This window comes from Flavobacterium sp., from assembly GCF_043778725.1.
Taxonomy (GTDB): domain Bacteria; phylum Bacteroidota; class Bacteroidia; order Flavobacteriales; family Flavobacteriaceae; genus Flavobacterium.
Window position 1 is genome coordinate 1 of sequence record NZ_JAYWFT010000047.1, and the last position, 51,725, is coordinate 51,725.

A 51,725-nucleotide genomic window follows, 5' to 3' on the forward strand; every position below is an offset into this window, starting at 1 on the left:
CCCCGACCCCCTCGGTGTAAACGAGGTGCTCTGAACCAGCTGAGCTAATCGCCCGATAAGGTTAATTATCAGTAAATGAATAAAAGTGGTGGGCGATGAGGGGTTCGAACCCCCGACCCCCTCGGTGTAAACGAGGTGCTCTGAACCAGCTGAGCTAATCGCCCTTTTATCGTGATCATGATTTCTCATTAATCAGGGTGCAAATATAGGGCTTATTTTTAATTCTGCAAACATTTTTTATAAAACTTCTGCTACAACAAAAGTACTTCCTCCTATATATATGAAGTCTTGCTCACTTGATTTATTTAAAGTTTCTTGATAAGCATTTGAAACAGAATTATATACTTTTCCGATGAGTTGAAAATCTTTAGCTTTTTTTTGTAAAATTATTGCGTCTAATCCTCTTGGAATATTTGGTTTACAGAAATAATATTTGGCTTTTTTTGGGAAAAGAGGCAAGATTTCATCTAAATCTTTGTCATTGACTACGCCTAAAACGATATGTAATTGTTTAAATTTTTCCTTTTTGATTTGATTTAAAACAATCTTTAGTCCATGAGAATTGTGTGCCGTATCGCAAATTACTTTTGGATTGGTTTTTAGTTGTTGCCACCTACCTTCTAATCCGGTATTTTTAATCACGTTTAGAAGTCCAATTTTAATGTTTTCTAATGAAATTTTAAACTCGTTTTGATTTTGTAAAATTTTTATTGTTTCTTGGACTGTTTTTATATTATGAATTTGGTAATCTCCTAGAAGCGATGATGGGTGTGCTTCGGTTATTAAATCGGAAGCGAAGTAAATTTCTGAATTTGTTTCTTTTGCTTTTTTTAGAAATACATTTCTAGTTTCTATGGTGTATTCTCCTATTATTACTGGTATGTTGTTTTTTATAATCCCAGCTTTTTCGTAGGCTATACTTTCTAATGTATTTCCTAAAAAATGAGTGTGATCAAGGCCAATATTTGTAATAACGGAAATTAAAGGATTGATAATATTAGTTGAATCTAATCTTCCGCCCATCCCTACTTCTATAATGTTTATATCGGTTTTTTCTTTTACAAAATATTCGAAAGCTAGTCCAACAGTCATTTCAAAAAAACTTAGGTCATTTACTTCAAAGAATGTTTTATTTCTTGCTACAAATTCGCATACAAATTTTTCTGAAATTTCCACTCCATTTATTTTAATTCGTTCTCTAAAGTCTTTTAAATGTGGCGATGTGTAAAGACCAACTTTGTAACCAGCTTCTTGTAAAATCGATGCTAACAGATGCGATGTTGATCCTTTCCCATTTGTTCCTGCAACATGTATGCATTTCAAGTTTCTCTCAGGATGATTTAAGTGTTTTGAGAGTAGAATAGTGTTTATTAAATCTTCTTTATATGCCGATGCTCCTTGTAGTTGATATACAGGTAGTTGATTAAAAAGCCAATTTGTAGTTTCTTGATAGTTCATTACTTTTTTAATAAAAAAAATCTAAAACAAAATATTTTCCCAATTTTGTAGTTTAATATTGTATTAGAATTTATCTTTAGTGCAAAATTGGGATTATTTTATAATTAATACAAAAATACAATTTATATGATTAACTTTTTTCTTCAAGTCCAAAACGATACAATTGCTCAAGCTATAGGAGCAGTAATTGAAGGCACAGTAAAAACAAATGAAATTTCTGTTTTAGAGTTTATTTTTAAAGGAGGTTTTTTCCTTATTCCAATTGCTCTTCTACTTTTTTACACCTTTTATGTCATCGTAGAACGATATTTGTACATTCATAAAAGAGCGGTTATTGATCCAAATTTAATTCGTGATATTCGCGATAATTTAAATTCAGGCAATCTTGATGCAGCTGTTTCTATTGCAGAAAGAAATGGAACGGCATCGGGTTATGTACTTCGCGAAGGAATTTTAACAATAGGAAGACCAATTGCAGAAATTGAATCTAATATGGAGCGTGCTGCCAATATTGAAGTTGGTGAAATGGAAAAAAAATTAGGACAATTAGGATTGATTGCCGGTATTGCTCCAACATTCGGATTTATTGGAACTATTTCTGGAGTTATCAAAATTTTCTATAGTATTTCTCAAACAGAAGACATCAGTATTGGAAATATTTCGGGTGGTTTATATGAAAAAATGATTAGTTCAGGTGCTGGATTAGTCGTTGGTATTGTTGCCTATTCCGCCTATCACTTATTTAATGGAAGAATTGACAGCTTTGCATTAGGTATTCAAAAACAAGTATTAGATTTTGTTAATATAATTCAACGTCCAAATGGTAAAACGAAATAAACGATTTCATGCCGAAGTAGCAACTTCGTCTTTGAGTGACATCATGTTTTTCTTGCTTTTGTTTTTCCTTATTATATCAACATTAGCCAATCCGAACGTGATAAAAATGACATTGCCAAAATCAAAAACCAATGAGAAAACCAACAAACAACTCATTAGTTTATCGGTAACCGAAGACAAACGATTTTATCTTGACAAAGACGAAGTGGCTTTCGATCAATTAGAAACAACATTATTGTCTAAAATGGGCGATGCCAAAGATCAAACGGTTGTAATAAGAATTCCATTCAATCTTCAAGTTCAAGATTTGGTAGATGTATTGCAAATAGGAGTGAAGAACAAATTAAAGTTTGTTATAGCAACCAATAATTCCAAATAGATTAAAATAAGGAGCGAATGGTTTGGGATTTATCAGTTATCCATTTTCCTGCTTTCCGTTACAATAAAAAATGCTTCCAAACAATGGAAGCATTTTTTATTTTCTCTGCAATCAGGGCTAATTAACAAGACATTGAATATTTATAATCTAATTTTTAATTCCAAAATTGTAAATAATAGTTCCAACTTGTTTTTCATTACCATCTGGACTTGGGCTCCATTTTGTTTTTAAAGCTGCTTTTTTGGCTTCAGCCATTAAACAACTATCAGAATTAGTTGTTCCTCTATATCCTGGACTTGCATCTAAAGCATTTCCATTTTTATCAACAGTTATTTTTACAACTACTGTTCCATATTCATTTCCACAATTATAATCTGGTTGTGGTTTATTTAATGGTTTTCTATTTCCTAATGCATATCCAGAACCATTTCCAAGTCCATTTCCACTTCCGTTTCCTCCGCCACTGCCAGAACCACTTCCGGCTCCAGTTCCTGTACCGTTTCCAGTTCCAGTTCCGCCACCAGTTCCTCCGCCAGAACCACCACTTCCTGAATATCCAGTAGAATTTATATCGCCATTTGCACGACCTTGATTTCCAGATGTGCCACTATTTCCGTCACCACCTTTTTTGTTTCCTTTTAAGATATTAGCTAATGCATCATCTACTTTTCTAACTACGGGCTTTTTAACTTCAACAGGTTTAGTAATTTCAGGTTTTACAATTGGTTTCGGATTTTTTATAGGTTCTTTTTTTGCTATAACAACGTCTGTCTTGTCAGCATCACTATCTTCAGATATTATTGATTCTTCTGGTGTAGGTTGAGCTGCGGCTGCTTTGCTTACATTTTTCACATCCAATTCTTTGCTGTCAAAATTTTTCCCAGAACCAAAATCGGTATCACCAAAATTCACAGTAACTCCGCCACCGCCACCACCGCCAGCCATTGCTAGTAACTCTTTGTCAGATGGAGGCCAAAAGCGTATCAGAAATAAAATTAAAATCACACCAGTATAGACATAACTAGCAACTATTAAAGATTTTTTTTGGTCAGACATAGACGATTTTTGCAGCCTTCTAAATAGAAATGCCGAAAGTGCAATAACTACTAAAACAATTTTAACCGATAATTTTATTATTTTTATATCTGTCATACTCAATTCTATTTATGTTTTTAACGCTGAAATGTACTAAAAATTGTTAATCTTTCTCAATATTCTTTTCGTGTGATAGTATTTTATAAAGCCAAATAAACCCAATTACACCCGAAATTAATGACGCTATCAATATCATAAATTTAGAATTATTAATAATTTCATTGTCATCAAATGCTAGTAAGGTTACAAAAATTGACATTGTAAAACCAATTCCACCCAATAATCCAACTCCTATTATTTTTTTCCAATTCAATTCTTCGGGCAACGTTGTTAGTTTAGTTATTACTGCTAAATAACTAAAAGTTACAATTCCAATTGGTTTTCCCAATACTAAACCAAAAATGATGCCTAATGAATAATTTTCAGAAATAGTGTGTATTAAATCTTTTCCAATTACAATAGCTGTATTACTCAAGGCAAATAATGGAATGATTATAAACGCAACCGGTTTATGAAGATAATGTTGCAATTGATAAGAAACTGTTTTAGAACTTCCATCTCCAAACGGAATTGCAAACGCCAAAAGAACGCCAGTAATAGTAGCGTGAACACCAGAGTTTAGCATAAAATACCACATAAAAACACCGCCAATTAAGTAGGGAAGAAGTATCTTTACTTTCAATTTATTCATCACTAAAAGAATTCCAAAAATGGATAATGAAATAATTAGATTTATAAAATATATAGTTTTTGTATAAAAAACAGCAATTAAAACAATAGCTCCTAAATCATCAATAACGGCAAGTGCAGTAAGAAAAACTTTTAGAGAAACAGGCACTTTATTTCCTAATAAAGATAAAATTCCAATAGCAAAAGCAATATCTGTAGCCATTGGAATTCCAATTCCGTGTTGTGTTTTTGTGCCAAAATTAAAGGCAAAATAGAATAATGCAGGAATCAACATTCCTCCCAAAGCACCAGAAATGGGTAGAATTGCATCTCTTATTTTTGAAAGTTCGCCAATATAAACTTCTCTCTCTAACTCTAAACCAATTAATAAAAAAAAGATAGCCATTAAGCCGTCATTAATCCAATGTTCGGCACTATGGCTACCTATTTCAAAATGCCACATAGATAAATACGCTCTAGAAAATGCAGAGTTTGATATGATTAACGAAACTACAGTACAGATTAATAAAACTAATCCGCCAGCTTTTTCACTATCAAAAAAAGATTTAAATAATTGTGTGGCTTTCACTTATACTAATTGTTTCAATGCAATTTCAAATGCCGTTGCGCTGATGTTTTTCTTATCCGAATTTAAATTGTGTGCTCTTTCAATCGCTTTTTTAATAATTTCAGACGTATCGTAGAAAATAGCTTCGTCTGTCATTTGAACTTTTCGCTCCATGAAATAGGCAAAAACTCTTGCCATTCCACAATTGGAAATAAAATCGGGAATCAAACTCACTTTGCTATCAGTTTCTTCCATAATTGGTCCGAAGAAAATTTCTTTATCTGCAAACGGTACATTCGCGCCACAAGAAATCACTTCCAATCCTGTTGCAATTAAATTGTCTAATTGGTCTTTAGTAACTAATCTTGATGCAGCACATGGCGTAAAAATTTCAGCACCAATTGTCCAAATCTTTTTGTTGATTTCGTCAAACGGTATCATGTTTTCTGCAACTAATTTATTTCCGTCTTTATTTAAAAATAATCTTCTAATTTCTTCAAATGAGAATCCGTTTTCGTTAATAATTCCACCATCGCGGTCAATAATTCCAATAACTTTCACGCCCATTTCTGCCAAGTAAAAAGCAGCTGCCGAACCCACATTTCCAAATCCTTGAACGATGGCTTTCTTTCCATGAAAATCACCACCATAAGTATTGTAATAATGACGAACCGCCTCTGCAACGCCATAACCGGTAATCATATCGGCAACAGTATATTTTCTTAAAACATCTGGAGAGAATTTTGTATTTTCAATAACTTTAACAACACCTTGACGCAATTGCCCAATTCTGTTAATTTTATCAGCTTCTGTTGGTTTGAAATGTCCGTTAAAAACACCCTCTTGCGGATGCCAAACGCCACATTCTTCTGTAAACGGAATCACTTCATGAATTTCATCTACATTTAAGTCGCCACCAGTTCCATAATAACTTTTTAATAACGGAGAAACAGCTTTGTACCAACGTTGTAAAACGCCTTTTTTACGTGGATCATTCGGGTCAAAATTAATTCCCGATTTTGCGCCGCCAATTGCTGGTCCAGAAACTGAGAATTTCACTTCCATCGTTTTTGCCAAAGACAAAACTTCGTTCATATCCAATCCTTTTCTCATACGTGTTCCACCGCCAGCAGCGCCACCACGAAGAGAATTTATTACCGTCCAACCTTCGGCTTCGGTTTCAGTATCTTTCCAGTTAAAAATTATTTCAGGTTCTTTGTTTTCAAATTTTTTAAGTAGGTCTTTCATTGTGTTTAATCTGAACTTGTTTCAGATTCTGTTTTAGTTAGTTTAATCTGTTTGTGATGCAAATATAAGTTTTTTTGAAAGATTAAAATTTGAAAAGATTTGCATTTATACCTATGAAAAAGTGTGTAACAATACACTTTTTCATAGGTATAAATGTAAATAATGACACTTTTTCATATGAATAAATGTAAGTTAACACACTTTTCTATAGGAAAGTTAGATAAATATAAGATTTTTAGTAAATAATTCCAGAAGAATGATCCATCTTGGCACCAGTAACGCTACTCAAAACATTGATTTCATTTCTTAATTTCAAAACTCCTAAAAGAGAAAAAATTAAAGCTTCTTTATATTCTAATGTTTTGTTGTCAGGAATTATGATTTTGATAGTTGGTAAGTGAAATTGCATTCTTTCAATTAAAAAATCATTGTAAGCTCCACCACCAGTTATTAAAATTTTTCCGAGTTTTTTAGGTAATGCTAATGAAGTTTGCAAAGCAATATGTTCGGTAAAGGTATTCATTTTATCTTCAATTGCAATCGAATATTTTTCAATTAAGGGCAACACAATTTCTTTTACAAATTCAAATCCGAGTGATTTTGGAAATGGTTTTTTGTAATAATCTAATGCATTTAATTCGTTTAGTAACTCCAAATTTACTCTTCCAGAACAAGAAATTTTTCCTTTATCATCATAATCTAAATCTAATTTATTGGCATAAAAATTCAAAACAGTATTTACTGGCGAAATATCAAAAGCAATTCGTTGGTTGTTTAATTCGAATGAAATATTAGAAAACCCACCCAAATTCAAACAATAATCATATTCAGAAAATAGAATTCTATCGCCAATTGGTACTAATGGTGCACCTTGACCGCCAAGTTTTACATCTTGAACTCGAAAATCGCAAACTACTTTTTCTTGAATGATTTTGGCAATTTTAGGAAGATTTCCAATTTGTAAAGTAAATCCGTTTTGTGGTTGGTGTAAAATGGTATGTCCGTGTGAACATACCGCATCAATATTTTTTATTTTATTATTTTCAATAAATGATTTTATTATGTTTCCTAAAAGGTCGGTATAATCTTCGTTTAATTCAATCAATTCGACTTCCGAGAAACTTACTGCAACTTTCAATTTGTTTAACCAATCTATAGGATAAGATACGGTTTCGTTTTCGAGGATTTCGAACGACCATTTTCCGTTTTTTATTGTGAAAATACTATGTGCCAAGTCAATTCCATCAAGCGATGTGCCACTCATTACTCCAATAATATTATAGGTTTCTTTAAACATTGGCTAAAATTACGAAAACGTTTGAAATTTAATATTTAATAATTACTTTTGTGCTCTAAATTTAAGAACAAATAATTAACAAAAATATGGATTTTAATCTAACCGAAGAACATTTAATGATTCAACAAGCTGCTAAAGATTTTGCTGTAGCAGAATTGTTACCTGGAGTTATTGAAAGAGACGAACATTCTAAATTTCCTACAGAACAAGTCAAAATGATGGCTGACTTAGGTTTTATGGGAATGATGGTTGATCCAAAATATGGCGGTTCTGGTTTAGATAGCATTTCGTATGTTTTGGCAATGACCGAAATTGCTAAAGTTGATGCTTCTGCAGCTGTAATCATGTCGGTAAACAACTCGTTAGTTTGTGCCGGAATGGAAAAATATTGCAACGAAGAACAAAAAATGAAATATTTAGTGCCACTTGCAAAAGGTGAAGTTATCGGAGCTTTTTGTCTTTCTGAACCAGAAGCAGGAAGTGATGCAACTTCGCAAAAAACTACTGCAATTGACAAAGGTGATTACTATTTGCTAAACGGAACAAAAAACTGGATTACAAATGGTTCAACAGCTTCAACATATTTAGTAATTGCTCAAACCGATGTTGAAAAAGGTCACAAAGGAATCAACGCGTTTATTGTTGAAAAAGGTTGGGAAGGCTTTGATATTGGTCCAAAAGAAAGAAAAATGGGAATTCGCGGAAGCGATACACATTCGTTATTATTTAATGATGTAAAAGTTCCAAAAGAAAATAGAATTGGTGCTGATGGTTTTGGTTTTTCATTCGCAATGAACGTTTTAAATGGCGGAAGAATTGGAATTGCATCACAAGCATTAGGAATTGCTACTGGTGCTTATGAAATTGCTTTGAAATATTCTCACGAAAGAAAAGCGTTTGGAAAAGAGATTTTTAATCATCAAGCTATTGCATTCAAATTGGCGGATATGTATGTAAAAGTTACTGCCGCTAAATTATTAGTAATGAAAGCCGCTTGCGAAAAAGACGAAGGTAAAGACATTGCACATTCTGGAGCTATGGCTAAATTATATGCTTCTGAAATTGCTTTAGAAGTTGCAAACGAAGCAGTTCAAATTCACGGAGGAAATGGTTATGTTGCTGAATATCATGTGGAACGAATGATGCGTGATTCTAAAATTACTCAAATTTATGAAGGAACTTCTGAAATTCAACGTATTGTAATTTCTAGAGGATTGGTTTAAAATGAAGTGTTAATTATAATTCAAAGCCCTTTCAGTTTTTAATTGAAAGGGCTTTTTGTATTAGTTTTTTAATATATTTACAACTCAATTTAGTTACAATGTACGACGAGTTAAAATACTGGTATCTTCGAGATCACAAGCTTTTTTGGACATTAAGCATGTCGCAAATAAAGCAATTGTGCATTATTACAGGATTTAAAAAAGCTAATAAAGGTGACATTATTTATTTTTCTTCGTCCGATTTACCTCGTATTTTTTTACTCAAAAAAGGAAATATCAAAATCGTTTCTATTGATGAAGAAGGCAATGAAACCATAAAAGAAATTCTTCAAAAAGGTGATTTGTTTGGAGAATTATCTCTGGAAGCAGATGAAACTGTAAACGAATATGCCAAAGTTTTAACCGAAGAAGTGTCTATTTGTAGCTTTCTAATGTCTGATTTTGAGGATTTGTTGGTTCGGAATCCTACTTTAGCGTTGTCCTACACCAAATTTGTTGGATTGAAAATGAAACGTTTCAAAAACAATTATTCCAATTTGGTTTCTAAAGATGCTAAAACTCGATTGCTTACTTTTTTGAAAGATTGGGCAGAAAAAGAAGGAATTCAAGAGGGTAAAAAATATACTATAAATAATTATCTAACTCAAACGGATATTGCACAAATCATCTGCACCTCTAGGCAAACTGCAACTTTATTATTAAATGAATTAGAAGAAAAAAACCTAATTTATTACAATCGAAAAGAGATTATTATTGATGATATTTCAAAGTTGTAAAACTATTTACTTCCAATTGTAAACTAACCGACATTTCTGTTTTTCATAACAACTTATTTTTGTTTTAATAAAAACATAAACATTATGAAAAACTTCTTAATTCTACCTCTTCTACTTTTGTTCTTTGGCTGTGAAGAACAAGGAAATTTGACAAAAGATGGTTTTAATATCGCTTCGATTAATCAAGGTGCGATTTTAAAATACAATGGAAATTTTGTGCCAACATCAGGAATTTCGGTTACTGGACAAGTCAAAATTTATTTTGAAAACAACCAATATAAGGTTGAACTTGATGGTTTTACTATTTCTGATGGTCCAGATTTGAAAGTGTATTTATCAAAAGCAGCTACACCAAACGATTTTGTAAGTTTAGGAAATCTAACATCGGCAACGATATACAATGTGCCACAAGGAATTGATGTTGCCAATTATTCTCATGTCCTTATCCACTGTCAACAATACAATCATTTGTTTGCAATCGCTCAATTAATTCAAAATTAATATGAAATCAAAAAATCATAAATACCCGAAAAACAACTATAAAGTTATTTCTAAAAAGTTATTTTATTTCGTTTTAGTACTTTTTAGTTCAAATTTTGCTATTGCTCAAGGTTGCAGCGATGCCGGAATTTGCTCTGTCGGACATTCGTTTGATACGACCGAAAAAACAACAAAAAATATAATCGAAGTTGCTACAATCTTCGGAAAAGGTGAAGCCGATGTTACTTATTGGTCGCCATTTGTTTCCTACACTAGAAAAATATCCGATAGATTTTCATTAAATACCAAAGTTACTTTTTCGTCAGCTAATGGAGAATTTGGCACAAGAGCTACTTTTGGTGATGCTTTTCTAATAGGAAATTATACTTTTAAAGAGAAAAATAACAAGAAATGGAGTGCCATTTTTGGTTGGAAATTTCCTTTCACAAGTTCAAATAAAAAAATAAACGGCTACTCACTTCCTTTAGATTATCAGGCGAGTTTGGGAACTTTCGATTTGTTTTTGGGAACTAATTTAAAATATAAGAAATGGGATTTTAATGCCGTTCTTCAAATTCCGGTTTTCAGCAATAACAAAAATTCTTATTTCAAAGAGTTTTCTGGAACTTCCGATTTTCCTTCAACCAATTTGTTTCAACGAAAATCGGATGCTTTAATTCGTGCGACATATTCAATTAAAACAAAAAACGAAAAATTCACTTTCAAGCCCAACGTTTTATTCATTTATCATTTGGGACAAGATTCGTATGAAACTATTTTTGGACAACGAGAAACTATTTCGGGTTCCGATGGTTTGACCATAAATGGAAATTTAATTTCGGCATACAATTTCAATAAAAAAAACAGTTTAGAATTATCATTTGCAACGCCATTTGTGGTTAGAGATATTCGTCCAGATGGTTTAACGCGTAGTTTTGTAGCCAGTTTGATATATAAAATTGCATTTTAATTTGCTTTTTTTGTTCAAATGTAAACTAACGGACAAAACTATAATTTGGACTTACATACATTTGCTTCATCAAAATAACATAAACAAAAATATCATGAAGAAAATCATTTTTATAGTAATCGCATTTATTTCGATAACTACATTCGCTCAAACAGCTGCAAAAAGAGCAACCGCTTTTAATTTAGAAAAAGGTGTTGCCATTCAAGGATATGATCCAGTTGCTTATTTTACATTGAAAAAAGCGGTCAAAGGAAAAGCATCAATTACTTCAACTTATGAAGGTGTAGTTTATAATTTTTCATCACAAGCCAATAAAGATTTATTTCTGAAAAACCCAACTAATTATGAGCCACAATATGGCGGTTGGTGTGCTTATGCAATGGGAAGTTCTGCCGAAAAAGTAGAAATTGATCCAGCAACTTTTAAAATTATTGATAATAAATTATATTTATTTTATAATGCTTATTTCAATAATACATTAAAATCTTGGAATAAAGACGAAGTTAATTTGAAGAAAAAAGCAGATGTTAATTGGAAAAAATTATAAAATAAGTATCATGAAAAACCCTATTTTAATTTGGATTGTTAAACTCACCGCAGTTGTAATTCTAGTTCAAACATTGTATTTTAAATTTACTGGTGCCGAAGAATCAGTGTATATTTTTACAACTTTAGGCATCGAACCTTTTGGAAGAATTGGCTCTGGAATTGTCGAATTAATTGCCTCCATTTTAATTTTAATTCCGAGAACTACCTTACTTGGAGCAATTTTAGGATTTGGTACAATGCTAGGAGCAATTTTTTCACATCTGTTTATTTTAGGAATACAAGTAAAAAACGATGGAGGAACACTTTTTATTTTGGCAATAATTACGTTTCTTTGTTGTTTACTATTAATATACAATCAAAAAGATACTTTATTAAAGTTTAAATTAAACTAAATTGTACGTTATATCGTAAATATCAAAAACAAGATTTAATACCTATGTTAATTCCTTCTATTCAAAACACATTAAATGAATTGAGTGATTTATTGTCTCAATTGTCTAAAGATGATTACACATGTCCATGTCATGGATTGAGTAACGCTACAATTGGTGAGCACACACGTCATATTATTGAAATGTTTCAATGTCTTGAAAACCAATATGAAGGCGGAATTGTTAACTACGATAATAGAAAAAGAGATTATAAAATTCAAACCGATACTACATTTGCCAAAGAAACTATTGTTGCTGTAATTAATCAACTTGATCGACAAAATAAATCACTAAAATTACAGCAAATTGTTGATGGGGAAGAATTGCTAATAGCGACCAATTACAACCGAGAATTACTTTATAATTTAGAGCATTGCATTCATCATCAGGCACTTATAAAAGTGGCGGTTTTACAAAATGATTCCATTACAATCGACGCCAATTTTGGTGTTGCTCGTTCTACAATAGAATATAAAAAACAATGTGCACAGTAAGTTTTGTGGTTGCCAATGGCAAAACTATTATCACTTCCAATCGTGATGAAAAAGTACTACGACCAAGTGCGGTTGAACCTAAAAGTTACGTTGTAAATAATAAAAATATAATTTTCCCTAAAGATCCAAAAGCAGGAGGAACTTGGTATGCAATTACTGATAATGCAACCGTTTTAGTTCTATTAAATGGTGCCAATGAAAAACACCAATTAAAACCATCCTATAGAAAAAGTCGCGGATTAATTGTATTGGATATTATAAGTTCAGATTCGCCAATTGAACATTGGAGTGCTATTGATCTATTAGAAATTGAACCTTTTACTTTGGTGCTTTTTCAAGATTCTAAATTGTATCAATTGCGATGGAATGAAGTTGAAAAAACTACAACTAATTTAGATATTTCTCACAACCATATTTGGTCTTCAGCAACTTTATATCCTAAAGAAATTAGAGAAAAAAGAGCCAATTGGTTTCATGCCTATTTAGATACAAAACCCGAAGTTGACGAAACTGAAATGTTCAATTTTCACAGATATACCGAAGAAAAAAATCAAGAAAATGGCTTGGTAATAAACAGAAATGATTCGATGAAAACTCTAAGTATTACACAAGCAGTTATCGAAAAAAATAAAGTTGTACTTTCGCACTACGACTTGCAGCAACAAAAAGATTTTACCAATACTTTTATCACTATTTAATTGAAATTATTTATTCATAAACTCTTCAACTGGGAATATTGGCCGTTTCAAATTGTCTATATTCCTATTTATTTTTTGTGGGCATTTTATGGTCTAAAATCTAGAACCATTTTCTTTTTTAATGCTAGTAATCCAACAATAAAAAATGGTGGATTTATGGCCGAAAGTAAAAAAGAAATCTATGATATTATTCCACAAAAATATTATCCCAAAACGAATTTAGTTTTAGAAAAAAGTAACTTTGATACAGTAATTTTAGAAATTGAAAAGTCTCAAATAAAACTTCCATTTATTGCAAAACCAGATATTGGATTGCGCGGTTCAGCAGTTAAGAAAATCCACTCAATTACTGAGCTGAAATCCTACCATAAAAAAGCCAATTTTGATTATTTAGTTCAAGATTTAATTCCCTTTGAAAACGAAGTTGGTATTTTCTATGTTCGATTTCCTAGCGAAAAGAAAGGAAAAATTACCGGAATTGTCTCTAAAGAATTTCTAATTGTTGAAGGTGACGGAATTTCAAGTGTTGAAGATTTAATTGTAAGAAATCCTCGATATGCTTTACAATTAAAGATTTTAAAACAAGAATACGGATATCAATTAAGAGCTATTTTAATGAAAGGCGAAAAGCGAAATTTAGTACCTTATGGAAATCATGCTCGTGGTGCCAAATTTATTGATGCAAGTAATTTAATTTCAGATAAATTAACTAAAGTAATTGACGATATGTGTCAAGAAATACCAGAATTTTATTATGGCAGATTGGATGTTATGTATGCTAATTGGACAGATCTTGAAGATGGAAAAAACTTTGCAATTGTTGAAGTAAATGGCGCAGCAAGCGAGCCAACACATATTTATGACCCTAAACATTCCATCTTTTTTGCTTGGAAAGAATTGGCGCGACACATTACCTATATGTATAAAATTAGTGTAGAAAATCACAAAAAAGGATTTCCTTATTTAAATCATAAAGAAGGAATGAAAGAATATAAATTGCATTTGGAACAAAGTAATAAGATTGTAAATTTTTAATAACCCAAACTTTTTTGTCATTTCAACGAAGCAAAAATCGAATCAACTTATTTATATGATGTGATTTTTCCTTCGTCGAAATGGCTAAGTTAAAAAATGCTAAAACTCAAAAACATATTCGTCGGATTTCTAGTAAGTTTCATTGGATCAATTCCTTTGGGGTATTTAAATGTTGTTGGATATGAAGTTTATAAAAAATTAGGATTTGACCAAACAGTGTTCTATTTATTAGGCGTAATTTCAATTGAATTTTTTGTAATTTATTTCACATTGCTTTTTGCAAAACAATTAATGAGCAAACCAAAACTTATTAAATTTATTGAAGCTTTTTCAATTATTTTTATGTTTATTTTGGCTTATATTTTCTATTCAAGTGCCAATTCTAAAACAAATAATAATACTATTTTAGATCATTATATTGGCTATTCCGCCTTTATTGTTGGAGTAATTTTAAGTTGTTTAAATTTTATTCAAATTCCGTTTTGGATGAGTTGGAATTTGTATCTATTGAATGCCAAATACATTGAAGTTTCAAATTCAAGAAAATATTTCTACGTTTTTGGAACTGTTGCTGGAACTTTCTCTGGAATGTTAGTTTTAATTTTCTCTTTAAATTTTATTACCAATCAAACCGATTTTCTAGCTAAATATCTAATGAAATTTATAATTCCAATAGTTTTTGCAGGATTAGGTATTTTTCAAAGTTATAAGTTTTATAAAAAATATTATAAGTAGATTTCATTTCTTATTTTTACAAAAAAAATAGATTTTGAAATCGAAAATTATTTCATCTGTTCGCTTTTCAAGCTCGGGTCACGAACACAAAAAAACAATTTAAAATTGTGAGTAAAAATATAATCATAACAGGAACTTCTCGCGGAATTGGATACGAATTAGCATTACAATTTGCCAATGAAGGACATCAAGTTTTAGCCATTTCAAGAAAAACACCACAAGAATTAATTAATAATCCAAATATCACTTGTCTTTCAGTTGATATTTCGGTTGAAGATGAAATGCAAGAGATTTATAAATTTATTTCTTCCGCTTGGAAAAATGTAGATATTCTTATCAATAATGCTGGAAGTTTGATTAATAAACCATTTTCACAACTAGCACAAAAAGACTTTGAAAGTGTTTACAAAGTAAATGTTTTTGGTGTTGCAAACTTAATAAGAACGTGTTTGCCTTATATGCAAAAAGGAAGTCATGTCGTTTCAATAAGTTCGATGGGCGGAATTCAAGGAAGCATGAAATTTCCTGGTTTAGCAGCTTATTCATCAAGTAAAGGTGCAGTAATTACATTGTCAGAATTGTTGGCAGAAGAATATAAAGAACATGGAGTTGCATTCAATGTTTTAGCTCTTGGAGCTGTAAATACTGAAATGTTGCAAGAAGCATTTCCTGGGTATGAAGCGCCAATTTCTCCTACAGAAATGGCAGATTATATCTTTAATTTTGCCCTAACTGGAAATAAATTCTATAATGGAAAAGTGTTGCAGGTGAGTTCTACAACGCCATAAATTTATAGTTGGAATGGTAATGTTGTTTGGAATTAATTATTGATACAACTTCAACATGATTTTCTTTATATTTTCTTATAAAATCTAAAGTACATTCTTCAATTTTTTCTTGACTTTTTAGTTTGCAAATGATTTTGTCTTCTTCAAATGAAAGTGAAAATTGAATAGGAAATGTATGATTATTTTTAATTCTCAAATCTTTGTATCCATAAACCACAGTTGCGTCTGAACCCAATGGTGTAAAGCGTTCGTCTTCTTTATAAATATCTACCGAATGATTGTAACGTTCTACTATTTCTAAATTTCCTTTTAAAGCTGTAAAATAAATAATACTGGAAAGCTGACATAATCCGCCACCAATTTCTTCACAAACTTTACCTTTTATAATATTTCTTCCAGTTTTAAATCCGTTTTTTTCTAATGGCGAACCAATAACTTTCCAAAAAGAAAAGATTTCATTCGAATTGATAATTACTGTTTCTACTTTGCTTGAAGCGATTTTTAAATTGTGAACTTTATTGTCGTAAAATGCTCCTTGTTTAATTTCTTGAATAGTAGAAATTGAATGTGTAAAAGATATTTTTTCATTAGTAGCTTTTGCAAAATCAATATTATTGTCAGATAAAAAACGTTTAGCCAAACGAAATTTCAATTTTAAATGCTTCGGAATAATAGATTTTAAATTCATTTTTTTTCTAATTCAACGATTATATAAGAAGCATATTCTTTTAAAAAGGAGTTACAAAGTAAAGTGTCAATTTTGCCCAAAAAAGGTCTTATCCAAGTTGGAAATCTGTGAATTGGAAAGAAAAGAATTCCGTTGTAGGTTTTTAATTTCCAATTATTTTCTGTCATTTTTCGAATTTCTGCCATAGAAAAATCATTAGCGGCATGCCAATTTTCAGATTTATAATTAATTAATTTTCGTCTCTTTTTAGATGGAAAATCAAAAATTAGTTTGCCGTTTAAAATTAGTTTTTTGTGTGATTCAGCTAAAAAATCTTCAGTTATTTCAAGGTCTAAATGCATAATTACATGAAGAGAAAAAATCAAATCGAAATAATTTTCGGGATGAGGAATGTTAGAAACTGAACCTTCTTTAATTGCTACATTAGGGAATTTAGATTGTGCTATTTCAATCATTCTCGGACTAATATCAACTCCATGATTTGCAAATTCTAAGAATCTACCTGTTCCACAACCTAAATCTAAGGTATTTTTGAATGCATTTTTCTCCAGAACTAACTTTAAAAATATACGTTCTTGTTGATCAATATATTTTCCATAGGAGTTTTCAAATCGATTGCTATCGTATGTTGGTGCTAAATCGTCGTAATATTTTTTAATTGTATCAATCATTTCATAAATGTATGGCATTTCTAACAAAAATAAATAAATTTGTAATTACAAGTAAACTACTTTTTTTAAATAAATTATACAAACATGACAAAAGTAAACGCCATTCAGTTATTTGAAGAAAAAAATGTTAGAACCATTTGGGATTCTGAACAGGAAAAGTGGTTTGTTTCTGTTATTGATGTAATAGCAATATTAACAGAAAGTGTAGATGCGAATGCCTATTGGAGAAAATTAAAACAACGACTAAAAGCTGAAGGAAATGAAACCGTGACGAATTGTCACGGTTTGAAAATGATTGCATCTGATGGTAAAATGCGTTTAACAGATGTTGCTGATACTGAGCAACTTTTTAGATTAATTCAGTCTATTCCTTCGCCAAAAGCGGAACCATTTAAACTTTGGTTGGCTCAAATTGCCTCTGAAAGATTAGATGAAATGCAAGATCCTGAATTAACAATCGATAGAGCATTAGAACAATATTTACAATTAGGATATTCCGAAAATTGGATAAATCAACGATTGAAAAGTATTGAAATTCGTAAAGAACTTACTGACGAATGGAAAAGTAGAGGATTGAAAGAAGGACAACAATTTGCAACTTTAACCGATATAATTTCCAATTCTTGGTCGGGAAAAACCACCAAAGAATATAAAATTTTGAAAGGATTAAAAAAAGAAAACCTTCGTGATAACATGACCAATACCGAATTGATATTAAATATGTTAGCCGAAGCTTCTACTAAAGATATTTCTCAAGCAGTAAATCCTGAAACATTTGAAGAAAGTAAAAAAGTAGCTAAACAAGGCGGAAATGTTGCCAAAGTTGCTATGAAAGAGTTAGAAGCCAAAACTGGAAAAAAAGTAGTTTCTTCGCTTAACGCCAAATCATTGTTGGAATTAAATAAGAATATTGATAAATAAATGAGCGAAGTCCTATCTAAATACCTTCCTGAGCATGCAGTTGCGTTATGTTTTGAATTAATCAAAGCCAATTCGGTGCATTTGAAAATCGTTAGTGAGCGACAAACGCGTCATGGAGATTATCGAAAAGGACTTTCGGGCAAACATGAAATTACCGTAAATGCCAATTTGAATAAATATAGATTTTTGATAACTTTAGTCCATGAAATTTCACATTTAGCAGCTTTCGAAAAGTTTGGAAGAAATATAAAACCGCATGGAGTAGAGTGGAAGATGACATTTCAGCGATTGATGGTTTCTTTTATTCGCCCAGAAATTTTTCCGCATTCGGTGTTGCCTTTGGTTGCTAATCATTTTAGAAATCCAACCGCAAGTAGTGATACCGATGCTAAATTAGCTTTTGCATTAAAACAATTTGACGAACGAAAACCCGATATTCATTTCATACATGAAGTACCAAGTGGAAGTTTATTCAGAATAAAAAACGGAAGAATTTTTCAAAAAAAAGGACTTCGAGTAAAACGATATGAATGTATTGAAGTAAATACTGGAAGAACTTTTTTGTTTAACGCTAATGCAGAAGTTGAAATAATTCCGGGATAATATTATGTGATTAATTGAATTTAATATCAGAACTTTGCGACTTAGTGCCTTTGTGGCAAAAAAACTTTATTTATGAATAAAAATTATTACGCAATATTAATGGCTGGTGGAGTAGGCTCACGTTTTTGGCCAGTTTCTACCACTGAGCTTCCTAAACAATTTCACGATATGTTGGGTGCAGGAAGTACTTTAATTCAAAAAACGTTTAGTCGCTTGTCAAAGTTGATTCCGGCAGAGAATATTTTTATTTTAACAAATGAGCGTTACAACGACTTGGTTTTGGAACAATTGCCAACGGTAAAACAAGAGCAAATTTTGTTAGAACCAGCAATGCGAAATACTGCACCATGTATTTTATATGCCTCATTAAAAATTCAAAAAGTAAATCCACATGCAGTTATGGTTGTTGCACCAAGTGATCATTGGATTGAAGATGAAGACGAATTTGCAAATAACTTAAAACAATGTTTTGATTTTTGTGAAAAGGAAGATGCTTTAATGACTTTAGGAATTCAGCCGACGTTTCCAAATACTGGTTTTGGTTACATAGAATTTGATAAATCGGATGAAAATGCAATTAAAAAAGTAAATCAGTTTAGAGAAAAACCCAATTACGAAACCGCAAAATCATTTTTAGATCAAGGCAATTTCCTCTGGAATGGCGGAATTTTTATTTGGAGTGCTAAATCCATAACATCAGCATTTGAAAAATTTCAACCACAAATGAACTCCTTGTTTCTACAAGGTTTAGAAAGTTATAATACAAGTTTAGAGCAAGATTTTATTAATAAAAATTATGCCAAGGCAGAAAACGTTTCAATAGATTATGCCATAATGGAAAATGCTAAAAACGTATATGTTTTACCAGCAACTTTCGATTGGAATGACCTTGGAACTTGGGGACAACTTCATGAAAAAATTGACAAAGACGAAAATAATAATGGTGTTATAAATGCCAAAGTTATTTTAGAAAATGCATCGAATAATATTATACGTTCCGATGCTAATAAAATTATAGTTATAGACGGTTTACACGATTACATTATTGTTGATAAAGAAGGAGTTTTAATGATTTATCCTAAAAGTAAGGAACAAGATATTAAACGAATTACTGGGTTGGCTAATGAGTTGTAAAATAAAAATAGAGAAAAACAGTCATTTTGTTTTATTGATAGAAAGTATGTTTTGAAATAAGTGTATCTTTATAATTAATAAATAATAATCATGAGCTTATGTGTAATCGTTTTAAATTTAGTACATGTCTTTTTTTATTTTTTATTTTATCTCAATCTTCATTCGCTCAACTGTCTAGTTTTTCTTTAAACGTTACAAAATCTGATGAGTCTTGTACTGGAAATGGAACGCTTTTCTTTAATGTTTCTGGAATTTCTACCGGAGCGTCAGTTTTTTATAGTATTTATAGTTTACCCAATACAACCTCGCCAATAACAGTAGTTTCAACCAATACTTTTTCGGGTTTAAGTGCCGGAATTTTTAGAGTTATTGCAACGCAAACTCTCGGTAATTCAAGTAATACGCAACAACAAGATATACAAATTTTAGATTCGAGAACATTACTTACCTATCAAGTTTCTAGTCAACAAATAAATTGTATTTCTGCTAATGTAGTTGTAACTGTTTTATCAGGAAATCCAGTTAGTTATGAAATTGTTTCTGGGCCACTAATTGTTGCGCCTCAAACTTCTAACGTTTTCAATAATCTAGGCGCTGGTGTCTATAATATTAGGGTAAATGACTCTTGTGGCGATGGTGTAGTACAAACTTTTACTTTGAGTTTATCAAATCCTCTCACTTTAAGTATGAATAATTTTTCTACAAAATGCACACTTCTATCTTGTAATTCTGTTGCAACAGAATTCTGGATAAATGCAGCTACTAATACAATAATAAATTATCCGCTTTCAGTTCAATATACAATTTTCCCTCCTTCTGGCGGAGCACCATTAATTCAAAATCAAATTGTAACATCTGGAAATAGTATTTCTCAAGCCATAACTTCTGCAATTCCATTTTATCACAATCAGCCCTATTTATTAAACATTAAGGTAACAGATCTTTGTGGAAATAGTTATTATTACAATCCAACACTAATCAATCTTCAATATTCTGTAAATTCACAACAAATAATGGTTGGTTGCTTAAAAGGAATTCAAATTAGTCTATGTGTTTTTCTTCCTCCTTATACTGTAAATTTTCTTTCAGCTCCAGCAGGTTTTAATCCAGTTTTATATAATAATTTGCATCCAGGACCATTTAATCCAGATTTTGTAAACTATGTTTCTTTACCTTCTAGCCAAATTCCAAATGGAAATTATACCATTGAAGTTGCAGATTCTTGTGGTAGAGTTTTACAAACTCAAGTTCTTATTCAAGATGTTCTTCCGGGTTATGAATTCGTTGTAGATCGCGATGAATGTAGTGGAAATACTATTGTTAGAATTCCAAATGGTGGACCAAGTGTTGTTTCGGTAGTAATTACAACTGCTCCATCTTCTTTCAATCACGCTCTTCCTTATGATGTTTCATTTAATATAAACTCAGGCTCTTTTCAAATGGCTTTACCACCAGGAACATATACCTTTGAAGGTGTTGACGTTTGTGGCCAATCATTTAGCTACGTTATTATTATCCCAATTAAAGTTGTCAATATTACTACTTCTGTTGTTAATCCAATTGGTTGTTCCAATAATGGTGTTATAAGTGTGCAAGCCAGCGGCACAATGTTGTCATCAATTGTAATAACTCAAGCACCAAGTAACTTTAATCATGTTCTTCCTTACAATGTTTCTAATACAATTATTGGTTCGGCTAATATATTGGCAGATATAGATAGTTTGCCATCAGGTACTTATGTCTTGTATGTTACTGATTCTTGTGGCATTCATTATATTAAAAGTGTAGTTGTTGCATCTTCAATATCACAATTGCCTTTACAATTATTTGAAATGAAAGGTTGTGGTGAAAACCTCGATTCTATCTCGCTTTCAAGTCCAAACGGAGCTTTACAATCGGTTATAATTACGGCAGCACCATCAAGTTTTTCTAATCCTGTTCCTTTCAATGTTAGTGCTAACATAACTAATAATGGTATTTTTTATATGAATTCACTACCACAAGGAACTTATACTTTTTATTCTAAAGACATTTGTAATGTTGAGCGCACAGAGACCATTCAGATTATTGGATACCATCAAATAAATAATACAATTCAAGTAATAGGAAATTGTAGTTCGTTCAATTTAAACATGAATTATACAGACAATAATGCAAATTCTCATAACTTTTGGTTACAAAAATTTAATCCAATTACTAATCAATGGACGCATCCCATTACTGGTGTTCCTTACGTAACAAATTCAATTCCTACCCAAACCAATTCTTATTTACTTACAAATCTTTCGGTCAATTTTAATATTGCTTCTTTAGGTCAATTTAGAATAGTACAAGAATATTATTATTATTCTAATGGCGATTGGGCAGTAATTCCTTGTATTGAAACTATTAAAACTTTCGACTTTACAGGTGAATTAAAAATAATTACCGCTTACGGAATTCCTTGCGTTTCCTCGGGATCACAGATTTTTATAATTGCAGATGGTGTTGCTCCTTTAAGCTATAAAATAACCACAAAAGATGGACTTCCTTTTATTGTCAATAATGGAACATCTAATGCTTTTTCTGGCTTGCAACCCGGAATTTATAATTTTAAAGTAGAAGATGTGTGTGGTAATGTTGTAAATAGACTTTATGATATTGCAAATTTGCCTGTACCAATTGTCACAGCTACTAATTTGTGTGATGGGTTAAATGGGGAACTGTCTGTACAATCTTTTCCGCTTTTAAACTATCAATGGTGGAAAGGAACCAACACTTCAACTATTTTAAGTACTTCAAATATTTTAAATTTTATTCCATTTAATAGTTCTAATGATTCAGGCACGTATTATATTAGGGTTTATTCTTCCAATTCTAATTCTTGTGTTGACCGAATAATTCCTTATACTGTGCCAGCAACAAATAATCCAAATGCTGGTCAAGACGGAAGTTTGATAATTTGCGGAAGCACGACAACAATTAATTTATTTTCTCTGCTGGTTGGAAATTATGATCTTGGAGGAATTTGGGAAGAAGTTTCTAATAGCGGAATGCTCGTTGGAAGCAATTGGTCACCACTTGGATTGCCTTATGGAATTTATGTTTTTAAATATAAAGTTACAGGTTTTTGTAATATTATTGATGAAGCTTCTATTGTTATAACATACAATCCTATTGCAGAGGCACCAATTATTTCAGCAAATTTAAGTTATTGTGAAAACGAAAATATACAGTTTTCTGTGCAATCAATAGCAAATGCTACCTATCAATGGAGTGGGCCAAATAATTTTTCGTCAACTAGTCAAAATCCAACAATTGTAAATAGTACGCTACAAGATTCAGGAATTTATACTGTTACTGTATCAGTAAATGGGTGTCAATCATCTTCATATAGTGACATTGCAGTTCTTTCAATTCCTCAATTTACCTATCAATCATCTTGTGTGAATGGAGCATATACCGTTTTAATTAGTCCAATAAACAATTCGTTTAATGCTAATTCTGCAACTTATCAATGGATTGGGCCAAATGGATTTTCTAGTTCTAATAATCCAATTATAATTACTAATCAATCACAAGGAAATTATTCTGTGATTGTAACCAACAACGAAGGCTGTTCGATAAATCAATCAATATTAGTTCCTTTTACTTTTTGTGATTTCCCAAATGTTATTACACCCAATGAAGATGGAAACAATGATACTTTTGATCTTTCAGGATTTGATATCTCTAAATTTCAGGTTTTCAATAGATGGGGTAGCATAGTTTATGAAGAAAATAATTATACCAACCAATGGCATGGACAAAATAAAAGCAATGGAGATTTACCAGATGCTACTTATTTTTATTATGTACAATTAAAATCGGGCGAAGAAAAACACGGATGGGTTTTACTAGCCAAAGGTCATTAAATAATTTATGTTTTTAAATAATTATTCGCCTTTGTTTTGAGATTTTCTAATTTTTTTGAAAAGATTAGAAGAATAAACAAAATCTACAATAGCTTCATTGTCGGTTTTAAAGATTTCTTTTTTAGAACCTTCCCATGCGAGTATTCCTTCTTTAAGGAAGACAATTTTTTCGCCAATTTCCATTACAGAGTTCATATCATGCGTGTTTACAACGGTTGTAATATTATACTCTTGTGTAATTTCTTGAATTAAATTGTCAATTAAAATTGCAGTTTTTGGGTCTAATCCTGAGTTGGGTTCGTCACAAAATAAGTATTTTGGATTATTTACAATAGCTCTTGCAATGGCAACACGTTTTTGCATTCCTCCAGAAATTTCAGATGGTTTTTTAGTATTGGCATTAATAAGATTTACTCTATCAATTACTATATTTACACGCTCTTTAATTTCTTCGGGAGTTTTTTCAGTAAACATTTTTAACGGAAAACCAATGTTTTCTTCAACAGTCATACTGTCAAACAAAGCACTTCCTTGAAAAACCATGCCTATTTCTGTGCGCAAAGCACGTTTTTCGTCAGATGATAATTCAGTATAAATTCTCCCATCAAATGAAATTGTTCCAACATCTGGAGTGAAAATCCCTAGTAATGATTTTAATAAAACCGTTTTCCCTGAACCACTTTGACCAATTATTAGATTAGTTTTTCCAGTTTCAAAAGTGGTTGTAATTCCTTTTAAGACTTTCGAATCACCAAATGATTTTTCTACATTTTTAACTTCTATCATGATGTCAAAAGTAATTGAGTTAAAATATAATTTACTAAAATAATAACTACTGAAGTCCAAACGAATGCTACAGTACTTGCTTTTCCAACTTCAAGTGCGCCACCTTTCATAAAATAGCCATGAAAAGAAGGAATTGTCGCCAAAATCAAAGCAAAAACTATAGTTTTTATAAAAGCATAAGCAATATGAAACGGAATAAAATCTGTTTGGATACCCGAAATAAATTCGTTACTTGATGTAAAACCACCATAAACACCGGCCATCCAACCTCCCAAAATTCCTAAAAACATAGCTATTCCAATCAAAAATGGATAAAGTAAAAGAGCAATTATTTTAGGAAAAACCAAATAGTTTAATGAATTTACACCCATAACTTCAAGCGCGTCAATTTGCTCGGTAACACGCATGGTTCCTATACTTGACGTGATAAACGAACCCATTTTACCTGCCATAATTATAGAAATAAATGTTGGAGCAAACTCTAAAATCACCGATTGTCGAGTTGCAAAACCGATGAGGTATTTTGGAATTAAAGGATTTGTTAAATTTAATGCGGTTTGAATTGCAACAACTCCACCAACAAAAAAAGATATAAAAGCAACAATTCCAAGCGAATCAATAATTAAGTCGTCAATTTCTTTGAAAATTAAACCTTTCATTACTGACCATTTTGTAGGCTTATTGAATACTTCTTTTAGCATTAAGAAATATTTTCCTATTTGCGATAAATAGCGAACTAGCATCATAGTTTTTAAATATGGTCAAAAATAGTGAGAAGTTGCGAGTTATGAGGTATGAGTTGTAAGTTTTTTAATTTAAAACAACTTTTCTTTCATTTTTTCAATACGGTAATTTCTAATAAATTTTGCCTGTTCATCAGATACTAAAAGAGGTTTTTTCTCTGATTTCGCTTTCCAAAAACCTTTTATGTAATCTATAAAAAGCAATGGTTTTTTCTTCATCATTGCCAATTTTGCAGAAGCTATTGAAGTAATCCAAAATCCATATCCTAAAGTATAAAACGCTTCGCCTTGTTTGTAACGAGCTGTTTTATTATAGTTTGCACCAGTTGGTTTTAAATGCTTCACTTTTAAAGAGGCATCGGTAACCACGTTCCAATTGTAGAAGTTACAAAGCAATTCATCAACTGTATCCCAACCCATAGCTGGTTTTAAGCCGCCAATTTGTTTGAAAGTTTCTTTTCTATAGGCTTTAAATGCACCTCGAATGTGATCTTTATCAGTAAGATTTTCTAAAATAAATGTGCCGTTTTTTTCAATGTAAGCAAATCCGCCTACCATTCCAATTTTAGAATCCGATTGAAAATGCTTGATAATTGTTTCAAAATAATTTGCAGGAAAAATTAAATCGGCATCTGCTTTTACAATAAAATCATAATGGTTATCAAGACTTTCAAAGCCAGTTTGAAATGCCTGAATAACTTTGCTGCCAGGAAGATGAATCAATTCGGAAGTTTTTTCAATCAAATCTATAAAAGGATATTTTTTTATAAAGTCTAAAACAATATCTGAAGTTGCATCGCTAGAATTGTCATTTACAACTACAATTTTTGTTGGTAAAACGGTTTGTTCTACCAAAGATTGCAAGGTTAATGCAACAAATGCTTCTTCGTTATGAGCAGGAATTACGATATAATATTTCATTTTATTTTACTTTTTCGGCAAAAACAATATAATATCTAGGAGTAAAATATCTTAGTAAAGGTCTAAATCCAATTTTCTTTACAGGATGTGTAAATTTTTCTTTAGCAGTAATTTTCCATCCTGTTTTTTCCAATAGCCAATCCAGTTGCCAGTCTTCAAATTCATGATAATGCCTGTCCCACATATCGGTTTTATTTCTGTATGCAGGCGAAAACCATAAACGTAACGGAATTGAAATCAATAACTTTTCACATTTTACATTTTGTAAAATCGTGTAAGGATTTAGTAAATGTTCGAAAATTTCAAAAGCCGTGAAAACTGTATAACTTTCTGTTTGTAAAGCAGTTTGATTATTGTCTAAATCTTCTCCTGTAGTGTTTTTAACGTCATAACCATTTTCTTCCATTATTTTGGAAAACGGATTTGGAACACCTAAATCTAAAATGGTTTCAGTTGTATCAACGTGTTTTTGTAGAAACTCTAAAGTGTGTTTGAAGCGTTTATTTGGAAATGTTTTTTCGTACATGAAGAATAAAATTTATGCTGCAAATGTAATAATTTTTACTTCTTACTTCGTAAATTCTACTTCGTAGTTTTCATTTACATTTTATAAACAATTGCATTTACATTCATTCCAGCGCCAACAGAAGCAAACATAATTACATCACCTTTATTTAATTCTTGGTTTTCAATTTCTCCTTTTACCAAAGAATCATACAATGTTGGAACGGTTGCCACACTTGAATTTCCAAGTTTATGAATGCTCATTGGCATAATTCCTTGCGGTACTTCTTTGTTATAAAGCTTGTAAAAACGTTGAATAATTGCTTCATCCATTTTTTCATTAGCTTGATGAATCAATATTTTTTTCAAGTTATTAATATCAATTCCGCTGTTGTCAAGACATTCCTTCATGGCTTGAGGAACGTTTATTAAAGCAAATTCGTAAATTTTTCGTCCGTGCATTTTTATGTAGCGAACATCTGGATTATGGTTTGTATTGAATGACTTTCCAAAGAATAAAAAGTTGGCTTCGTCATAGGCAAAAGTTGCAGACTCGTGTGCTAAAATTCCGCCATCGTCATTGGTTGCTTCAATAATTGTTGCTCCTGCACCATCAGAATAAATCATAGAATCTCTATCGTGTGGATCTGTAACTCTGGATAAAGTTTCGGCACCAATAACCAAACACTTTTTGGCCATTCCAGCTTTTATAAATGCAGTTGCCTGAATTACACCTTCAACCCAACCAGGACAACCAAAAAGCATGTCGTAAGCGACACATTTTGGGTTTTTAATGCGTAAATTATGCTTTAACTTTGAGGCTAAACTAGGTAACATATCACCTTGAATTGCACCTTTTTTTACATCGCCAAAATTGTGTGCGAATATTATATAGTCTAAAGTTTCGGGATCTATTGTAGCATTTTCAATAGCTTTTTTTGCAGCTAGTGTAGCAATATCAGATGTTTGTAAATCATTTGATGCATATCTGCGCTCTTCAATTCCGGTAATTCCTTTGAATTTTTGAGTAATAATTTCATTAGATTGCGGAAAAGGTGTTCCATCATCATTCAAAAATTCGTGATTTGAAAAATCTTTATTACACACTATTTCGGTAGGAATGTAACTTCCAGATCCAGTTATTTTTATATTCATCGCGGTTGTTAATGATAAATTCTAATGTAAATTTAAAGATAATAAATCAATTTATAACATAAAAATTATTATGCGCGCATACTATTGTGGAATTATCAATATTTTCTATTATTTTTATTAATAATATAATATTAATGCTTTTTTTGTGAAATTTTTATTTGCATCACTGTCCCAATATTTAAGGCTTGTGTTTTTATTTTTTCTGAATTTTCTCCTTTAAAGTTTTCATCAACTGCAGAAAAAAAGTGGCTCAACCAAATTTTAAACAACTCTGGCGTAAGATATTCTTTGTCATTTATATCCAAATGAATTTGAGTAAGATTCTTAGAATAACCACCAGTTCCTAAAATGGCTTGCGACCAAAATATTACCAAAATTGGTAAATGCTCTAAAATATTTATTTTTACAATATCTGTAAATATATAAGATATCGATTCGTCTGAAAGTAGTTTTTGATAAAAATTATCGACCAATAAATATAAGTCTTCTTGGTTTTGAATGTCGTTCATTATATTTTTTAATTTTCAAAAGTATCTAAATCGAATTATAAATTTACTGATAAAAATCAGTTTCAAAGAAAAAGGTTTCAAAAATTAATCTGAAACCTTTATTAATGTTCTTTTATTTAATGAAAATAGATGGTTAGATTTACTATTCTAACTTTTCTAAAAAAATAGTATCACCATATTTCCCATTAGTCACAACTGCTTTTCTGTATCCAGGCTTTGAAAATTCAACTGTTATTTTTTGTTCTTTAAACAAGATGATTCCCATTTCATTACAAACTACATAGTTTCCAATGCTATCGGTAAACATAGTTTTTATCCCAGTTTTCACAACACAGTTTACACTGTCTAATGGCAAGTTTGTTTGTTTATCTCTTATGTTTCCACTCATACATTTAAATCCTTCACAACTTAATTGTATTGTAGATAACGAAATCAAAACTAATAAAATTTTGCTGTTATTCATTTTAAGTTAAAATTTTACTTCGTGCCTCTAATTTTGTACTTTGTACTTTTACATATAAGCCTCAATAGGAGCGCAACTACAAACTAAATTCCTGTCACCATAAGCTTCATCTGCTCGACGAACGGTTGGCCAAAATTTATTATCTGCAACATAATCCAACGGAAATGCCGCTTGTTCACGTGTGTATGGATAAATCCAATTGTCAGTTGTAACCATCATTAATGTATGTGGTGCATTTTTCAAAACGTTGTTAGAATCGTCTGCTGTTGCAGCTTCAATTTCTTTTCTGATAGCAATCATAGCGTCGCAAAAACGATCTAATTCTTCCAGATTTTCACTTTCTGTAGGTTCAATCATTAACGTTCCTGCAACTGGAAATGAAACTGTTGGAGCATGAAACCCATAATCCATCAATCGTTTTGCAATATCAGTAACTTCGATTCCTTTTTCTTTAAATGGACGACATTCCAAAATCATTTCGTGAGCCGCGCGTCCCTTTTCTCCTGAATATAACGTATCATAATGTCCGTTTAATTTTTCTTTAATATAGTTTGCATTTAAAATTGCATATTCTGTAGATTTTTTCAAACCTTCTGCACCAAGCATGCAAATATATCCATAAGAAATTAAGCAAACCAAAGCTGAACCCCAAGGCGCAGCAGAAATTGCCGTAATTGCGTTTTCGCCTCCAGTTGGAATTACAGGATTTGTTGGTAAAAACGGAACCAATTGTGGCGCAACGCATATTGGACCAACTCCAGGACCACCGCCACCATGCGGAATTGCAAATGTTTTATGTAAATTTAAGTGACAAACATCAGCACCAATTGTTGCCGGATTTGTTAATCCAACTTGAGCATTCATATTCGCACCATCCATATAAACTTGTCCGCCATTATCGTGGATAAGTTGTGTAATTTCTCTAATTGCGCTTTCAAAAACTCCGTGCGTTGAAGGATAAGTTACCATTAAACATGACAAATTATCTTTGTGTAAAAGTGCTTTTTCACGTAAATCATCTACATCGATGTTTCCGTTTTCTAATGTTTTTGTAACCACAACCTGCATTCCTGCCATTGCCGCCGAAGCTGGATTTGTTCCGTGTGCAGATGAAGGAATTAAAGCAATATTTCTGTGATAATCGCCGCGAGATTGGTGGTATGCACGAATAACCATTAATCCTGCATATTCTCCTTGAGCACCAGAATTGGGTTGTAAAGTTGTTCCTGCAAAACCAGTAATTACATTTAATTGTTGTTCTAATTTAGCTAACATTTCTTGGTAACCTTGCGCTTGATCTAATGGTGCAAATGGGTGAATATTATTCCATTGTGCCATGCTTAAAGGCAACATTTCTGAAGCTGCATTCAATTTCATTGTGCAAGATCCAAGAGAAATCATCGAGTGATTTAAAGCCAAATCTTTGCGTTCTAACATCTTGATGTAACGCATTAAAGCGGTTTCCGAATGGTATTTATTGAAAACATCATGTTGTAAAAAAGTTGATGTTCTAATTAAGTTATTAGAAATAATTGACACATTTTCTAATTGACTAATTGACACATTTTCTTTTCCTGTCGCTTCCGCAAATATCGAAACGATTTTATTTAAATCATCAATACTTGTTGTTTCGTTTAGCGAAATTGAAACTGTATTTTCATCAACATAATAAAAGTTAACTTCATTTAATTCTGCAATTTCTTTAACTTTTTTAGCATCAGTTTTGATTACAATTGTATCAAAATATGCTGTATTTGTTTGATATAAACCTAATTTTTCTAATTCGTTTGCCAGTGTTACAGTCGAAGAATGCACTTTATCAGCAATATATTTTAAACCTTTTGGACCATGATAAACCGCATACATTCCTGCCATAACAGACAATAAAACCTGAGCTGTACAAATGTTGGAAGTCGCTTTATCACGTTTGATATGTTGTTCACGAGTTTGTAAAGCCATTCTCAAAGCACGATTTCCATTGGTATCAACAGTAACGCCGATAATTCTTCCTGGCATCGAACGTTTGTATTCGTCTTTTGTAGCAAAAAAAGCAGCATGTGGTCCGCCATATCCTAACGGAATTCCGAATCGTTGTGTCGTTCCAAAAACTACGTCGGCACCCATTTCTCCTGGTGAAGTTAATTTTACTAATGATAAAATATCGGCACCAACGGCAACTTTAATTTCGTTAGTTTTTGCTTTAGCGATAAATCCAGCATAGTCATTAACTTGACCGTGTTTTCCTGGATATTGAAGAATTGCTCCGTAAAATTCATTTGAAAAATCAAATTCTTCGTGATTTCCTATTACTAATTCCACACCAATTGGCGTAGAACGTGTTTGTAAAACAGATAATGTTTGCGGTAAAATCTCTTCAGAAACGAAGAATTTATTCACATTATTTTTTTTCTGATCTCTAGAACGAACGTCAAAAAGTAACGCCATTGCTTCGGCAGCAGCAGTTCCTTCGTCTAGAAGTGAAGCATTTGCAATTTGCATTCCAGTTAACTCGATAACCATGGTTTGAAAATTCAAAATTGCTTCCAATCGACCTTGCGCAATTTCTGCTTGATAAGGTGTGTAAGCTGTGTACCAACCCGGATTTTCAAAAACATTTCTCTGAATTACAGCTGGAATTATAGCTTGATTATATCCCAAACCAATATACGATTGGAACATTTTATTTTTGTCACCTAATTTTTTTATGTGGTTTGCAAATTCGTATTCGGTCATTGCAGGTTCCAAATCTAAATCGGCTTTTAAGCGAATATCACTAGGTATTGTTTCAAAAATTAATTGATCTATCGTTTCAGCATCAATAGTTTTCAACATATGTTGTAGGTCGTTTTCGTTTGGACCTATGTGGCGTAATGCAAATGCGTCTGTTTTCATTTAATTAAATAAAATATAAAGTTTTGTGTGTTGTTTTGCGAGAACAAAAGTAATTATTAAACTTCTAATTTTTAGTTAAACAAGACGTAATATTTTGAGAAATTGTTAACTAAAATCGTGTCTTATTAACAGATTGATTAATTTTGTAAGATGCAATTTTTAAAGAAACTTTTCAATTTTTATATAAACAGTAGTATTCACGTAGCTTTTTCGTGTTTTGCCTTAGTCAAATTAACGCAATTTATGTTTAGCATTACGTGTGATGATTCGGTTTCAAATTTTGCTTTTTTCGGAACAATTGTCGGCTATAATTTTGTAAAATATGATACTTTGGCAAGACTTAAAAAACGTCAGATGCGAAACGAATTAAAGTTGATTGCACTTTTAAGTTTTTTGTCGTTTTTAGCCACAGGATTTTACTTTTTTCAGTTGCAAAAAAACACCCAATTTATTGGATTTATTTTCTTAATCTTAACTTTATTATACACCTTGCCTTTTTTTCCAAACAGAAGAAATGCTCGAAATTGGGCTGGAATTAAAATTTACATCGTAGCTTTATGTTGGGTTGGAGTTACTGTAGTTTTACCAATTATTGATGCAGAAATTGCCATAACATCTAATTTTTATTTGAAATGTTTGCAGCGATTTCTACTGATTTTTGTTCTGATTTTAATTTTTGAAATCATTGATCTAAAAACTGATGATCCACATTTGCAAACCGTTCCGCAAAAAATAGGAGTGAAGCAGACCAAGATTTTAGGAATTATTTTATTGTGTATTTTTTGTGTTTTAGAGATTTTCAATATCAATTTCAATCAAAATAGCAATTTTCAAATTTTTCCAGTCAAATTGATTTTTGCAATTGTAATTGCCATTGTAATTTCAATTTTTTTACTTCTTTCAAACGAGAGAAAATCCAAATATTACACTTCGTTTTGGGTAGAAAGTATTCCAGTTTTTTGGTGGATTTTAGTTTTGATTTTCAGCTAATTCTTTCAAAACTTTATTTCTTTGGATAATAAAATTGGTCAGGTGTTTTTTAAGAATGATTTTGTCAAATAATTGCCCGAAAATTCCAAACGGCGTTTCATAATTTAGGTTGTCAATCATAACCGTTTTTCCGTCCTTTTCTACAAATGAATGTTCGTGTTTAAACGATTTGAATTTTCCTTCTTCCATTTCATCTACAAAATAATCGTAGAAATCCATTGCTGTCATTCGGCTTTTGTGCGTTAGATAAAATCCAAAATGTTTGCCACGCCAAGTTACAGTTTCATTGTAATTTATCAATCCAGTTGTAATTCCATCAATCGCTTTTTCATTGGTTTTGCTAGCCGAATTTTGATGTACATCTATGTTTCTTGATAAGTCAAAAACGATTTTTTTTGGTGCGTTTATTTTGGTTGTTAGGTTAATTTTTGTCATTGCTTTACTAAATTTTTAAATGCTTTTTCTAAGGTTTCATATTCAAATGTAAATCCATTTTCTTGTAACCTTTTCGGAATTACATTTCGGCTTTTTAATACCAATTCTGTTTCTGTTCTTATGAAATAGGAGCCAATTTCGAGTAAAAATTTACTTGTAGAAATTCCAAACGGAATTCCGATTGTTGCTCTAAGTGTTTTCATGAAGTCATTATTTGAAACAGGTTTTGGAGAAACAATATTAACAACTTCTGTTAGTTGTTTTTCTATTACAAATTCAATTGCTCGTGCAAAATCTTTTTCGTGAATCCAACTTATAAATTGATTTCCTTTTCCTTGTTTTCCGCCAAGGCCAAGTTTTGCAAGCATTTTTATCGGAATAAAAGCGCCACCATTTTTTCCTAAAACTATTGAAGTTCGTAAAGCAGTTTTCAATGTTTGCGGAGTTTCAGTTTCAAAAAAGGCTTTCTCCCAACTTTTTGCAATATTCATTGAGAAATCATCGCCAATTTCGCCATCAATTTCATCCATTTGCTTGTCTAATGAAAATCTATAAATTGTAGAAGTTGATGAATTCAGCCAATTTTTTGGTGGATTTTTACAATTTAAAACAGCTTCGTTTAAGATTTTTGTGCTGTCAATTCTAGAATCGTAAATTTCTTTTTTATTTGCCACGGTATATCTACAATCAACAGATTTTCCTGCAAGATTTATTAAAACGGATGCATTTTCTAATTCATTTTCCCAACCTGAAAGTGTTTTTGCATCCCAATTCACATATTTTATGGAATCACTAATTTTAGATTTTCCACGAGTTAGAATTACGATTTCATCAAATTTATCTTCAAAATGTGTTACTAAAACTTGACCTAAAAATCCTGTTCCTGCTGCAATTATTAGCTTTTTCATTAGTTTAAATTTAAGATGATTATCAAAGCAATCATTCGATAAATTACCCAAGTTATTGACAAGTAAAAAGGTAATTCTAATAGTTTGATTCTTCTTGAATGTTCTATCAACATTGTTAAAACTGTAATTCCTAACCAACCTAAAGTTATCAATTGTGGAACATTAAAAAACACATTCAAAATCAATATCGGAATTAATAATAACGAACCCATTAGTGAAACCGTCATTAAGTTTCCAATGTAATTTAAAATTATTTTCTTTTCAAATTTCATCAGAAATAAACCTTGAAAAATTATTTGACCTAAAGCAAGAAATACTTCTCTGAGAATAGTTGATTTTGGTAAAATACTTATAGAATCTGAAAATTTATATAAGACTAATGTTGTTATTGTTGCTGCAAACAAAATGTACAAAATTCGATACTTAATATTAAAATCAGGAACACATTGCAGTTTGATTTCTTTCTTTATTTTGCTCGGGATAATTACTTTTCGATTGTAAGAAATGAATGAATATAATTTTTTTAAAAAGAACTTTATTGGCTTTAAATTTCCTATTTTCTCCATCCACGGAAAGGAAAATCCGACAACTTTTAGCAAACTGTCAATGCCATAAATTACAGTTTTATTTTCGTTATCGACTAATGCTATTTCGTTTGAAGCACGTTTTACATCAATAAAATTTTGCTCTTCATCAGATAATTGGCAATAAGGTTTCTTTCCATTTTCGTCCAACATTCCTGCTTTTATAAATCCAGAAGTATACACGCGACAAAGCGGACAATCTTCGTCATATAATAAGGTTTGATTTTCTAGCGTTTTCATTGTATAGTTTTTTTGCCTTCAATTGTGATTTTTGAACCCAATGCTAGAAATGCCGAAGTTGGTTTTAAATCTTGTAAAAATTTGAAATCTTTACCGTAAATGTTTTCAAAATCAACGTCAACTTTATAGTCTATTACTTCCAATTGTTTCCATCTTGGATGCGTAACTTCGTATTCTATAGTTTTACTTTCGTTAAATTTTGTGTAACCAAAATAATGTTCGGTTATGAATTCAGCTTCAGAATTTAGTTCAATTGGAATTGGATTTTTATTACTTTTCATTGAAATGGAATTCCATTTATTGTCTTTTTTCCAATCGTATTGAAAAGATTTTGAATTTTCGTTTTCAGTTCTAGAATGTCGCATTTTCAACGTCTGATAATGTTCTTTGTATAATGTATTGGCAACAATTGTAATAGCATGTTTTGGAACAATTTCTTTCACAAACACAACGCCTCGTTTCCAAATCCCATCTTCATAACTTTTTACATAAAAACGCAAATTAACTTCTTCAAAATTTACATGAAACGGAATTTTAAGTCCTAAAACTTTCACGTTTTCAAACATAAATCCGATTAAACTTATGTAACATTTGCCGTTCCATAAATCTAGTTCAGTGCCTTTTGGAACATAATTTTCTAAAATTTCTGGATTAATTTCGTAGTTTATTAATGCTAAGTCGTTCCATTCTGCGGTTAGGAAACTCATAATGTTTGTTTTTTGTAAATTAATATTGAAAGATAAATTGCTAATATTGGCGGAAATCCAATTAAAATATAGGAAATTATATCGTTATAACCATTTATTGAATTTATATACCAAGCTAAAAAGAAGAGGAATACTATAATTGCATAAAGTCTAATATGGTTGTTTTTGGGTTCGTCCATTAGCATTTTTATTCCTATTATGATATGTATTATTCCGGTCATTATTGTTGATAATAGTGCCCAAAAGAAAAAATCGTTATCTATCAACCCAATAATTCCTAATAGTATTGGTGTTCCAATTGCAAATGAGTTTATGTATTTTAGAGCTTTCATAATTACTATATTATTAAACTTTCAGAAAAAAATGAAAGTTTTAATTAAATTTTTTTACTAATTAATTCGTTCTTTGTTATTGTTTTTTAATGGTCTCATTGAATAGTTTTTTAAATTATTTTTTAAAGGAGAAAAAACTATTTCATTATTTTTAAAACCAATTTTCCCAACCAATTGTCTTTAAATTCGGTTGCTTTTTCTAACATATTATCGGCTTTTAAAACAAAATCATACAACTTTGTAGTTTGATTAATGAAGTGATTCGCTTCATCAGAATTATTGCCATCAATAGACGAAACTTCTTTTAATACTTTCAAGGCTGGTTTAATTTCGCGTTTGCTACGTTCTCTTGCAATTTTTACCGCTAATTCATCCAAATCTTTTTCGGCTGTAAAAAATTCACGTCGTTCGCCAGCTTTGTATTCTTTGTACACAATTCCCCAATCCATCAAGGCACGTAAATTCATAGAAGCATTTCCTCTCGAAATTTGTAATTCTTCCATAATATCTTCCATCGAAATGGCATCGTTGGAAACCATTAACAAAGCATGAATTTGCGCCATAGTTTTGTTAATTCCCCATTGGCTTCCCAATGCACCCCAAGTTTGAACGAATTTATTTTTTGCTTCTTTGAATTCCATAACGCAAAGATATATAATGTTTTGAACTTTCAATAATAAATGAAAGTTTATTTTATTTTGATTTAATTTAGTGTAAAAATAGCAATATTGGTGAATACAATCACTAAAAATTATATGAAATTGGTGAATACAATCACCGATAAATATATAAAGTTGGTGAATACAATCACTAAATTATATATAATATTGGTGAATAGAAAATATTTTTATATCTTTGAAAAAAATTAGTGTTATGATAGTTAGAGATTTAGCGTCAAATGTAATAGCAAAACTTCATAAAGGTAAAGTTATTGTGCTTATCGGTCCGAGGCAAGTAGGAAAAACTACCTTGATAAATTCTATTTTGAACAAAAGTGACTATTTGTTTTTGGATGGTGATGATAATACTGTGGCAGAAACGTTGTCGAATGCTAATACTGAGAACCTTAAAAGTATCATTGGAAATTATAAATATGTTTTTATTGACGAAGTGCAACGCATTCCAAATATTGGTTTGAAGTTGAAAATTATGGTCGATCAAATCAAAGATGTTCAAGTACTAGTTTCGGGTTCATCGGCTTTTGATATTAATAATGAAACGCAAGAACCATTAACAGGTCGGAAATTTGAGTTTCAAATGTATCCAGTTTCTTGGAACGAATTTGAGAAAAATGTTGGTTATATGAAAGCCCAACAACAACTCGAATTGCGATTACTTTACGGAATGTATCCGGATGTAATTAATAATTTTGGAAACGAATATGAAATTCTTAAAAACTTAGTTTCGAGTTATTTATATAAAGATATTTTGGCTTTGGCAGGAATTAGAAAATCGAATGTTTTAGAAAAAATTTTGCAAGCTTTGGCGTTGCAAGTTGGGAGTGAAGTAAGTTATAATGAAATTGCACAACTAGTTGGTGTTGATAAAAATACGGTAAACAATTACATTGATTTGTTAGAAAAAAGTTTTGTGATTTTTAGGTTAAATAGTTTTTCTAAAAATATTCGGAACGAAATTAAAGCCAATAAAAAAATCTATTTTTATGACAATGGCGTTCGTAATATGGTTATTGGAAATTTCAATACACTGAATTTACGTCAAGATAAAGGTGCATTATGGGAAAATTTTCTGGTTTCAGAACGTATGAAATTGTTGTCGTATTCTCAAAGTGTTGCAAAACCTTATTTTTGGAGAACTACAACCCAGCAAGAAATTGATTATGTAGAAACCAATGCTGATGCTGTAAGTGCGTTTGAATTCAAATGGGCGAATGCTAAAAAAGTAAAATTGCCTAAATCGTTTCAAGATGCTTATAAACCTATTTTTTTGGTTTTGGATAAAGATAATTTTAGGGAGTTTTTGAAGTAGATAAACCGAAGCGAATTTACTTCGGTTTTTTATCTTTTATCGTCTTTTGAATAATTTGAAACACCGTTAATATTAATTTCTGTACCAGAAAAATGAGGTTTTCTATTTCTAGCAACATCAATTACAGATTTGAATATTGAAAAGTATTCTCTGAAACATACATAATTGTAGTTTCTATATTCACCAACATTTGCAGAAAATCCTTCGGATTTAATTCCAAGTTTATTTCCAATATAGATTGCTCTGTTCAAATGATACTCTTGAGTTACTAAAATAGCTTTGTCTATTTTAAAAATATTTTTTGCTCTATACATTGTCGAATAAGTGTCGAATCCTGCATAATCAATGTATATTTTAGTTGTATCAACTCCGTTTTCAAAGCAGTATTTTTTCATAACTGTTAGTTCGTCATGCTCGTCATTTCCATTATCACCAGAAAGTAAAATTTTATTTATTTTCTTTGAATTGTATAATAAAATTCCTTCATCAAGTCTGTCGCGAAGGTATTTACTAGGTTTGTCTCCAATAATTCCTGCTCCAAATATAATTCCAACATTATTTTTTGGAACATCATTTTCAGAGTGATAGATTAGTGCATCAGTTTCTGATTTTACATAAAAGTTCACAGAAAAAAGCACCATCAATCCAATAATTGAAATGTAAATAAGTTTTTTGAAATGTTTTTTCAACTTGATGTTTTTCTATAATTTATTTTTCTAACTTTTCAACCTACTTACTATTCATTAACGCTTTCATTTGAGTAATTGCAATAGTATTAAGTTGTAATAATCGTTCTGGTTGCGATTGTCCTTGATGAATAAAAACCGAATTCAAACTTTCTAGATTTGACAAAACTACTAATTGCTCAATAGTTGCCATATCTCGAATATTTCCATCTGTATTTGGATTTTCATCGCGCCATTGTTTAGCAGTAATTCCAAATAATGCAACATTTAGCAAATCAGCTTCGTTAGCATAAATAAAATTTATTTTAGATTTGTCAAGTGATTCTGGAATTAAATTTGCTTTTATTGCATCGGTATGAATATGATAATTTACTTTGGCTAAAGTGCGTTGAAAATTCCAATCTAATTCCAATCGGTCGTTTTCATCCTCTTTTAGACGTTGGAATTCTTTGATTACGTATAACTTAAATTCAATCGAAATCCAAGATGCAAATTCTAAAGCAATATCTTTGTGAGCGAAAGTTCCGCCATATCGTCCAGATTTTGATATTAAACCTATTGCGTCTGTATTTTCAATCCATTTTTTTGGCGTCATAACAAAACTATTTAATCCAGCTTGCTTTTTAAACCCCTCGAATTCGAGGGGTTTAAAATTTGAATTATAAATTGTTTCCCAAAACCCTAAAAGTTCTATGGTATTTCGGTTTCTCATCCAGTTTTGAATAATGGTGTCGGTATGTTCAGAATCTTTATGGCGAGCAATATCTGTTAAAGATATATAGTCGTTATTATTTTCTTGATAAAGGACAATATCAATTCCTTGAACATTTATTTTTTATTTTTCGCCATAAAATTTTAAAATTAAGCCTAATCATGGCATTTTCGCCACAATTTAAAATTTAAACCAATCCAGCCCTTTTCAACAAAGCATCAGCCTTTGGTTCTTGACCTCTAAACTTTTTATACAATTCCATTGGCAATTCGGTTCCGCCTCTTGAAAGTACATTGTCTTTAAATTTTGTAGCAACTTCTTTATTAAAAATTCCTTTTTCTTGGAAATATGCAAACGCATCCGCATCAAGAACTTCTGCCCATTTGTAACTGTAATATCCAGAGGAATATCCGCCAGCAAATATGTGTGAAAACGAAACACTCATACAGTTTTCTTCAACGTCTGGATATAAAGCTGTTCCTTCAAATGCTGTTTTTTCAAATGCTTTTATATTAGTAATTTCAGTTGGATTGTTGCTATGAAAAGCCATGTCTAACAATCCGAAACTCAATTGACGCAACGTTGCCATTCCTTCTTGAAAACTCGCACTTTCTTTGATTTTATTCACATATTCTTGCGGAATTATTTCTCCAGTTTCGTAATGTTTTGCAAACAAAGCCAACGCTTCTGGTTCGTAACACCAGTTTTCCATAACCTGACTTGGCAATTCTACAAAATCCCAATAAACCGATGTTCCAGACAAACTTGGATAAACGGTGTTGGCTAACATTCCATGTAATCCGTGTCCGAATTCGTGAAACAAAGTCGTAACTTCATTAAAAGTTAGTAATGAAGGTTTGGTTTCGGTTGGTTTGGTGAAATTACAAACGTTTGAGATATGTGGCCGTTCGTTTTTTCCATCCTTAATACATTGCGATTTGAAACTCGTCATCCAAGCGCCATTTCGTTTTCCTTTTCTTGGAAAAAAATCGGCGTAAAAAATGGCAATCAATTCGTTAAATTCATCTTTAACTTCGTAAGTGGTAACTTCTTCGTGGTATTCATCGATGTCGAAAACTTCTGTAAATGTTAATCCGTATAATTTTCCAGCAATGGTGAAAGCGCCATTTAAAACGTTTTCTAATTTAAAATAGGGTTTTAATTTCTCGTCATCCAAATTGAATAATTTTTGTTTCAATTTTTCTGAATAAAAAGAGCCGTCCCATTTTTCGAGTTGCTCAATTCCGTCTAATTCTTTGGCGAAAGTTGATAATTGAGAAAATTCTCTTTCGGCTGCAGGTTTGGCTTTTACCAATAAATCATTCAAAAACGATTTAACTTTGTCTGGATTTTGCGCCATTCGTTCTTCTAAAACAAAGTGTGAATGGGTTTCGTATCCTAATAAATTAGCACGGTCAAAACGTAATTTTGCAATTTTTAGCGTAATTTCCTGATTGTCAAATTCGTTATTTTGGAATGCTTTTTTTCCGGCTGCGATGGCAATTTCTTTTCGCAATTCACGATTTTCTGCATAAGTTACAAATGGTAAATAACTTGGATGATCTAATGTAAAAATCCAACCTTCCAATTCTTTTGATTGTGCTAATGCTTTTGCGGCTTCAATTGTTCCTTCTGGCAAACCTTTTAAATCAGCTTCGTTAGTAATATGAAGTTGATAATTGTTGGTTTCTGCTAAAACATTTTCGCTGAAAGTCAGTTTTAGTTTTGCCAATTCGGTATCGATTTCACGAAGCTTTGACTTTTTTTCATCTGATAAAAGTGCTCCGTTTCTAGAAAAACTCTTGAATTTTTTATCCAATAAAGTGGCTTGTTCTGGAGTAAGATTTAAAGCGTCTTTTTGTTCGTAAACCGATTTTATTCTTTTAAATAAATCTTCGTTTAAAGTTATATCATTGCTGAATTCAGTCAATAATGGCGTAACTTCTTGAGCAATTTTCTGCATTTCATCAGAAGTTTCTGCCGAATTCAAGTTGAAGAAAATAGACGATAATCTATCCAAAGCATTTCCTGAAAAGTCTAATGCTTCGATGGTGTTTTCGAAAGTTGGAGTTTCCGAATTGTTGATTATGGTGTCAATTTCTGCTTTTGCAGCGGCTATATTTTCTATAAAAGCTGGTTTGTAATCTTCCATTTTGATTTGTGAAAATGGTGCAGTATCGTATTTGGTATTGAATTTTTGAGTTAGTATTTTCATTGCTCGCAAAGGCGCAAAGGCGCAAAGTTTTTATAGTTTAAAATTTTCTAAATCTTGATAGGTATTCCAAAAACGAAGTAATTCTATGGTATTGGAATTTATTTTGTAATAAAGTGATATTTGTTTTGTAATAACTACTTTATTTACATTTTTATAGTTTGAAGAAATAAAGTTAATATTGTTTTTGTCTAAAAGTCTAATGGTATAATCTACTTCATCAATGAAATTAACAACATCTTGAAAAGTCCATTCTGCTTCTAAATAATCGATATTTTGCCAGTAATCTTTTTTGGCTTGTGGCGACCAAATGATATCCATTATTTGAAATACTTTGAATATCGACTTCTAGTTTCCTCCATAACCATATTGTTAGCAATTCCTTCATTGTTTTCTAATGAGTAAAGTGCTTCATCAATAGCTATTTTTTGATTTTGAGTCAAAACTGATTTCGATTGAATCAAATTAATTATCTCTTCAATCAACTTTGGGTTTTCAATATCCAAAATAACTTTTGTCAATTCAATTTTAGAAGTTTGAATATTCATTGTTTTCTTTTTATCAAAGATAATTATTTTTTTAATTCAGATGCTGCTTTATTTACCGCTTCTCTCAAACTTTCCTTGTAAGAAATAATTTTATCTAAAACCTTTTTATCTGATGAACCGATGATTTGAGCCGCCAGAATTCCAGCATTTTTTGCCCCATTTAAAGCGACAGTTGCCACTGGAACTCCGCCAGGCATTTGGAGAATTGACAAAACCGAATCCCAACCATCGATAGAATTGCTCGATTTTACTGGAACGCCAATGATTGGCAACGGCGACATAGAAGCGACCATTCCGGGTAAATGTGCCGCACCACCAGCACCAGCAATTATGACAGAAATGCCGCGATTGTGTGCGTTTTTACTGAAATCAAATAATTTTTCTGGTGTTCTGTGAGCTGAAACGATATCCACTTCGGTTTCAATTTCGAATGATTTTAGGATGTCGATGGCTTCCTGCATTACTGGCATGTCGGAAATGCTTCCCATTATTATGGCTACTTTGCTCATTTTGATTTGATGTAGTTTAAGAGTTTAAATTTGTTTAAAATTAATACTAATAATAGACAAACTATATAATTTAAAATAAAATTTTTTAAGTTGGTTCCGTGTAATAAATCTTGTCCGTTACAATTATCTCTAATTTCAAATTGATAATAAAAATTAAAAGGAAACCCAACTTTTAAATTTGGCATAGTTCCATTAATTGAATTGAAAATCAAAGAAAATAAAAAGGACAAAAATGAAACAATACAAAATGTAATTATTGAATAAAAACTAATATTTAATATTTTTTTTATCATATTTAAAATCAAGGAATCATTTAAAAGTAATGCTTCTTTTTTTTAATCTTTAGTCAGTTTTTTTAAGATTTTATCTATTTCTTTAATTCCATTACCACCAAAAAGTTCATTCACGTATACTACTTTTCCATTACTATCAATGACAAGGTTTGTTGGGAAAAATTGAATTCCAAATTGATTGATTGTTTTTCTGTCATTCGGGATAACGGTGAAATCTAATTTTATTTTTTTTAAAAAGTCATCAACTAAGTTTTTTTTATCATAAGTTATTGCAAAAAAAACGATAGGGTTTTCTTTATACTTTTCTTTTAAATCATTTAAATCAGGCATTTCTTTGATGCACGGTGCACATTTAGTAAACCAAAAGTTTAGCACAATTATTTTCCCACTTAAACTTTCTAATGAGAATTTGTTTCCATTTATATCAGTTAAGTCTAGATTTTCAATATGTCTTCCTTTTAATTGCTTTCTATTTTCAGTATCCTTTTTTTGTTTGTCTTGAAATTCATCATTAATGGTTTTGTACTCTTCTTTGGAAAGATATTTAATTACAGTAATAGACTTATTATTAATGGAATCACCAAAATAAATTGGTTTGTAAGGGTTCTTCAAATAGTTTTTACTTATGGAATCCATTTTTACCAAAGGGATTATTGAACCGTTTTCATTGAAAATTTTATTTTCTGCCTTCTTTTGAACAAAATCTAGATATTTATATTTGTCGATTGCCAAAAATTCTTTAGACACAAATTGATATTCTTGTCCATAACTGACAAGACAAAATAAGACTGTAAATAAAAAGATATATTTTTTCATTTCTAATTTGTAAAAACTAAACACTAATCACTCTAATACTATTCTTAACTTCTTCAGCAATATTTCGTGCAATTTCCATGTCTTCATTAACGATGGTAACATGTCCCATTTTTCTAAACGGACGCGTTTCTTTTTTGCCATAAATGTGTGGTGTTACTCCGCCAATTGCCATTATTTTTTCGATGTTTTCGTAAACTACTTGTCCCGAAAAACCTTCTTCTCCAACCAAATTTACCATAATTCCGGCAACTTTGCTGTCACAATTTCCTAAAGGTAGATTTAAAATGGCGCGTAAATGATTTTCAAATTGCGATGTGTAACTTGCTTCAATGGTGTGATGTCCAGAATTGTGTGGTCTTGGTGCGACTTCGTTTACCAATATTTCATCGGTAACTGTTTGAAACATTTCTACTGCCAACAAACCAACATGATTGAATGTTGACGAAACTTTTAAAGCTACTTCTTGCGCTTTTTTGGCAACTTTTTCATCAATTCTTGCTGGACAAATTACATATTCTACCTGATTGGCTTCGGGATGAAATTCCATTTCTACCACAGGATAGGTTTTTATTTCGCCAGAAACATTTCTAACAACAATTACTGCAAGTTCGTTTTTAAACGGAATAATTTCTTCGGCAATGCATTCTACATCTGGAAGATTTTCAATATCTGTTGCTGAACGAACGATTTTTACACCGTTTCCATCATATCCAAATTCGGTACATTTCCATACAAATGGTAACGGAAGTTTGGTTTCTATGAATTCAATAAGTAATTCTTTTTTGCTTGCAAATTTTTTGAAATTCGCTGTTGGAATTCCGTTTGCTTCATAAAACTCTTTCTGAATTCCTTTATTCTGAATTAGTTTTAAGGTTTTTGGAGATGGATATACTTTTACGCCTTCATTTTCTAATTTTTCCAGCGCATCAAGATTTACCAATTCGATTTCGAAAGTTAAAACATCTACTTGTTTCCCGAAGTTGTAAACAGTTTCAAAATCCATTAAACTTCCTTGAAAAAATTTATTGCAAGCAATTTTGCTCGGTGCTTCATCACTTGGATCAAGAACGTAAGTTTGAATATCGAATTTTCGGGTTTCTGAAAGAAGCATTTTGCCCAATTGTCCGCCGCCGAGAATTCCTAACTTAAAATCGGAAGAGAAATAATTCATTGTATAGTTGTAGTTGTTTGCGCAAAGATAGTAATTTCAACTTCAAAAATCATCTCAAATTTTTCTCAAAACTTCTCTCGCCGCAGCTTTATATCCAGCAGATTGTGTTGCAAAATCTTTTTCAATGATGTTTTTTAATTCTTCTTTAAGCCATTCATATTTAGCTGTGTAAAACGATAAAGTGTACATGTTATAAACTTTTGGCGCCACTTTTGCAGCACCAATTAATCCGTCTAAACAATATTCAATAATTTTTTCATTTTGGTTTTCTGTTGTAGAAATAATTTTTGAAGTAGCAATAAAATAGGCAACCCTGGACATTCCTCTAATGGCAGATTCGTGTTTGTGTTTGGAGAAACTCTCTATTAAATCAGTTAAAAATGGTTGTAAAAGTAATGTGTCAGTTTCGGCAATCATTTCAACAATCCAAACTGCCTTATGATTGTTTTTATCTGAAATATTTATTGCCATTTGAACTAAATCTACAAGTAAATTCGGATTATCGAGAACTAATTCTTTCAAATTATTTCTGCAATCAGTACTGGCATTGCTTTTGGCTATTTGATTGTAAAAATCCGCATTCATTTGGTAAATATATCAAATTTGCAAAAAAGTATAAATACTTGCAACGTAATAGTTTTTACTTCTTTAAATTTGCACCTTATTCCTAAACCGAAAAAAATGATACACCTTCACGATAAAACTTTTGAGCCTTTTATTTCTTTTGATGAAATAGATTTTGCAATTAAAAATATGGCAAAACAGATGGACGACGATTTCTTTGATGAAGTTCCGGTGTTTATAGGAGTTTTAAATGGATCCTTTATGGTTTTGGCCGATTTAATGAAACAATATCGTGGCATGTGTGAGGTGAGTTTTGTAAAAATGGCTTCGTATGAAGGAACGCAATCTACAAATGAGGTAAAACAACTAATTGGAATCAACGAAAACCTTGAAGGAAGAACAGTTATAATTGTTGAAGATATTGTTGATACAGGAAATACAATTGAAGAATTAAGAGCAATATTTAAAGAAAAAGGTGTGAAGCATTTAAAAATCGCAACCTTATTTTTTAAACCAGAAGCGTACAAAAAAGACATAAAAATTGACTACATAGGAATTAGAATTCCAAATAAATTTATCGTTGGATATGGTTTAGACTATGATGGATTAGGAAGAAATTTACCAGACGTATATCAATTAGCACAATAATAATTAACGATTGAAGATTAAAGAATTTTGATTTTAGAAGTTTAAAAAAAGAATCAAAAATCAGCAATTAGCAATCAAAAATCAAATAAATTTTTATGATCAACATCGTTCTTTTCGGAAAACCTGGCGCAGGTAAAGGCACACAAGCTGAATTTTTAAAAGAAAAATACAATTTAACACATCTTTCTACCGGAGATATTTTTAGATTTAATATTAAAAATGACACTGAACTAGGCAGACTTGCTAAAACCTACATGGACAAAGGCGATTTGGTTCCAGACGAAGTTACCATTCAAATGTTGCAAAGTGAAGTGGATAAAAATCCACATTCAGCAGGATTTTTATTTGACGGTTTCCCAAGAACATTGGCTCAGGCTGAAGCTTTGGATCTCTTTTTAGAATCAAAAAATCAAAGCATTACGGCAACTGTTGCGCTTGAAGCGGACGATAATATCCTAGTAGCTAGACTTCTTGAAAGAGGAAAAACATCAGGAAGACCCGACGATCAGGACGAAGAAAAAATCAGAAACCGTTATGACGAATACAACCAAAAAACCGCGCCATTAATGAACTACTATGTAGAGCAAGGTAAATTTCATGCTATAAATGGCATTGGAACAATTCTAGAAGTTAACGAAAGATTGAACGACGTTTTCGATAAATTATAGTCTGTAAATTTGCCTCGAATATATATTTCGGGCATTCAATTTTTTTTCAGATATTTGCAAACAGAAAAGGAGCTATTTCCGATAAGATGGATTTATGCTCTTTTTTTGTAATTTTAAGCTATGGAAATTTTAATAATTCTTTTTTTAATAATTCTTAACGGTGTATTTTCAATGTCGGAAATTGCATTGATTTCTGCCCGAAAAAGCCGATTGGAAACTGCCGCAAAAAAAGGACAGAAGAACGCAAAAGTGGCTTTAGATTTGGTTAATTCTCCAAACAAATTGTTGTCTACAGTTCAAATTGGCATTACTTTAATCAGTATTCTAACTGGTATTTATTCTGGTGATAAAATTACAACCAACGTTCAATTATTTGTTGAAGGATTCACGGCTTTAAAACCCTACGCACATTCCATTGCAGTTGGAATTGTAGTGGTAATCTTAACATTTTTCTCGTTGGTTCTAGGAGAATTATTACCAAAAAGAATTGGGTTAAATTATCCAGAATCGATTGCAAAATCAGTAGCGATTCCGATGAGAATAGTGTCTCAAGTTACTGCGCCATTTATATGGTTACTAACTATTTCGACTGATTTTTTACTTAAAATATTAAATATAAAACCAACTGCCGACGGTAAAGTTACCGAAGACGAAATTAAAGCCATTATAAAAGAAGGAACAGAAGTTGGAGAAGTTCAAGAAATTGAACAAGATATAGTAGAACGTGTTTTTCATATTGGTGACCGAAAAGTAAACTCGTTAATGACACACAGAAGTTCTATGATTTACCTTTCTGTAAATGATTCTGTAGAAGAATTGAAAGTTAAAGTTCTTGAAGAATTGCACTCTGTTTATCCCGTTTGTGAAGAAAATCTTGACGATGTAATAGGCGTTGTCCTCTTAAAAGATTTGTTCGCCAATTTCGAAAAAGGAAATTTCAATTTAAAGTCAATTGCCAAAGATCCTGTGTATTTTATTGAACATACATCTGCCTACAAAGCGCTAGAAAACTTTAAAAAATCTAAAGTCCATTATGCATTTGTTACCGATGAATATGGAGTTTTTCAAGGAATTATTACATTAAATGATATTTTAGAAGCACTTGTTGGCGACGCTTCCGATTTTGACGATAATGAGTTTACACTTTTAGCAAATGAAGATGGAACATGGCTTGTTGATGGACAATATTCGCTTCACGATTTCCTTACATATTTTGATATGGACGAACTCACAACCGATTATGAGGTCACAACTGTAAGTGGTTTTTTCATTACCGAATTGGGAAATATTCCAAAACAAGGCGAAAAATTAATCTGGAACAAACTTGAATTCGAAGCCCAGAAAATGGATGGAGTTGTAATAGAAAAGATTTTAATAAAAACATATAAAGAATAAAAAGCTTTCAGTGATAGGTTTTCAGTACATCTGATTACTAGAAATTTTCATTGATAAATAAATTGTTATACGTTTTAGTTGTAAGTTTTAGATAATCTAAATAACTGAAAACTAAATACTAATGACTGAACACTAAATAAAAATGACAGAAGGAAATTTTGTAGACTACGTAAAAATATATGTTACTTCCGGAAAAGGAGGTAAAGGTTCTACGCACTTACACCGCGAGAAATTTATAGAAAAAGGTGGTCCCGATGGTGGTGATGGTGGACGTGGTGGTAATGTCTACATGAGAGGAAACAAAAGTCTTTGGACACTTTTTCATTTAAAATTTGTAAAACACATGCGTGGTGGCCATGGTGGCGATGGCGGAAGTTCGCGAAGCACAGGTCACGATGGTGAAGATAAAATTGTAGAAGTGCCGTTGGGAACTGTTGTAAAAGATATTGAAACAGGAGAAATTCTTTTCGAAATTACCGAACATGGCGAACAAAGAATTATAGCTCAAGGAGGAAAAGGTGGATTAGGAAACTGGCATTTTAGAAGCTCAACCAATCAAACGCCGCGATATTCACAACCCGGAATGCCATCTACAGAAATAGATGTCATATTGGAACTGAAAGTTCTAGCAGACGTTGGCTTGGTAGGTTTTCCAAATGCTGGAAAATCAACTTTGCTTTCTGTGTTGACTTCGGCAAAACCAAAAATCGCTGATTACGCCTTTACAACTCTAAAACCTAACTTAGGAATTGTTGCTTATCGCGAATTTCAATCATTTGTAATTGCAGATATTCCAGGGATTATTGAAGGTGCAGCAGAAGGAAAAGGATTAGGACATTATTTTTTGCGTCATATCGAAAGAAACTCAACGTTGCTGTTTCTAGTTCCTGCAGATGCAAAAGACATCAAAAAAGAATATGAGATTTTGCTAGATGAATTACGTCGTTACAATCCAGAAATGTTAGACAAAGATCGATTGATTGTCATCTCGAAATGTGATATGCTAGACGATGAACTTAAAAAAGAATTAAAACAACAATTGGATGTTGAATTTAAAGGAACACCTTATTTATTTATTTCATCAGTAGCTCAACAAGGCCTAACAGAGTTAAAAGACAAACTTTGGGATATGCTTAATGTTGATGATGAGAAGCCAGATAACAGCCATGGTTTGTAGAAAAATATAAACAAAATTGAAGCCTCGAAGTATTCGGGGCTTTTTTATTTTGTAAAAATTCTTGATTTCCTAAAATAAAGTTAAAATTAAATAAAACGATGTAGTTTTAAAGTCATAATTTTATTAAATCCTCAAAAATTAGTACTTTCGCAAGACTAAAATTTTATAATATTCAATTTAAAGAGAAAAATCTTCTTTTAAATGGACTATTAGCTAACAAACAATTAACCTTTATATTTTTTTAAAATGAAAAAAATTATTTTATCCTTAATTGCTGCAATTATGCTTATCCCAATGAGTGTAAAAGCCGATGAAGGAATGTGGTTTTTAATGTTCATCGAACGTTTGAATCACCGCGACATGGAAAAAATGGGCTTGCAATTGACAGCCGAAGAAATTTACAGCATCAATCACCACAGTTTAAAAGATGCTATTGTTCAATTTAATGGAGGTTGTACTGCCGAAATTATTTCTAAAGATGGATTGGTTTTAACTAATCACCATTGTGGATATGATGGTATTGCAGAGCTTTCTACTCCAGAAAACAATTTATTAAAAAATGGATTTTGGGCAAAAAGCAAAGCTGATGAAAGAAAACCTTCAAGTTTATATGTTCGTTTCTTTGTTCGTATGGACGATTGTTCAAAACGTATTTTGGCAGTTGTAAATCCTTCAATGAACGAAGCAGATAGAGAAAAGGCTATCAATGCCGAAATCGCAAAAATCGAAAAAGAAAATAACGAAGGCGGAAAATATACTGTTTCTGTTCGTCCTTTCTTTCAAGGAAATGAGTACTACTATTTTGTATATCAAGATTATAAAGACGTTCGGTTGGTTGGAGTTCCACCAGAAAGTTTAGGAAAATTTGGTGGTGATACTGACAACTGGGAATGGCCACGTCAAACTGCCGATTTCTCAATGTTTAGAGTTTATGCCGACAAAGACGGAAATCCTGCAGACTATTCTACAAGCAATGTTCCGTTACAACCAAAACATTATTTGCCTGTAAATCTTGGTGGAGTAAAAGAAGGAGATTTTGCAATGATTCTTGGTTATCCAGGAAGAACCAACCGTTGGATGCCAGCTGGAGGAATTGATCAAAATGTGAAATTCGCTTATCCTGCATGGGTTGAAGGAGCAAAAACTGGTATGGATAACATGAAGAAGTATATGGAAATGAGCGATGCGCTTCGTTTGGTTTACGCTTCTAAATTTGCTTCAACGGCTAATTATTGGAAAAACCGTCAAGGAATGATTGATGCGCTTTCAAAATTTGGAACTGCCAAATCTAAAGCGGCTCAAGAAACTAAATTTAATGCTTGGGCTAACAAACCAGCTAACAAAGCTAAATACGGAAATGTAATTTCTAATATCAATAAGTATTATGGTTTAACAAATGAAAAAGCGCGTCACGATAATTACTTACAGCAATTATTTAGAACAACAGCATTTGGAACAATTGGTAGAACTTTAGGAAAACAATTAGATACCTATGTAAAAGCAGATGCTAACAAACGTAAAGAATTAGCTCCTAAAATCACTGAAATGGCCGAAGGTATCTTCACAGATTTATACCTTCCAGCAGAAAAAGATTTATTGGCAGCACAACTAAAACTGTATGCTACAAAATCTACAGGATATGCAATTGCGCCTTTAGTTAAAAAAATTGGTGATGAAAACAACAACGATTTTACTAATTATGCAAGTGCAGCAATCGATTTAAGCGTTTTAACTTCTTTAGATAAAGTAAAAGCATTTTTACAATTACCAAGTCAAGGAATTTTAGACAATGATCCATTGTATTTGATTTCTAATGATATGTTATCACATTTCAATTCTAAATCAGATGAAATTACTAAAGCTCAAAACGATTATGGCGCATCATTCCGTTTGCTAGTTGAAGGTTTAAGAGAATCAAAAATTGGAACAATTAAATATCCAGATGCTAACTCAACGCTTCGTTTAACATATGGAAAAGTACGTTCGTTGCCAGCAGACAAGCGCAATGATGCTACAATTAACAACTACACAACATTGGCTAGCCAAGTTAAAAAATACAAAAAAGGCGACGAAGAATTTGATTTACCAGTTCGAGTTCTAGAAATGGAAAAAGATAAAAACTATGGTCGTTATGCAGACAAAGACGGTTCACTTCACGTAAATTTCCTTACAGATAATGACATTACAGGAGGAAATTCAGGTTCACCAGTTCTTAACGGAAAAGGAGAATTAATCGGTATTGCTTTCGACGGAAACATTGAAGCTATGGCAGGTGACGTAATCTTTGATAAAAAGTTACAACGTACAATCAATGTTGATATTCGTTACGTGTTATGGGTGATTGAGAATTTCTCTAACGCTAAACATATTGTAGACGAAATGACATTGGTTAAATAGAAGCACTAAGTAAATAATTTTTTATAAACTCCGAATTTAGACTGCACCCAAAAGTTTAGACAAATTTATAATTAATTTTGATAATAATGAGCTCGATATTGTATTGGGCTCATTTTGTTTAAATTCGACTT

54 protein-coding genes and 1 tRNA gene are annotated in these 51,725 nt (G+C 31.4%); 24 read left to right on the forward strand and 31 right to left on the reverse strand.

The annotated features are described in order from the left end of the window. Nucleotides 1-86: 86 nt before the first annotated feature. Both ACH2CG_RS03985 and ACH2CG_RS03990 read right to left on the reverse strand, forming a co-directional pair. Nucleotides 87-164, reverse strand: a tRNA-Val gene (locus ACH2CG_RS03985). A gap of 73 nt (nt 165-237) precedes the next feature. Continuing rightward, nucleotides 238-1,458 (reverse strand): bifunctional folylpolyglutamate synthase/dihydrofolate synthase, encoded by a 1,221-nt coding sequence (locus tag ACH2CG_RS03990; protein ID WP_395062424.1) that lies wholly within the window; start codon nt 1,456-1,458, stop codon nt 238-240. 126 nt (nt 1,459-1,584) lie between these two features. Between ACH2CG_RS03990 and ACH2CG_RS03995 the strand changes: the two genes are divergently transcribed. Beyond that, nucleotides 1,585-2,295: a MotA/TolQ/ExbB proton channel family protein gene (locus tag ACH2CG_RS03995; RefSeq protein ID WP_395062426.1), complete on the forward strand. Its 711-nt coding sequence runs from the start codon at nt 1,585-1,587 to the stop codon at nt 2,293-2,295. Continuing rightward, nucleotides 2,279-2,674, forward strand: a complete 396-nt coding sequence (locus tag ACH2CG_RS04000; RefSeq protein WP_395062428.1) for an ExbD/TolR family protein — start codon at nt 2,279-2,281, stop codon at nt 2,672-2,674. The genes ACH2CG_RS03995 and ACH2CG_RS04000 overlap by 17 nt, the downstream gene beginning before the upstream one ends. A 147-nt stretch (nt 2,675-2,821) precedes the next feature. Here the strand turns inward: ACH2CG_RS04000 and ACH2CG_RS04005 are convergent, their stop codons facing one another. From ACH2CG_RS04005 to ACH2CG_RS04020, 4 genes are all read right to left on the reverse strand, one after another. Then, the gene (locus ACH2CG_RS04005) at nt 2,822-3,826 is read right to left on the reverse strand and encodes an energy transducer TonB (RefSeq protein ID WP_395062430.1); all 1,005 of its coding nucleotides are present in this window, start codon (nt 3,824-3,826) and stop codon (nt 2,822-2,824) included. 46 nt (nt 3,827-3,872) lie between these two features. After that, nucleotides 3,873-5,027: a Na+/H+ antiporter NhaA gene (nhaA, locus tag ACH2CG_RS04010; protein WP_395062432.1), complete on the reverse strand. Its 1,155-nt coding sequence runs from the start codon at nt 5,025-5,027 to the stop codon at nt 3,873-3,875. After that, the gene (locus ACH2CG_RS04015; RefSeq protein WP_395062434.1) at nt 5,028-6,254 is read right to left on the reverse strand and encodes a Glu/Leu/Phe/Val dehydrogenase dimerization domain-containing protein; all 1,227 of its coding nucleotides are present in this window, start codon (nt 6,252-6,254) and stop codon (nt 5,028-5,030) included. Nucleotides 6,255-6,489: 235 nt separating this feature from the next. After that, nucleotides 6,490-7,551, reverse strand: coding sequence for an anhydro-N-acetylmuramic acid kinase (locus ACH2CG_RS04020; protein ID WP_395062436.1), 1,062 nt, complete (start codon nt 7,549-7,551; stop codon nt 6,490-6,492). Nucleotides 7,552-7,637: 86 nt separating this feature from the next. On the opposite strand from ACH2CG_RS04020, the gene ACH2CG_RS04025 reads away from it, so the two are divergent. From ACH2CG_RS04025 to ACH2CG_RS04075, 11 genes are all read left to right on the forward strand, one after another. Further along, complete coding sequence (locus tag ACH2CG_RS04025) at nt 7,638-8,774, forward strand: acyl-CoA dehydrogenase family protein (RefSeq protein ID WP_395062440.1); 1,137 nt, start codon at nt 7,638-7,640, stop codon at nt 8,772-8,774. A gap of 98 nt (nt 8,775-8,872) precedes the next feature. Continuing rightward, nucleotides 8,873-9,550, forward strand: coding sequence for a Crp/Fnr family transcriptional regulator (locus ACH2CG_RS04030; protein ID WP_395062442.1), 678 nt, complete (start codon nt 8,873-8,875; stop codon nt 9,548-9,550). Between the two features lie 84 nt (nt 9,551-9,634). Continuing rightward, the gene (locus ACH2CG_RS04035; RefSeq protein ID WP_395062444.1) at nt 9,635-10,051 is read left to right on the forward strand and encodes a DM13 domain-containing protein; all 417 of its coding nucleotides are present in this window, start codon (nt 9,635-9,637) and stop codon (nt 10,049-10,051) included. 1 nt (nt 10,052) lies between these two features. Then, nucleotides 10,053-11,000, forward strand: coding sequence for a hypothetical protein (locus ACH2CG_RS04040; RefSeq protein WP_395062446.1), 948 nt, complete (start codon nt 10,053-10,055; stop codon nt 10,998-11,000). A gap of 94 nt (nt 11,001-11,094) precedes the next feature. After that, nucleotides 11,095-11,547: a YHS domain-containing (seleno)protein gene (locus ACH2CG_RS04045; protein ID WP_395062448.1), complete on the forward strand. Its 453-nt coding sequence runs from the start codon at nt 11,095-11,097 to the stop codon at nt 11,545-11,547. Nucleotides 11,548-11,557: 10 nt separating this feature from the next. Then, complete coding sequence (locus tag ACH2CG_RS04050) at nt 11,558-11,941, forward strand: DoxX family protein (protein WP_395062450.1); 384 nt, start codon at nt 11,558-11,560, stop codon at nt 11,939-11,941. A gap of 44 nt (nt 11,942-11,985) precedes the next feature. Next, complete coding sequence (locus ACH2CG_RS04055; protein WP_395062452.1) at nt 11,986-12,474, forward strand: DinB family protein; 489 nt, start codon at nt 11,986-11,988, stop codon at nt 12,472-12,474. Next, entirely contained in the window at nt 12,462-13,172 is a 711-nt protein-coding gene (locus ACH2CG_RS04060; protein ID WP_395062454.1) for an NRDE family protein, read from the forward strand. The genes ACH2CG_RS04055 and ACH2CG_RS04060 overlap by 13 nt, the downstream gene beginning before the upstream one ends. After that, nucleotides 13,173-14,207 (forward strand): D-alanine--D-alanine ligase, encoded by a 1,035-nt coding sequence (locus tag ACH2CG_RS04065; RefSeq protein ID WP_395062456.1) that lies wholly within the window; start codon nt 13,173-13,175, stop codon nt 14,205-14,207. 96 nt (nt 14,208-14,303) lie between these two features. Further along, nucleotides 14,304-14,942 (forward strand): hypothetical protein, encoded by a 639-nt coding sequence (locus ACH2CG_RS04070; RefSeq protein ID WP_395062458.1) that lies wholly within the window; start codon nt 14,304-14,306, stop codon nt 14,940-14,942. 104 nt (nt 14,943-15,046) lie between these two features. Continuing rightward, nucleotides 15,047-15,730 (forward strand): SDR family NAD(P)-dependent oxidoreductase, encoded by a 684-nt coding sequence (locus tag ACH2CG_RS04075; protein ID WP_395062529.1) that lies wholly within the window; start codon nt 15,047-15,049, stop codon nt 15,728-15,730. Here ACH2CG_RS04075 and ACH2CG_RS04080 read toward each other — a convergent pair. Beyond that, complete coding sequence (locus tag ACH2CG_RS04080; RefSeq protein ID WP_395062460.1) at nt 15,717-16,418, reverse strand: VanW family protein; 702 nt, start codon at nt 16,416-16,418, stop codon at nt 15,717-15,719. The two genes, ACH2CG_RS04075 and ACH2CG_RS04080, sit on opposite strands and share 14 nt — an antisense overlap. Continuing rightward, complete coding sequence (locus tag ACH2CG_RS04085) at nt 16,415-17,107, reverse strand: class I SAM-dependent DNA methyltransferase (protein ID WP_395062462.1); 693 nt, start codon at nt 17,105-17,107, stop codon at nt 16,415-16,417. Before ACH2CG_RS04085 ends, ACH2CG_RS04080 begins: the two co-directional genes overlap by 4 nt. Nucleotides 17,108-17,173: 66 nt before the next feature. Here ACH2CG_RS04085 and ACH2CG_RS04090 point away from each other — a divergent pair, with 66 nt between their 5' ends. The 4 genes from ACH2CG_RS04090 (at nt 17,174) to ACH2CG_RS04105 (ending at nt 23,640) form a co-directional block, all read left to right on the forward strand. Next, nucleotides 17,174-18,010 (forward strand): Bro-N domain-containing protein, encoded by an 837-nt coding sequence (locus ACH2CG_RS04090; RefSeq protein WP_395062464.1) that lies wholly within the window; start codon nt 17,174-17,176, stop codon nt 18,008-18,010. After that, a complete protein-coding gene (locus tag ACH2CG_RS04095; protein WP_395062466.1) occupies nt 18,011-18,613 on the forward strand; it encodes a SprT-like domain-containing protein in 603 nt (200 codons plus the stop codon). A 72-nt stretch (nt 18,614-18,685) separates the two neighbouring features. Next, nucleotides 18,686-19,747: a mannose-1-phosphate guanylyltransferase gene (locus ACH2CG_RS04100; protein WP_395062468.1), complete on the forward strand. Its 1,062-nt coding sequence runs from the start codon at nt 18,686-18,688 to the stop codon at nt 19,745-19,747. Nucleotides 19,748-19,845: 98 nt separating this feature from the next. Further along, nucleotides 19,846-23,640 carry a gliding motility-associated C-terminal domain-containing protein gene (locus ACH2CG_RS04105; RefSeq protein WP_395062470.1) on the forward strand — a complete coding sequence of 1,265 codons (3,795 nt, stop codon included), beginning with the start codon at nt 19,846-19,848 and terminating at the stop codon, nt 23,638-23,640. A 21-nt stretch (nt 23,641-23,661) separates the two neighbouring features. Here the strand turns inward: ACH2CG_RS04105 and ACH2CG_RS04110 are convergent, their stop codons facing one another. The 8 genes from ACH2CG_RS04110 to gcvP all read right to left on the reverse strand — a co-directional run bounded on the left by ACH2CG_RS04110 (nt 23,662) and on the right by gcvP (nt 31,613). Further along, a complete protein-coding gene (locus ACH2CG_RS04110) occupies nt 23,662-24,426 on the reverse strand; it encodes an ABC transporter ATP-binding protein (protein ID WP_395062472.1) in 765 nt (254 codons plus the stop codon). Next, a complete protein-coding gene (locus tag ACH2CG_RS04115) occupies nt 24,423-25,172 on the reverse strand; it encodes an MlaE family ABC transporter permease (protein WP_395062474.1) in 750 nt (249 codons plus the stop codon). Before ACH2CG_RS04115 ends, ACH2CG_RS04110 begins: the two co-directional genes overlap by 4 nt. Nucleotides 25,173-25,241: 69 nt before the next feature. Next, nucleotides 25,242-26,090 (reverse strand): glycosyltransferase family 2 protein, encoded by an 849-nt coding sequence (locus ACH2CG_RS04120; RefSeq protein ID WP_395062476.1) that lies wholly within the window; start codon nt 26,088-26,090, stop codon nt 25,242-25,244. Between the two features lies 1 nt (nt 26,091). Then, on the reverse strand, nt 26,092-26,616 hold the full coding sequence (locus tag ACH2CG_RS04125; protein ID WP_395062478.1) for a methyltransferase: 525 nt from the start codon (nt 26,614-26,616) through the stop codon (nt 26,092-26,094). A gap of 74 nt (nt 26,617-26,690) precedes the next feature. Continuing rightward, the gene (locus ACH2CG_RS04130) at nt 26,691-27,749 is read right to left on the reverse strand and encodes a 3-oxoacyl-ACP synthase III family protein (RefSeq protein WP_395062480.1); all 1,059 of its coding nucleotides are present in this window, start codon (nt 27,747-27,749) and stop codon (nt 26,691-26,693) included. Between the two features lie 131 nt (nt 27,750-27,880). After that, the gene (locus ACH2CG_RS04135) at nt 27,881-28,258 is read right to left on the reverse strand and encodes a group III truncated hemoglobin (RefSeq protein WP_395062482.1); all 378 of its coding nucleotides are present in this window, start codon (nt 28,256-28,258) and stop codon (nt 27,881-27,883) included. A gap of 142 nt (nt 28,259-28,400) precedes the next feature. Then, nucleotides 28,401-28,721 carry a hypothetical protein gene (locus tag ACH2CG_RS04140; RefSeq protein WP_395062484.1) on the reverse strand — a complete coding sequence of 107 codons (321 nt, stop codon included), beginning with the start codon at nt 28,719-28,721 and terminating at the stop codon, nt 28,401-28,403. Nucleotides 28,722-28,769: 48 nt separating this feature from the next. Next, on the reverse strand, nt 28,770-31,613 hold the full coding sequence (gene gcvP / locus ACH2CG_RS04145) for an aminomethyl-transferring glycine dehydrogenase (protein WP_395062486.1): 2,844 nt from the start codon (nt 31,611-31,613) through the stop codon (nt 28,770-28,772). 243 nt (nt 31,614-31,856) lie between these two features. Between gcvP and ACH2CG_RS04150 the strand changes: the two genes are divergently transcribed. Further along, nucleotides 31,857-32,603, forward strand: a complete 747-nt coding sequence (locus ACH2CG_RS04150; RefSeq protein ID WP_395062488.1) for a hypothetical protein — start codon at nt 31,857-31,859, stop codon at nt 32,601-32,603. On the opposite strand, the gene ACH2CG_RS04155 is transcribed toward ACH2CG_RS04150, so the two are convergent. The 6 genes from ACH2CG_RS04155 to ACH2CG_RS04180 form a co-directional block, all read right to left on the reverse strand. Next, entirely contained in the window at nt 32,583-33,038 is a 456-nt protein-coding gene (locus ACH2CG_RS04155; RefSeq protein WP_395062490.1) for a cell division protein, read from the reverse strand. The genes ACH2CG_RS04150 and ACH2CG_RS04155 overlap by 21 nt on opposite strands. Next, entirely contained in the window at nt 33,035-33,946 is a 912-nt protein-coding gene (locus ACH2CG_RS04160) for a TIGR01777 family oxidoreductase (RefSeq protein ID WP_395062492.1), read from the reverse strand. Before ACH2CG_RS04160 ends, ACH2CG_RS04155 begins: the two co-directional genes overlap by 4 nt. After that, nucleotides 33,946-34,770, reverse strand: a complete 825-nt coding sequence (locus ACH2CG_RS04165; protein ID WP_395062494.1) for a DCC1-like thiol-disulfide oxidoreductase family protein — start codon at nt 34,768-34,770, stop codon at nt 33,946-33,948. Before ACH2CG_RS04165 ends, ACH2CG_RS04160 begins: the two co-directional genes overlap by 1 nt. Then, entirely contained in the window at nt 34,767-35,477 is a 711-nt protein-coding gene (locus ACH2CG_RS04170) for a YqjF family protein (RefSeq protein WP_395062496.1), read from the reverse strand. Before ACH2CG_RS04170 ends, ACH2CG_RS04165 begins: the two co-directional genes overlap by 4 nt. After that, complete coding sequence (locus ACH2CG_RS04175) at nt 35,474-35,809, reverse strand: hypothetical protein (RefSeq protein ID WP_395062498.1); 336 nt, start codon at nt 35,807-35,809, stop codon at nt 35,474-35,476. Before ACH2CG_RS04175 ends, ACH2CG_RS04170 begins: the two co-directional genes overlap by 4 nt. 137 nt (nt 35,810-35,946) lie before the next feature. Further along, complete coding sequence (locus tag ACH2CG_RS04180; RefSeq protein WP_395062499.1) at nt 35,947-36,450, reverse strand: GbsR/MarR family transcriptional regulator; 504 nt, start codon at nt 36,448-36,450, stop codon at nt 35,947-35,949. 232 nt (nt 36,451-36,682) lie between these two features. Here ACH2CG_RS04180 and ACH2CG_RS04185 point away from each other — a divergent pair, with 232 nt between their 5' ends. Further along, nucleotides 36,683-37,798, forward strand: a complete 1,116-nt coding sequence (locus tag ACH2CG_RS04185; RefSeq protein ID WP_395062501.1) for an ATP-binding protein — start codon at nt 36,683-36,685, stop codon at nt 37,796-37,798. 29 nt (nt 37,799-37,827) lie between these two features. Here ACH2CG_RS04185 and ACH2CG_RS04190 read toward each other — a convergent pair whose 3' ends face one another. From ACH2CG_RS04190 to ACH2CG_RS04230, 9 genes are all read right to left on the reverse strand, one after another. Continuing rightward, the gene (locus tag ACH2CG_RS04190; protein ID WP_395062503.1) at nt 37,828-38,487 is read right to left on the reverse strand and encodes a vancomycin high temperature exclusion protein; all 660 of its coding nucleotides are present in this window, start codon (nt 38,485-38,487) and stop codon (nt 37,828-37,830) included. 40 nt (nt 38,488-38,527) lie between these two features. Beyond that, nucleotides 38,528-39,316: a KilA-N domain-containing protein gene (locus ACH2CG_RS04195; protein WP_395062531.1), complete on the reverse strand. Its 789-nt coding sequence runs from the start codon at nt 39,314-39,316 to the stop codon at nt 38,528-38,530. A 67-nt stretch (nt 39,317-39,383) separates the two neighbouring features. Then, complete coding sequence (locus ACH2CG_RS04200) at nt 39,384-41,411, reverse strand: M3 family metallopeptidase (RefSeq protein WP_395062505.1); 2,028 nt, start codon at nt 41,409-41,411, stop codon at nt 39,384-39,386. Nucleotides 41,412-41,441: 30 nt separating this feature from the next. Continuing rightward, entirely contained in the window at nt 41,442-41,729 is a 288-nt protein-coding gene (locus tag ACH2CG_RS04205) for a type II toxin-antitoxin system RelE/ParE family toxin (protein ID WP_395062507.1), read from the reverse strand. Further along, entirely contained in the window at nt 41,729-41,956 is a 228-nt protein-coding gene (locus ACH2CG_RS04210; RefSeq protein ID WP_395062509.1) for a hypothetical protein, read from the reverse strand. The genes ACH2CG_RS04205 and ACH2CG_RS04210 overlap by 1 nt, the downstream gene beginning before the upstream one ends. A 23-nt stretch (nt 41,957-41,979) precedes the next feature. Beyond that, the gene (gene purE / locus ACH2CG_RS04215; protein ID WP_395062511.1) at nt 41,980-42,465 is read right to left on the reverse strand and encodes a 5-(carboxyamino)imidazole ribonucleotide mutase; all 486 of its coding nucleotides are present in this window, start codon (nt 42,463-42,465) and stop codon (nt 41,980-41,982) included. A 335-nt stretch (nt 42,466-42,800) separates the two neighbouring features. Further along, nucleotides 42,801-43,574: a TlpA family protein disulfide reductase gene (locus ACH2CG_RS04220; protein WP_395062513.1), complete on the reverse strand. Its 774-nt coding sequence runs from the start codon at nt 43,572-43,574 to the stop codon at nt 42,801-42,803. Between the two features lie 16 nt (nt 43,575-43,590). Beyond that, on the reverse strand, nt 43,591-44,745 hold the full coding sequence (locus ACH2CG_RS04225) for a 5-(carboxyamino)imidazole ribonucleotide synthase (protein ID WP_395062515.1): 1,155 nt from the start codon (nt 44,743-44,745) through the stop codon (nt 43,591-43,593). 54 nt (nt 44,746-44,799) lie between these two features. Continuing rightward, nucleotides 44,800-45,330, reverse strand: a complete 531-nt coding sequence (locus ACH2CG_RS04230) for a hypothetical protein (RefSeq protein WP_395062517.1) — start codon at nt 45,328-45,330, stop codon at nt 44,800-44,802. Between the two features lie 96 nt (nt 45,331-45,426). Here ACH2CG_RS04230 and hpt point away from each other — a divergent pair, with 96 nt between their 5' ends. From hpt to ACH2CG_RS04255, 5 genes are all read left to right on the forward strand, one after another. Continuing rightward, nucleotides 45,427-45,957 (forward strand): hypoxanthine phosphoribosyltransferase, encoded by a 531-nt coding sequence (hpt, locus tag ACH2CG_RS04235; protein WP_395062519.1) that lies wholly within the window; start codon nt 45,427-45,429, stop codon nt 45,955-45,957. 95 nt (nt 45,958-46,052) lie between these two features. Continuing rightward, the gene (locus tag ACH2CG_RS04240) at nt 46,053-46,625 is read left to right on the forward strand and encodes an adenylate kinase (protein WP_395062521.1); all 573 of its coding nucleotides are present in this window, start codon (nt 46,053-46,055) and stop codon (nt 46,623-46,625) included. A gap of 120 nt (nt 46,626-46,745) precedes the next feature. Next, a complete protein-coding gene (locus ACH2CG_RS04245) occupies nt 46,746-48,020 on the forward strand; it encodes a hemolysin family protein (RefSeq protein WP_395062523.1) in 1,275 nt (424 codons plus the stop codon). Between the two features lie 142 nt (nt 48,021-48,162). Then, complete coding sequence (gene obgE / locus ACH2CG_RS04250; protein ID WP_395062525.1) at nt 48,163-49,197, forward strand: GTPase ObgE; 1,035 nt, start codon at nt 48,163-48,165, stop codon at nt 49,195-49,197. A gap of 246 nt (nt 49,198-49,443) precedes the next feature. Beyond that, the gene (locus ACH2CG_RS04255; RefSeq protein WP_395062527.1) at nt 49,444-51,594 is read left to right on the forward strand and encodes a S46 family peptidase; all 2,151 of its coding nucleotides are present in this window, start codon (nt 49,444-49,446) and stop codon (nt 51,592-51,594) included. The last annotated feature ends 131 nt before the right edge of the window (nt 51,595-51,725 follow it).

Coding starts and splice junctions, on each gene's coding strand:
- ACH2CG_RS04140 (WP_395062484.1), bottom strand. CDS start 28,721: ATGAATAACAGCAAAATTTTATTAGTTTTGATTTCGTTATCTACAATA.
- ACH2CG_RS04060 (WP_395062454.1), top strand. CDS start 12,462: ATGTGCACAGTAAGTTTTGTGGTTGCCAATGGCAAAACTATTATCACT.
- ACH2CG_RS04155 (WP_395062490.1), bottom strand. CDS start 33,038: ATGACAAAAATTAACCTAACAACCAAAATAAACGCACCAAAAAAAATC.
- hpt (WP_395062519.1), top strand. CDS start 45,427: ATGATACACCTTCACGATAAAACTTTTGAGCCTTTTATTTCTTTTGAT.
- ACH2CG_RS04245 (WP_395062523.1), top strand. CDS start 46,746: ATGGAAATTTTAATAATTCTTTTTTTAATAATTCTTAACGGTGTATTT.
- purE (WP_395062511.1), bottom strand. CDS start 42,465: ATGAGCAAAGTAGCCATAATAATGGGAAGCATTTCCGACATGCCAGTA.
- ACH2CG_RS04120 (WP_395062476.1), bottom strand. CDS start 26,090: ATGAAATATTATATCGTAATTCCTGCTCATAACGAAGAAGCATTTGTT.
- ACH2CG_RS04180 (WP_395062499.1), bottom strand. CDS start 36,450: ATGGAATTCAAAGAAGCAAAAAATAAATTCGTTCAAACTTGGGGTGCA.
- ACH2CG_RS04225 (WP_395062515.1), bottom strand. CDS start 44,745: ATGAATTATTTCTCTTCCGATTTTAAGTTAGGAATTCTCGGCGGCGGA.
- ACH2CG_RS04210 (WP_395062509.1), bottom strand. CDS start 41,956: ATGAATATTCAAACTTCTAAAATTGAATTGACAAAAGTTATTTTGGAT.
- ACH2CG_RS04130 (WP_395062480.1), bottom strand. CDS start 27,749: ATGAATATAAAAATAACTGGATCTGGAAGTTACATTCCTACCGAAATA.
- ACH2CG_RS04205 (WP_395062507.1), bottom strand. CDS start 41,729: ATGGATATCATTTGGTCGCCACAAGCCAAAAAAGATTACTGGCAAAAT.
- ACH2CG_RS04200 (WP_395062505.1), bottom strand. CDS start 41,411: ATGAAAATACTAACTCAAAAATTCAATACCAAATACGATACTGCACCA.
- ACH2CG_RS04255 (WP_395062527.1), top strand. CDS start 49,444: ATGAAAAAAATTATTTTATCCTTAATTGCTGCAATTATGCTTATCCCA.
- ACH2CG_RS04070 (WP_395062458.1), top strand. CDS start 14,304: ATGCTAAAACTCAAAAACATATTCGTCGGATTTCTAGTAAGTTTCATT.
- ACH2CG_RS03990 (WP_395062424.1), bottom strand. CDS start 1,458: ATGAACTATCAAGAAACTACAAATTGGCTTTTTAATCAACTACCTGTA.
- ACH2CG_RS04115 (WP_395062474.1), bottom strand. CDS start 25,172: ATGATGCTAGTTCGCTATTTATCGCAAATAGGAAAATATTTCTTAATG.
- ACH2CG_RS04100 (WP_395062468.1), top strand. CDS start 18,686: ATGAATAAAAATTATTACGCAATATTAATGGCTGGTGGAGTAGGCTCA.
- ACH2CG_RS04035 (WP_395062444.1), top strand. CDS start 9,635: ATGAAAAACTTCTTAATTCTACCTCTTCTACTTTTGTTCTTTGGCTGT.
- ACH2CG_RS04020 (WP_395062436.1), bottom strand. CDS start 7,551: ATGTTTAAAGAAACCTATAATATTATTGGAGTAATGAGTGGCACATCG.
- ACH2CG_RS04045 (WP_395062448.1), top strand. CDS start 11,095: ATGAAGAAAATCATTTTTATAGTAATCGCATTTATTTCGATAACTACA.
- ACH2CG_RS04150 (WP_395062488.1), top strand. CDS start 31,857: ATGTTTAGCATTACGTGTGATGATTCGGTTTCAAATTTTGCTTTTTTC.
- ACH2CG_RS04030 (WP_395062442.1), top strand. CDS start 8,873: ATGTACGACGAGTTAAAATACTGGTATCTTCGAGATCACAAGCTTTTT.
- ACH2CG_RS04000 (WP_395062428.1), top strand. CDS start 2,279: ATGGTAAAACGAAATAAACGATTTCATGCCGAAGTAGCAACTTCGTCT.
- ACH2CG_RS04090 (WP_395062464.1), top strand. CDS start 17,174: ATGACAAAAGTAAACGCCATTCAGTTATTTGAAGAAAAAAATGTTAGA.
- ACH2CG_RS04110 (WP_395062472.1), bottom strand. CDS start 24,426: ATGATAGAAGTTAAAAATGTAGAAAAATCATTTGGTGATTCGAAAGTC.
- ACH2CG_RS04175 (WP_395062498.1), bottom strand. CDS start 35,809: ATGAAAGCTCTAAAATACATAAACTCATTTGCAATTGGAACACCAATA.
- gcvP (WP_395062486.1), bottom strand. CDS start 31,613: ATGAAAACAGACGCATTTGCATTACGCCACATAGGTCCAAACGAAAAC.
- ACH2CG_RS04160 (WP_395062492.1), bottom strand. CDS start 33,946: ATGAAAAAGCTAATAATTGCAGCAGGAACAGGATTTTTAGGTCAAGTT.
- ACH2CG_RS04170 (WP_395062496.1), bottom strand. CDS start 35,477: ATGAGTTTCCTAACCGCAGAATGGAACGACTTAGCATTAATAAACTAC.
- ACH2CG_RS04015 (WP_395062434.1), bottom strand. CDS start 6,254: ATGAAAGACCTACTTAAAAAATTTGAAAACAAAGAACCTGAAATAATT.
- ACH2CG_RS04005 (WP_395062430.1), bottom strand. CDS start 3,826: ATGACAGATATAAAAATAATAAAATTATCGGTTAAAATTGTTTTAGTA.
- ACH2CG_RS04185 (WP_395062501.1), top strand. CDS start 36,683: ATGATAGTTAGAGATTTAGCGTCAAATGTAATAGCAAAACTTCATAAA.
- ACH2CG_RS04080 (WP_395062460.1), bottom strand. CDS start 16,418: ATGAATTTAAAATCTATTATTCCGAAGCATTTAAAATTGAAATTTCGT.
- ACH2CG_RS04085 (WP_395062462.1), bottom strand. CDS start 17,107: ATGCCATACATTTATGAAATGATTGATACAATTAAAAAATATTACGAC.
- ACH2CG_RS04220 (WP_395062513.1), bottom strand. CDS start 43,574: ATGAAAAAATATATCTTTTTATTTACAGTCTTATTTTGTCTTGTCAGT.
- ACH2CG_RS04040 (WP_395062446.1), top strand. CDS start 10,053: ATGAAATCAAAAAATCATAAATACCCGAAAAACAACTATAAAGTTATT.
- ACH2CG_RS04230 (WP_395062517.1), bottom strand. CDS start 45,330: ATGAATGCGGATTTTTACAATCAAATAGCCAAAAGCAATGCCAGTACT.
- ACH2CG_RS04055 (WP_395062452.1), top strand. CDS start 11,986: ATGTTAATTCCTTCTATTCAAAACACATTAAATGAATTGAGTGATTTA.
- ACH2CG_RS04165 (WP_395062494.1), bottom strand. CDS start 34,770: ATGAAAACGCTAGAAAATCAAACCTTATTATATGACGAAGATTGTCCG.
- ACH2CG_RS03995 (WP_395062426.1), top strand. CDS start 1,585: ATGATTAACTTTTTTCTTCAAGTCCAAAACGATACAATTGCTCAAGCT.
- ACH2CG_RS04050 (WP_395062450.1), top strand. CDS start 11,558: ATGAAAAACCCTATTTTAATTTGGATTGTTAAACTCACCGCAGTTGTA.
- ACH2CG_RS04240 (WP_395062521.1), top strand. CDS start 46,053: ATGATCAACATCGTTCTTTTCGGAAAACCTGGCGCAGGTAAAGGCACA.
- ACH2CG_RS04105 (WP_395062470.1), top strand. CDS start 19,846: ATGTGTAATCGTTTTAAATTTAGTACATGTCTTTTTTTATTTTTTATT.
- obgE (WP_395062525.1), top strand. CDS start 48,163: ATGACAGAAGGAAATTTTGTAGACTACGTAAAAATATATGTTACTTCC.
- ACH2CG_RS04125 (WP_395062478.1), bottom strand. CDS start 26,616: ATGTACGAAAAAACATTTCCAAATAAACGCTTCAAACACACTTTAGAG.
- ACH2CG_RS04025 (WP_395062440.1), top strand. CDS start 7,638: ATGGATTTTAATCTAACCGAAGAACATTTAATGATTCAACAAGCTGCT.
- ACH2CG_RS04095 (WP_395062466.1), top strand. CDS start 18,011: ATGAGCGAAGTCCTATCTAAATACCTTCCTGAGCATGCAGTTGCGTTA.
- ACH2CG_RS04135 (WP_395062482.1), bottom strand. CDS start 28,258: ATGAACGACATTCAAAACCAAGAAGACTTATATTTATTGGTCGATAAT.